Origin of the sequence: Millisia brevis NBRC 105863 (assembly GCF_001552615.1) — a bacterium.
Lineage (GTDB): Bacteria > Actinomycetota > Actinomycetes > Mycobacteriales > Mycobacteriaceae > Millisia > Millisia brevis.
This window is the reverse complement of the sequence record NZ_BCRN01000017.1, coordinates 57672-100598: the sequence shown is the minus strand read 5'-3', so window position 1 is coordinate 100598 and position 42927 is coordinate 57672. Positions and strand designations below refer to the sequence as shown.

At 70.6% G+C, this 42927-nt stretch carries 40 protein-coding genes (1 of these 40 cut by a window edge); 8 read left to right on the top strand and 32 right to left on the bottom strand.

Annotated features, from left to right (window positions below):
• The 4 genes from MB1_RS20675 to rimP all read right to left on the bottom strand — a co-directional run.
• Positions 1-320 (bottom strand): translation initiation factor IF-2 N-terminal domain-containing protein (locus MB1_RS20675; RefSeq protein WP_174531988.1); only part of this gene is annotated, 320 nt, incomplete at its 3' end.
• Positions 321-417: 97 nt separating this feature from the next.
• On the bottom strand, positions 418-789 hold the full coding sequence (locus MB1_RS25295) for a YlxR family protein (RefSeq protein WP_439646967.1): 372 nt from the start codon (positions 787-789) through the stop codon (positions 418-420).
• Between the two features lie 101 nt (positions 790-890).
• A complete protein-coding gene (gene nusA / locus MB1_RS20670; RefSeq protein ID WP_066912051.1) occupies positions 891-1907 on the bottom strand; it encodes a transcription termination factor NusA in 1017 nt (338 codons plus the stop codon).
• A 4-nt stretch (positions 1908-1911) separates the two neighbouring features.
• Entirely contained in the window at positions 1912-2499 is a 588-nt protein-coding gene (gene rimP / locus MB1_RS20665; RefSeq protein ID WP_066911989.1) for a ribosome maturation factor RimP, read from the bottom strand.
• Between the two features lie 287 nt (positions 2500-2786).
• Here rimP and MB1_RS25775 point away from each other — a divergent pair, with 287 nt between their 5' ends.
• The 4 genes from MB1_RS25775 (at position 2787) to MB1_RS20645 (ending at position 5248) form a co-directional block, all read left to right on the top strand.
• A complete protein-coding gene (locus MB1_RS25775) occupies positions 2787-3329 on the top strand; it encodes a hypothetical protein (RefSeq protein ID WP_157084195.1) in 543 nt (180 codons plus the stop codon).
• Positions 3326-3946, top strand: coding sequence for a ferritin-like domain-containing protein (locus tag MB1_RS26245; protein ID WP_084352344.1), 621 nt, complete (start codon positions 3326-3328; stop codon positions 3944-3946). Before MB1_RS25775 ends, MB1_RS26245 begins: the two co-directional genes overlap by 4 nt.
• A gap of 115 nt (positions 3947-4061) precedes the next feature.
• The gene (locus MB1_RS20650; RefSeq protein ID WP_084352331.1) at positions 4062-4658 is read left to right on the top strand and encodes a TetR/AcrR family transcriptional regulator; all 597 of its coding nucleotides are present in this window, start codon (positions 4062-4064) and stop codon (positions 4656-4658) included.
• Positions 4658-5248 (top strand): TetR/AcrR family transcriptional regulator, encoded by a 591-nt coding sequence (locus tag MB1_RS20645; protein ID WP_169801711.1) that lies wholly within the window; start codon positions 4658-4660, stop codon positions 5246-5248. The genes MB1_RS20650 and MB1_RS20645 overlap by 1 nt, the downstream gene beginning before the upstream one ends.
• A gap of 104 nt (positions 5249-5352) precedes the next feature.
• Here the strand turns inward: MB1_RS20645 and MB1_RS20640 are convergent, their stop codons facing one another.
• Positions 5353-7113, bottom strand: coding sequence for a proline--tRNA ligase (locus MB1_RS20640; protein ID WP_066911978.1), 1761 nt, complete (start codon positions 7111-7113; stop codon positions 5353-5355).
• A gap of 62 nt (positions 7114-7175) precedes the next feature.
• Here MB1_RS20640 and yaaA point away from each other — a divergent pair, with 62 nt between their 5' ends.
• Positions 7176-7922, top strand: a complete 747-nt coding sequence (gene yaaA / locus MB1_RS20635; protein WP_066911975.1) for a peroxide stress protein YaaA — start codon at positions 7176-7178, stop codon at positions 7920-7922.
• Here the strand turns inward: yaaA and MB1_RS20630 are convergent.
• From MB1_RS20630 to mqo, 17 genes are all read right to left on the bottom strand, one after another.
• Positions 7872-9446 (bottom strand): MFS transporter, encoded by a 1575-nt coding sequence (locus MB1_RS20630; RefSeq protein ID WP_084352327.1) that lies wholly within the window; start codon positions 9444-9446, stop codon positions 7872-7874. The two genes, yaaA and MB1_RS20630, sit on opposite strands and share 51 nt — an antisense overlap.
• A gap of 50 nt (positions 9447-9496) precedes the next feature.
• On the bottom strand, positions 9497-10807 hold the full coding sequence (cobA, locus tag MB1_RS20625) for a uroporphyrinogen-III C-methyltransferase (RefSeq protein WP_245650290.1): 1311 nt from the start codon (positions 10805-10807) through the stop codon (positions 9497-9499).
• An 11-nt stretch (positions 10808-10818) separates the two neighbouring features.
• A complete protein-coding gene (locus MB1_RS20620) occupies positions 10819-12258 on the bottom strand; it encodes a cobyrinic acid a,c-diamide synthase CobB (RefSeq protein ID WP_066911972.1) in 1440 nt (479 codons plus the stop codon).
• 7 nt (positions 12259-12265) lie between these two features.
• Complete coding sequence (gene cobO / locus MB1_RS20615) at positions 12266-12880, bottom strand: cob(I)yrinic acid a,c-diamide adenosyltransferase (RefSeq protein WP_066911969.1); 615 nt, start codon at positions 12878-12880, stop codon at positions 12266-12268.
• A 22-nt stretch (positions 12881-12902) separates the two neighbouring features.
• Positions 12903-13286, bottom strand: a complete 384-nt coding sequence (locus MB1_RS20610) for a type II toxin-antitoxin system death-on-curing family toxin (RefSeq protein WP_066911966.1) — start codon at positions 13284-13286, stop codon at positions 12903-12905.
• Positions 13283-13480, bottom strand: coding sequence for a plasmid mobilization protein (locus tag MB1_RS20605; protein WP_066911963.1), 198 nt, complete (start codon positions 13478-13480; stop codon positions 13283-13285). The genes MB1_RS20610 and MB1_RS20605 overlap by 4 nt, the downstream gene beginning before the upstream one ends.
• 74 nt (positions 13481-13554) lie before the next feature.
• Entirely contained in the window at positions 13555-15564 is a 2010-nt protein-coding gene (locus MB1_RS20600) for a VWA domain-containing protein (protein WP_066911960.1), read from the bottom strand.
• 154 nt (positions 15565-15718) lie between these two features.
• Complete coding sequence (locus MB1_RS20595; RefSeq protein WP_066911957.1) at positions 15719-17005, bottom strand: NtaA/DmoA family FMN-dependent monooxygenase; 1287 nt, start codon at positions 17003-17005, stop codon at positions 15719-15721.
• A gap of 4 nt (positions 17006-17009) precedes the next feature.
• Entirely contained in the window at positions 17010-18239 is a 1230-nt protein-coding gene (locus MB1_RS20590) for an acyl-CoA dehydrogenase family protein (protein ID WP_066911954.1), read from the bottom strand.
• A gap of 35 nt (positions 18240-18274) precedes the next feature.
• Entirely contained in the window at positions 18275-19264 is a 990-nt protein-coding gene (locus tag MB1_RS20585; protein WP_157084194.1) for an LLM class oxidoreductase, read from the bottom strand.
• Positions 19265-19301: 37 nt separating this feature from the next.
• Positions 19302-21083 (bottom strand): ABC transporter substrate-binding protein, encoded by a 1782-nt coding sequence (locus MB1_RS20580; protein WP_066911948.1) that lies wholly within the window; start codon positions 21081-21083, stop codon positions 19302-19304.
• A gap of 33 nt (positions 21084-21116) precedes the next feature.
• On the bottom strand, positions 21117-22100 hold the full coding sequence (locus MB1_RS20575; RefSeq protein WP_066911946.1) for an ABC transporter permease: 984 nt from the start codon (positions 22098-22100) through the stop codon (positions 21117-21119).
• A complete protein-coding gene (locus tag MB1_RS20570; protein ID WP_066911943.1) occupies positions 22097-23020 on the bottom strand; it encodes an ABC transporter permease in 924 nt (307 codons plus the stop codon). Before MB1_RS20570 ends, MB1_RS20575 begins: the two co-directional genes overlap by 4 nt.
• Complete coding sequence (locus tag MB1_RS20565; RefSeq protein WP_066911940.1) at positions 23017-24642, bottom strand: dipeptide ABC transporter ATP-binding protein; 1626 nt, start codon at positions 24640-24642, stop codon at positions 23017-23019. Before MB1_RS20565 ends, MB1_RS20570 begins: the two co-directional genes overlap by 4 nt.
• A 181-nt stretch (positions 24643-24823) precedes the next feature.
• Entirely contained in the window at positions 24824-26035 is a 1212-nt protein-coding gene (locus MB1_RS20560; RefSeq protein WP_066911937.1) for a GNAT family N-acetyltransferase, read from the bottom strand.
• 178 nt (positions 26036-26213) lie between these two features.
• On the bottom strand, positions 26214-26678 hold the full coding sequence (locus MB1_RS20555; RefSeq protein WP_066911934.1) for a GNAT family N-acetyltransferase: 465 nt from the start codon (positions 26676-26678) through the stop codon (positions 26214-26216).
• Positions 26679-26724: 46 nt separating this feature from the next.
• A complete protein-coding gene (gene mqo, locus MB1_RS20550) occupies positions 26725-28233 on the bottom strand; it encodes a malate dehydrogenase (quinone) (protein WP_157084203.1) in 1509 nt (502 codons plus the stop codon).
• Between the two features lie 321 nt (positions 28234-28554).
• Here mqo and MB1_RS20545 point away from each other — a divergent pair, with 321 nt between their 5' ends.
• Both MB1_RS20545 and MB1_RS20540 read left to right on the top strand, forming a co-directional pair.
• Entirely contained in the window at positions 28555-29691 is a 1137-nt protein-coding gene (locus MB1_RS20545) for an alpha/beta hydrolase (RefSeq protein ID WP_084352325.1), read from the top strand.
• A 17-nt stretch (positions 29692-29708) separates the two neighbouring features.
• On the top strand, positions 29709-31124 hold the full coding sequence (locus MB1_RS20540; RefSeq protein ID WP_157084201.1) for a mycothione reductase: 1416 nt from the start codon (positions 29709-29711) through the stop codon (positions 31122-31124).
• Positions 31125-31159: 35 nt separating this feature from the next.
• On the opposite strand, the gene MB1_RS20535 is transcribed toward MB1_RS20540, so the two are convergent.
• The 6 genes from MB1_RS20535 to MB1_RS20510 all read right to left on the bottom strand — a co-directional run bounded on the left by MB1_RS20535 (position 31160) and on the right by MB1_RS20510 (position 37678).
• Positions 31160-32305, bottom strand: coding sequence for a glutamate-cysteine ligase family protein (locus MB1_RS20535; protein WP_066911927.1), 1146 nt, complete (start codon positions 32303-32305; stop codon positions 31160-31162).
• 53 nt (positions 32306-32358) lie between these two features.
• Positions 32359-32898 carry a hypothetical protein gene (locus MB1_RS20530; protein WP_066911920.1) on the bottom strand — a complete coding sequence of 180 codons (540 nt, stop codon included), beginning with the start codon at positions 32896-32898 and terminating at the stop codon, positions 32359-32361.
• Positions 32899-32938: 40 nt separating this feature from the next.
• Entirely contained in the window at positions 32939-34471 is a 1533-nt protein-coding gene (locus tag MB1_RS20525) for a cobyric acid synthase (RefSeq protein ID WP_066911916.1), read from the bottom strand.
• Positions 34472-34488: 17 nt separating this feature from the next.
• Positions 34489-35346 (bottom strand): type I methionyl aminopeptidase, encoded by an 858-nt coding sequence (map, locus tag MB1_RS20520; RefSeq protein ID WP_066911914.1) that lies wholly within the window; start codon positions 35344-35346, stop codon positions 34489-34491.
• A 74-nt stretch (positions 35347-35420) separates the two neighbouring features.
• Complete coding sequence (locus MB1_RS20515; RefSeq protein ID WP_066911911.1) at positions 35421-37232, bottom strand: penicillin-binding transpeptidase domain-containing protein; 1812 nt, start codon at positions 37230-37232, stop codon at positions 35421-35423.
• Positions 37233-37342: 110 nt separating this feature from the next.
• Positions 37343-37678 (bottom strand): cupin domain-containing protein, encoded by a 336-nt coding sequence (locus MB1_RS20510; protein WP_066911908.1) that lies wholly within the window; start codon positions 37676-37678, stop codon positions 37343-37345.
• A 62-nt stretch (positions 37679-37740) separates the two neighbouring features.
• Between MB1_RS20510 and MB1_RS20505 the strand changes: the two genes are divergently transcribed.
• Positions 37741-38127 (top strand): hypothetical protein, encoded by a 387-nt coding sequence (locus tag MB1_RS20505; RefSeq protein WP_066911905.1) that lies wholly within the window; start codon positions 37741-37743, stop codon positions 38125-38127.
• 160 nt (positions 38128-38287) lie between these two features.
• On the opposite strand, the gene MB1_RS20500 is transcribed toward MB1_RS20505, so the two are convergent.
• The 4 genes from MB1_RS20500 to dxr form a co-directional block, all read right to left on the bottom strand.
• Positions 38288-39139 carry a GNAT family N-acetyltransferase gene (locus MB1_RS20500; protein ID WP_439646966.1) on the bottom strand — a complete coding sequence of 284 codons (852 nt, stop codon included), beginning with the start codon at positions 39137-39139 and terminating at the stop codon, positions 38288-38290.
• 145 nt (positions 39140-39284) lie between these two features.
• Positions 39285-40442 (bottom strand): flavodoxin-dependent (E)-4-hydroxy-3-methylbut-2-enyl-diphosphate synthase, encoded by a 1158-nt coding sequence (gene ispG, locus MB1_RS20495; protein ID WP_066911902.1) that lies wholly within the window; start codon positions 40440-40442, stop codon positions 39285-39287.
• 96 nt (positions 40443-40538) lie between these two features.
• On the bottom strand, positions 40539-41762 hold the full coding sequence (locus MB1_RS20490) for a M50 family metallopeptidase (RefSeq protein WP_066911899.1): 1224 nt from the start codon (positions 41760-41762) through the stop codon (positions 40539-40541).
• Positions 41759-42927, bottom strand: the 3' portion of a protein-coding gene (gene dxr / locus MB1_RS20485) for a 1-deoxy-D-xylulose-5-phosphate reductoisomerase (protein WP_066912043.1). It continues 70 nt past the right edge of the window; 1169 of the gene's 1239 nt are visible here — the last part of the coding sequence; its start codon lies beyond the right edge, outside the window — the gene reads right to left on this strand; its stop codon occupies positions 41759-41761. Before dxr ends, MB1_RS20490 begins: the two co-directional genes overlap by 4 nt.

Below are 42927 nucleotides of genomic sequence, written 5' to 3'. Positions count from 1 at the left end.
GGGGCGGCGGGCGCCGGGCCGGGGCGCGGGGCACCCGGTCGCGGTCCGGTCGAACCGGGGGTGGGGGCCGCCGACTGCTGCGGGCGAGCCGGTCCGGGACGCGGACCCGGCTTGGCGCTCGAACGCACCGCGCCGTTGCTTCCCGATCCGTCGGACTTCGACGACGGGAAGGATTCACGCAGGCGCCGGGCGACGGGGGCTTCCACCGTCGACGACGCCGATTTGACGAACTCGCCCTGCTCCTTCAGCCGGGCCAGAAGTTCCTTGCTGGTGACACCGAGTTCCTTGGCCAACTCGTGCACACGGGCCTTGCCTGCCACTGCTCTCCTTACTGGGAGGTCGCAAGGCTCAGGCAGCCCGCACGACCTCGGGTTATCTCCGATGGACGTTCATCGCCGGTACTTCACGGTGTGCTCATCAGTTCGTCTGCCCGTTCTCATCGTGGGAGGGATCACGTGATTCCTCCGTGTCGGTCGGCGAGGTGAACATCCTGTCGAGTTCCCTCGTGTCCACTTCGCCCACCACTCGTAGCGCCCGCGCGAACGCGCGCCGCCGCACCGCTGTCGCCACACAGTCACGGTCCGGATGCACCCATGCACCTCGACCGGCCATGCCGCGCCGAAGGTCCGGAACGATCACCCATTGCGATCGGCCGTCCCCCGGGCGTGCGACCACCCTGACCATGTCGGCAGCCAGCGTACGCGCACGACAACCGACACACGTTCGGACCGGCGCACCGTCGGTCCGCCGCTCGTCTTCGGGTGACGGTCGTGCCCGTCGCGAAGCCACCGAAAAGTCTACCGCCCCGGGCGGAAAACTCGCGTATCCGCCGGTCGACACACTCGAATGCGCTCGCCCGGAACGGTTTCCACCGGTCGCTGCGCGCGCCGTCACGCCTCGCCGGCGCGACCGGCCACCGGAACCTCCGCATCCGAGCGGATGTCGATGCGCCAACCGGTCAGTCGCGCGGCCAGGCGGGCGTTCTGCCCCTCCTTGCCGATCGCCAGCGACAGCTGGTAGTCGGGTACGACCACCCGGGCGGCCCGGGCGGTCTCGTCGACCACCGTCACCGAGACAACCTTGGCCGGCGACAGGGCATTCCCGACGAAGCGGGCCGGATCGTCGTCGTAGTCGACGATGTCGATCTTCTCGCCGCCGAGTTCGCTCATCACATTGCGGACGCGCTGACCCATCGGGCCGATGCAGGCGCCCTTGGCGTTGAGGCCCGGCACGGTGCTGCGGACGGCGATCTTGGTGCGGTGTCCGGACTCGCGGGCGACCGACACGATCTCGACCGAGCCGTCGACGATCTCGGGCACCTCGAGCGCGAACAGCTTGCGGACCAGGTTCGGATGGGTGCGCGAGAGCATGATCTGCGGGCCGCGCTGACCACGCGAGACCGCGACGACGTAGGTCTTGATCCGTTCGCCGTGCTCGTAGCGCTCGCCGGGCACCTGCTCGGCCGGCGGCAGCAGGCCGTCGGCGCCGTTGGCGTCGCCGCCGATCCGCACGACGACGGTCCCGCGGGCGTTGAGCCGCGCATCGCGCTGGACGACGCCGCCGGCGATCTCGCCCTCGTGGGTGACGAATTCACCGAAGGTCTTCTCGTGTTCGGCGTCGCGCAGGCGCTGCAGGATCACCTGTCGCGCCGTGGTGGCCGCGACCCGGCCGAAGCCCTCCGGGGTGTCGTCCCATTCGGAGATCAGGTTTCCGTCGCCGTCGGTCTCCCGGGCGAGTACCCGCACCAGGCCCGACTTGCGGTCGATGTCGATCCGCGCGTCCGGCTCGTGGCCGTCGGTATGGCGATAGGCGGTCAGCAGAGCGGTCTCGATCGTCGCGATCACCGTGTCGATCGGGATTCCCTTGTCGGCCTCGATCGCCTTGAGGGCCGTCATGTCGATATTCACCGCGTCACACACCTTCCCCGGCCGCGGCGGAGCCGGCGACCTCCGTTTCGGACGCGTCGGCGTCCGGCAATTCCACTCCACACAGCGCCAACTCCGCGGCCGGCGGGGGCGCGAACTCGACCTCGACCACCGCGCGCTCGATCTCCGCCAGCGGGACCGTCCGCACGCGGGGTCCCTTCCGGCGATCGGGTATCACCAGGTCGATCGCGGTCGGGTCGGCGGCGTCCGCGCCGCTCGGGGCCCCGACGCGGCCGACGAGGACCTCGCCGCCGGCCAGCGTCACGCTGACCCGCCGGCCCAGCGCCCGCCGCCAATGTCGCGGCAGGGTCAGCGGCCGATCGATCCCCGGGGTGGTGACCTCGAGGGTGTACTCGGAATCACCGAAGGGATCGTCGGTGTCGAGTTGTGCGGAGATATCGCGCGTCAGATCGGCCAGGGCGTCGAGGGAGACCCCGCCGTCGCGATCGATGATCACCGCGATCGATCGTCGGGATCCGGTCGCGGTGACCTCGACCCCCTCCAGGTCGTATCCCTCGCGGTCCACCAGGTCCCGCACGGCTTCGGCAACCGTCTCGGTGCGCCGGTCCGGCATCGTTCCCGTCCCTCATTTCCAGTTGTCGGTTCAGTTGTTCGACCGTGCGACGCTCATCGCCGGACGGTCGGGGCGGCGGGCGTCGGTCGACACCGGCCGTCTCGAGGTGTCGTCTCCCCGATCCGCGCGGACGCGGGCCGTCGAGCGGCACCGTTCGGGCGCCGGGGAGGCGACATCGACTGATAACAAGATACCGCCGTCGAACGGGGCTCCCGACCACCACCGGCACCCGGGCGCCGGCGACACCGAGCGGCGCCGACCGCGGCCGGGGCCGGCAGTATGTCGTGGTGCCCACAGCCCCGTCGGATCGCGGTCTGCTCCGCCCGACCGACCCCGCGACGGATTCGGCGTGGTCACCGACCCGGTCGCCGTGGTCGCGTCGATCGGTCCTGCGGGCCGGCGCGACGGCATGCGCGGCGCTCGCCCTGGTCTCGGCGTGTGGCACGAACGACCCCGAACCGGTGGACGTCCTGGAGGCCCCCGCCGAGCGCGCCCGCAACGATGCGGCGGCGATCACCGCGGCGATCTCCCGCTATCCGGAGCGCGCGGACGCGCTCGCGGTGATGGCGGCCGAACGCGGCGCGCACGCCGACGCCCTGACCGCCGAGATCGACCGGCTCAACCCGCCGACGACGACCACGACCACCAGCTCGGCCGAAACGCCGCCTCCGCAGGTCACTCCACCGTCGCTCGACGAGATTCGCTCCGCCCTGTTGGCCGCGGCGGACGAGGCGGGCGCCCTGGTTCCGACGACCTCCGGGTACCGCTGCGGCCTGCTCGGATCGATCGCCGCCGCGTGCCGCACCCAGGTGGCGATCGCCCTGCCATGACCAGCCCCACACCCACCGAGACGCCCTCGGTCGAGATACCCCCCGTCGAGACCTCACCGCCGCCCGATACCTCCGCCGCGGTCGACATCCCGGCGACCACCGCCACGGCGACGAGCACCCCCGCCTCGACGAGCACCCCCTCCCCCAGCAATTCCGCCCCGAGCAGTTCCGCCCAGAGCGCGGAGACGCCCGAGACCGCGGCGCTCGCCGAATGTCTGACGATCGCGCACGGCGCGATCTTCGGGTACGGCGTGGTGGCCGCGTACGCGGATGGCTCCCGTCGCGAGGCGATCGCCGCCGCGGCGGCCGCCCATCGCGCGTACCGGGAGGCGCTGCGGCAGGCGCTGATCGACGCCGGCCGCACCCCGCCGATCGCGGCGGCGGGTTACACCCTCCCCTTCCCGGTCTCGGATCCCGTTTCGGCGATCCAACTCGCCCTTCGGATCGAAGAGGACACCGCAATCGGGTGGCGAGCCCTGCTGGAGCGGGCCGAAACCGGTCACATCAAGAGCGTTGGCGCCGACGCGCTGACCGAAACCGCGATTCGCGCGGCCCGGTGGCGGACGGTACTGGTAGTAGCCCCCTCCACCGTCCCGTTCCCCGGACAATCGTCCTGAATCGACCCGGAGTTCGCGCAATCTCGAATATATAAACCTATTCCACGAAATGCACGGCGTTTTGCAGCGACGATACTGTTGTACCAATAGCTTCGAATGACGTACGGTCTTTCCCATGAGTTCGAGTCGAATGACCGCCACCCAACGGCGCGAATCGATTCTCGAAGCCGCGACTCGCGCGTTCGCGCGTACCGGATACGCGGGTACGAGTACGGCGACGATCGCCGAAGAGGCGCATGTATCGCAGCCCTACGTGATCCAGATGTTCGGCTCCAAGGGACAACTCTTCCGATCCGTCTACGAACGCGCTGATCAGGAGGTACTTCGGTGCCTCACGATCGCGTTGCGCGAAGCCTCCTCCCTCGGCCTCGACCCGGCCGAGCAGGTCCGCCGGGCCGCCTGGGGATGTATCGACCGCCTACCCGATCGCGCATATGTACAGATCGTGATGCACGGATTCCTCGCCGGAAATAAATGCCCCGAGGTCGCGGATGTCGCGCGCGCGTCAATGATGCATATGTACCGCATCGTCCGGGAATCCACGGGATGCGCGGAACGCCAATCAGGAAATGTGATCGGCAATCTGATTCTTGCCGGCGCCCTGCTGTCGGTTCGAGCCGGCGACGACCCGGCCGACGGTGTGCTGGCCGATCTGTCGCAGACGGTCTTCGGCACCACCTTCGCCGACCGCGTCCGCGTCGAGGCGAGCTGATGGCGGTATCCCCCGCTCCGACCGGTCGCCCCGGTCGGCGGATGAGCGCCGCCGCGCGGCGACAGACGATCCTCGACGCGGCGATCGTGGAGTTCGCCAGAGGCGGCTACTGGGGTACCAGCACCGAGACGATCGGACACGCCGCCGGCGTGTCCCAGCCGTACGTCATGCGCATCTTCGGTACGAAGGCCGAACTGTTCCGGCTCGCCTTCGACCGCGCCCTGCAGGTGGTCACCGGCTCGGCCGAGGACGACCCGATCGGCGCCCCGGATCTACCGGAGGCCTACGACCGCATGGTCAGCCACCACGACGCGATGATGGTGCTGCTGCACGGATTCGCACACGGCGCCGGCGAGTCCGACCTGCACGATCAGGCGCGCGACGGCATGGCAGCGCTTTTCGGCATGGTCAACACCGCCACGTCCGGCGACACCGAACAGGCGGCTGCGGCGCTGTCGAGCAGCCTGCTCGCCCACGTGCTGATGAATATGGAAGCCGTCGAATCGGTGGGCCAGGAGCCGTTCCGGGCGCTGACCCTCGCCGCCCTCGAACCGCCGAACGGGCCGGACCGAGCGACCGCCGGCCGCTGAGCCGCATCCTTACGACCCACACCAACGGCCGAACCCCGCACCCGCCGACGCCGCCGGTGCCGACGGTCGGTGCGGATCGACCGCACCGACCGCGGCCGGCACCTCTACCAGGGGCGCGGCGACATCTTGGCCACCACGTCGACCACCTCGGCGACCGGGACCTCGGTGCGGTCGCCCGAGAAGCGATCCCATACCTCGACGAGGCCATTGGCCCAGCCGCGGCCGACCGCGACGATCACGGGGACGCCGAGCAGCTCGGCGTCCTTGAACTTGACCCCCGGCGACGCGGTCCGGTCGTCGAGCAGCACGTCCCAGCCGGCGGCGTCGAGCGTCTCGGCCACCCCGGCCGCGCCGAGCCGGACCGCCTGGTCCTTGCCGGCGGACACGATGTGCACGCCGAAGGGGGCGACCTCGGGGACCCAGCGCAGACCCTTGTCGTCGTGGTGCTGTTCGGCCAGCACGGCCATCATCCGGGAGATGCCGATGCCGTACGAGCCCTGGATCAGGCGCACCGGCTTGCCGTTCTCACCGAGGACGTCGACCTCGAAGGCATCGGTGTACTTGTAGCCGAGCTGGAAGATGTGGCCGATCTCGATACCGCGGGCGGCGACCAGGGCGCCGGCGCCGTCGGGTGACGGATCACCCTCGCGGACCTCGGCGGCCTCGATCGTGCCGTCCGGGACGAAGTCGCGGCCCGCGACGAGGCCGGCGACGTGGTAGCCCTTGCGGTCGGCGCCGGTGATCCAGGACGAACCGGTACCCACGCGCGGGTCGACCAGGTAGCGGGCCTCGTTGGCCGCGAAGACGCGCGGACCGATGTAGCCGCGGATCAGGAACGGGTAGCGAGCGAAGCCGTCCTCGTCGAGCAACCGGTACTCGGCCGGTTCGAGGGCCGCGCCGAGCCGCTTCTCGTCCACCTCCCGGTCGCCGGGGACGCCGACGCCGAGCAGTTCCCACTCGCCACCGGGCTGCCGGATCTCGAGCACGATGTTCTTGAGCGTGTGTGCCGCGGTGACCGGCTCGTCGGCGCCGACGCCGTCGGGACCGTTGGCCCACTCGACGAGCGTCGCGATCGTCGGGGTGGAGCCGGTGTCGTATTCGGTGGGCTTCGGGGCGTCGTCGAACGGGATCGGCTCCGGGATCGGGGTGACCACGGCCTCGACGTTGGCGGCGAATCCGGACTCGACGCAGCGCACGAAGGTGTCCTCACCGACCTCGCTCTCGGCGAGGAATTCCTCGGAGGCGCTGCCGCCCATCGCACCGGAGGTGGCCGCGACGATGACGTACTTGACCGCGAGCCGCTCGAAGACCCGCTGGTAGGCGAGCCGGTGATCGGCGTACGCGCGGGCGAGGCCCGCTTCGTCCAGGTCGAACGAGTACGAGTCCTTCATGATGAACTCGCGCCCGCGCAGGATGCCGGCGCGCGGCCGCTCCTCGTCCCGGTACTTGGTCTGGATCTGATAGAGCCGGACGGGCAGGTCCTTGTAGGAGTTGAACTCCGACTTGACCGTCAGCGCGAACAGTTCCTCGTGGGTGGGGCCGAGCAGCATCTCGGCGTCCTTGCGGTCCTTCAGGCGGAAGAGGTTGTCGCCGTATTCGGTCCACCGGCCGGTGCGCTCGTAGGGCTCACGGGGAAGCAGCGCCGGGAAGCGCAGTTCCTGACCGCCGATCGCGTTCATCTCCTCGCGGACGACCTGCTCGATTCGCTGCAGGACCCGCAGGCCCAGCGGCAGCCAGGCGAAGACGCCGGGCGCGACCCGCCGCACGTAGCCGGCGCGTACGAGCAGCTTGTGGCTCGGCACCTCGGCGTCCGCGGGATCGTTGCGCAGGGTTCGCAGGAACAGCTCCGACATCCTCGTGATCACCCGGCGAGTTTATGCGGCGACCGCTGTCGCCCCGCCCAAGGGGGCCGGTAACCTGCACGATCGTGCTGATCGTCCTACCTCCGTCGGAAACCAAGGCCACCGGTGGGGACGGCGCCCCCCTCGATCTCGACCGGTTGTGGCTGCCGGAACTGCGCGAGATACGCGATCGTCTGGTCGACGAGGTGATCGCCCTGTCGGTCGATCCGGAGGCCGCGCGGCGGGCGCTGGGCATCGGTGCCGGTCGCGAGGATCTGCTGGCGATCAACGCCGCCCTGCGCGAGGCGCCGACGCTGCCGGCGATCCGGCGCTATACCGGGGTGCTCTACGACGCGTTGGACATCGGGACGATGCCGAAGGCCGCCCGCGCGCGGGCCGACCACCGGTTGGCGGTCGGATCCGCGCTGTTCGGGGCGGTCGCGGCGAGCGACCCGATCCCGGCCTATCGACTCTCGGCGGGCTCGTCGCTGCCCGGTTCACCGACCCTGCGGGCGCGGTGGTCCCCCGATCTGACCGAGGCGTTGGTCGACGCGGCCAAGGACCGCCTGGTGATCGACCTGCGCTCGGGCGGCTATCGACAGCTCGGGCCGATCCCGGACGCGGTGACCGTCACCGTGCTGACCGAGCACGCCGACGGCAGCCGCACGGTGGTCAGTCACTTCAACAAGCACCACAAGGGTGTGCTGGCCCGCATCCTCGCCGGCTCCCGCGCCGAACCCGACTCCGCGCGGGCGGTCGCGGTGATCGCCCGCCGCGCCGGGCTACGGGTCGAGATCGCGGCGCCGACCGAACTGGTGGTCCTCACCGACTGAGCGGCCGTCCACCGGGCCGGCGTCCACCGGACCGGCGGGTCCGACGACGGCGCCGTCCACTCCGGAATCGGCGTGCGACTGCGCCTCCTGGGCGAAGGCGATCTGCTGCGGGGTGAACCGGATGAACAGCGCGGCGATACCGGCGACGGCCGCCACGATCGCGCAGAAGCCCAGGGCGCTGGTGTAGCCGGCCGAGAGGGCTTCGAGCTGCGGGGGCGTCATGTCCTGCGGGTGCCCGGGCGCGCCGCCGAGGGATCGGGTGCGCGCGGTGGCCAGGGCACCGGCCGCCGCCAGGCCCAACGGCCCGCCGAGGGTCTGGAAGACGGTCGCCACCGCGGTCAACGGTCCGATCTCGCTCTCCCGCACCCCGGCGATCGCGCAGAGCGGCAGCGGGACCACCACGAAGCCGACGCCGAAGCCGATCACGATGATCGGCACCACCAGATCGGGGACGTACTGCGCGTCCACACCGAGCTGCGTGCCGTAGAGCAAGCCCATGATCGTGATCAGGATGCCGACCCCGATGACGTAGCGCGCCGGGAATCGCACCACGGCCTTCGACGACAGGAAGGCCGCGACACCGAAGGCGCCGGCAAAGGGGATGAAGGCCAACCCGGATTGCAGGGGGCTGAAGGCGAGCACGTTCTGGACGAAGAAGGCCACGTAGGGGGCCAGGATGAACATGACCGCGCCGGCCAGCAGGATCGCGACGAAGACCGCGACGCGGCTGCGGTTGGTGAACAGCGAGAACGGCAGCAGCGGGAACTCGGCGCGCCGTTCGATCGTCAGGAACGCCACGAAGAGCAGCACGCCGATCGCGCCGACGACGATCACCGTCGGGTCGACCCAGCCGCGCGTGGCGCCCTCGGTGATCGCGAAGGTGACACCGGTGATCGCCAGCGTGCCGACGATCGCGCCGGGCACGTCCAACGGCCGGCGTTCGGGCAGGGTTTCGCGCAGCGAGGCGACAGCCAGGACGGCGATCAGCACGCCGACCGGGACGTTGATCAGGAAGATCCACCGCCAGGACAGTTCGGTCAGCGCCCCACCGACGATCAGACCGGCCACCGACCCGATGCCGGTCATCGCCGCGAAGATCGCGACCGCCTGATTGCGGGCGGGTCCGGGGGCGAAGGTGGTGGCGACCAGCGCGAGCGCGGTGGGGGCGGCGATCGCGGCGCCGGCCCCCTGGAAGGCTCGGGCGGTCACCAGGGTCAGCTCGCCGACCGCCAGACCGCAGGCCAGCGACGCAACGGTGAAGACGCCGACGCCGGCGAGGAAGACCCGCTTGCGTCCGAAGGTGTCGCCCAGCCGGCCGCCGAGCAGCATCAGCCCGCCGAAGGCGAGCGCATAGGCGCTGAGCACCCACGCGCGGCCGGCTTCGGACAGGCCAAGCTCCGCCTCCAATCGGGGCAGCGCGAGTGCGGCCACCGTGCCGTCGAGGGTCATCATCAGCTGCATGCCACCGAGCGCAACAATCGCGGGCCCCAGTGCCCGGCCGGTGACGGGATAACGATCAGACATCGCAGTGCAGGCTACGCGGTGCCGGCGGCTCACTCGCCGTCCGGTTGGGTTCAGTTCGCGGATTCCGCCGCAACGTCCGATTCGACCGGCTCCGATTCCGCCCGCCCGGAGGCGGCGGTGGGATCGAGGTCGACCACGGCACCGATCACGACGACGGCCGGCGGGCGGATGCCGGCCTCCTTCGCCCGCGCGGCGATATCCCCCAGCGGTGCGCGCAGCACGATCTGCCCGTCGGTGGTGCCGTCCTGGATGATCGCCGCCGGTGTACCGACGTCCCGGCCGTTGGCGATCAGCACGTCGGCGAACGCCCCGAGCCGCTCCACGGCCATCATCAACACGATCGTTCCGGACAGCTGGGCGATCGCCGGCCAGTTGACCAGCGACTCGGGGTGGCCGGGCGGCAGGTGCCCGCTGACGACCACGAATTCGTGGGTGACGCCGCGGTGGGTGACCGGGATACCGGCGATCGCGGGGACGCCGATCGAGCTGGTGATGCCGGGTACCACCGTCACCGGGATGCCGGCGGCGGCGCAGGCGAGCAGCTCCTCGTAGCCGCGGCCGAAGACCATCGGGTCGCCGCCCTTGAGCCGGACGACGAATCGGCCGCGCCGGGCGTGTTCGATCAGGGTGTCGTTGATCGCCTCCTGGGCCATGGCGCGGCCGTAGGGGATCTTGGAGGCGTCGATGACCTCGACCCGGTTGGGCAGCTCCTCGAGCAGCGCGCCGGGAGCGAGCCGGTCGACCACCACCACGTCGGCGAGGCCGAGCAGCCTCCGGCCGCGCACGGTGATCAGATCGGGATCGCCGGGGCCACCGCCGACCAACGCCACACCGGGACCGGGCGGTTCGGCGCTGTCGATCACCCCACTGCGCAGGGCGGTCAGGATCGACGAGCGCACCGCGGCCGACCGGCGGTGTTCCCCGCTGGCCAGGACGCCGACGGTCAGCCCGTCGTAATCGACCGACGCCGGGGTCACCGCGGAGCCCTCGCGGGCGGAGTCGGCCCGCACACAGAAGATGCCGCGTTCTTCGGCTTCGGCAACCACCGCCGCGTTGATCTCGGGCTCCCCGGTGCAGGCCAGCGCGTACCAGCCGCCCTCGAGATCGCCGCCGCGGTACTCCCGCAATTCGAGTTCGATGCGACCCTCGGTGGCCATCGCCTCGACCGCCGGCGTCGCCTCGGGCGCGATGACGCGCACGCGTGCCCCGGAGGCGACCAACAGCGGCAGGCGTCGCTGCACGACGGTGCCCGCCCCGATGACGACCACCCGGCGCCCGTCGAGGTCGAGTCCGACCAGATAGGGCCGTCGGTCGGAGGCGGGGGCCGGCGTCTCGGGGTCGCTCGCGATCGGGTCGGTCACGATCGGCAACCCTACCCGCGGCCGGGCGCGTCTTCCGGGGTCCGGCGCGCGAGCCGGGCCGCGGCGACCAGCCGGGCGATCACTTGCGGTCCGCCGGCCGGGTGGACGTGGAGGTAGGAGGCGTGCACCCCGCCGGCTGCGCCAACCCCGGCGACGATGCCCTCGGTCGCGGCGCCGGCGCCGGTCCGCCACGCCCAGGCCGGGGTGGTGATCGGGGTGTCGGCGGCGACGGTCGTGCGGTGGAATTCGTGGCCGGTCACCCGTTCACCGACGCGGTAGAGCACCGAATCGGAGGTGGCGACCGCGTCGCGATAGCCCAGCGTGAGCCGCGGCCCGAACCGTGCCCGGGTGGGCAGGACGCCGGCCATCGGTCGGTCGTCGAGGGTCCGTCCCAGATAGAGCAGCCCGGCGCATTCGGCGTGGATCACTCCCCCGGCCTCGGCGAAGCGTCGGACGTCGTCGTGCAGGGCGACGTTGTCGGCCAGGGCTTCCGCGTGCACCTCGGGAAAGCCGCCGGGGATGATCAGCGCCCCGGCACCGGCCGGGAGGCGGTCGTGCCGCGGATCGAAGTCGACCACCCGGGCCCCGGCGGCGGTGAGCAGTTCGACGTGTTCGGCGTATCCGAAGGAGAACGCCGGTCCCCCGGCCATCGCCACGGTGATCGGCCGGTCGGCGGCTATGGACGCCGACCCGCCGACCGCGGCCGCCGGATCCCAGATCTCACCGGCGAGGGGACGCGCGGCGCGGGCGACGGCGACCATCCGGTCGAGGTCGACGTGTTCGGCGACGATCGACGCCATCGCCGCCACTGCGGACTTCGCGCCGCTGTTCTCCCGCGCGGTCAGCAGCCCGAGGTGGCGCTCGGGCACATCGACGGCGGGCATCCGCGGGATCACGCCGAGCACGTCGACCCCAGCTTGCACGCACGCGGCGCGCAGCACCTGTTCGTGGCGGGGGCTGCCGACCCGGTTGAGGATCACCCCGCCGATGCGGATGCGCGGGTCGTAGGCGACGAAGCCGGTGATCAGCGCGGCCAGCGATTGGCTCATCCCCCGCGCGTCGATCACCAGGACCACCGGCAGACCGAGGGCGACCGCGACCTCGGCGGTCGAGCCCGCCGCGCGCGGCCGCGCCGACGCCGGGTCGTCGACGTCGAGCGGGATGCGCCCGTCGAACAGGCCCATCACCCCCTCGACCACCGCGATGTCGGCGCCGAGGGTGCCGTGTCGGTAGAGCGGGCCGATCAGGTCGTCGCCGACGAGCACCGGGTCGAGGTTGCGGCCGGGGCGCCCGGCGGCCAGCGCGTGATAGCCGGGATCGATGAAGTCGGGTCCGACCTTGAACGGCGCGGGTGTATGCCCCGCGGCGCGCAGGGCGCCGAGCAGGCCGGTCGCGACCATCGTCTTGCCGCTGCCCGAGCCGGGGGCGGCGATGACAACGCCGCCGATCATCGACCCGTCACCACTCGATGCCCCGCTGCCCCTTTTGTCCGGTGTCCATCGGGTGAGCGACCTTGACCATCTCGGTGACCAGGTTCGCGGCGTCGATCAGAGCCTGCGGGGCGCGCCGGCCGGTGATGACGACGTGCTGCTTGCCGGGGCGGTTGCGCAGCGTTTCGACGACCTCGTCGGTGTCCACCCACCCCCAGTTCATCGGGTAGGTGAACTCGTCGAGCAGATAGAAGCGGTGCTGCTGGGCGGCCAGGCGGCGGGAGATCTCGCGCCATCCCTCGGCGGCCGCGGCCGCGTGATCGACCTCGGCGCCCTGCTTGCGCGACCAGGACCAACCCTGCCCCATCTTGTGCCACTCGACCGGCCCGCCGATCCCCCGATCGGTGTGCGCGGATGCCAAGGCGGCGAACGCCGCTTCCTCCCCAACCTTCCAGCGCGGCGACTTCACGAACTGGAAGACCGCCGTATCGAACCCCTGGTTCCACGCCCGCAGCGCCATCCCGAACGCCGCGGTGGACTTTCCCTTTCCGTCGCCGGTGTGCACGGCGAGGATCGGTTGGTCGCGGCGGGTGCGAGTGGTCAGCCCATCGTTGGGCACCACCGGGGGAATCGACTGGGGCATGTGTGAAGCCTAGGGCGTCCACCTAGGCCGGGACCGCGAAGGCTTCGAGCGCCTTGGCGATATCCGAAACGGACCGATATCCCGCGGCCGCATCGTTCATCAGCGCTTCCGCGTCGTCGACATCGAACCCTCGGTTCAAGCGAATGCCGTTGTATCCGAGAAAGAGCCATCCGGCAGCCCACGCTGTTCGCTTATTACCGTCGACGAGGGCATGGTTGCGCACCAGGGAATGCAGCAACGCCGCCGCCTTGTCGTAGAGGGTCTCGTACGCGTCCATGCCGAAAACCGTGCTGCGGGGGCGCGCGAGTGCCGCGTCGAGAAGTCCGATATCCCGAACTGCGGGGTCGCCTCGATTGACGCGAGCAGCGATCGCCAGCAGGTCATCCCTGTCGAGGTAGGTCGTCACGCCAGCCGCTCGTTGAGATCCGCCGACGCCTCGAAGATCTCGTCGAGCAGGCCCTCTCGAAGATGCTTGCGCGCGGATGCAGCCTCCAGGGTGGCCGAACGGACAAACGCCTTGAGGGACAGACCCTCCCGTTCGGCCGCCTCACGGATGAGGTCTTGTTCGTCCTCGGAGAACTGAACATTGAGAGCGGGCATGGTTCCAGCCTACTGGGGTAGTACCTGATGCGGTACCACTTGTGGTACCAAGCCTCCCCTGTGCGCCCTATCGGTCAGGCCGCTCGCACCACGCCGGCGACGGCATCGGCGGACAGTTCATCGACGCGCAGGCAGACCCCGCCGACGCGGCGGGCGAGGTCGGCCGCCAGGCCCAGACGGATGCGCCCGGACTCGCAATCGATCACCACCACCGACGTGCCCTGCAGCGCGACCCGGGCGGCGGCGCGGCGCATGCGCTCCAGGGCGTCGCGCCCGCCGGTCGCCCGGCCGTCGGTGAGGATGACCAGCAAGGGGGTGCGGCCGCGGTCACGGACGGCTTCTCGACCGATCAAGCGGCGGGCGGTGTCGAGCCCTTCGGCGAGCGGGCTGCGGCCGCCGGTGGTGAGGGTGGCGAGCAGGCGCGAGGCGATCGCCGGCGATCGGGTGGGCGGCAGCGCGACCTCGGCGCCGGCGCCCCGGGCGGCCACCACCGCGACGGTGTCCCGTCGGCGGTAGGCATCGCGCAGCAGCGAGAGCACCGCGCCGGTCACCGCGGCCAGCCGGTCGCGGGCCGCCATCGAGCCGGAGGCGTCGAGCAGGAAGACCACCAGCGCCGGTCCGCGCCCGGCGCGTTCGGTGCCGCGCAGATCGACCGGAAGGACCTCGCGGCCGCCTCGTCGCGGATTGGTTTCGGCAGGTCGGGAACCGGCGGCGAGCACGGTCGCCGGGATGTGCACGGCCCCGGTGCGGTAGTCGGTTGCCCGCACCACGTGGCCGCGGGTGGTGCGGGCGGGCGCGCGCCGCCCGGGTTCGGTGGTCTCCCGCCGTCCGGACGGGGTGATGGTGCGGACGCGGAATTCCGCGCCGATCTCGGCGGGGCGCCCGGCCGACTCGGCGGGCCGTTCCTGTTCGTTCGTCTCCCCCGGGGAAGGCTGCCGATCCCGAGCTGCGGCGGCCGGCTCACCATCGGGCGCCGTCGCCTCGTCGGTGCGGTTCTCCGGTCCGTTCGCGTCCCCGGTCTCGGACCCGTCGGCGCCGGGCCCGTTCGGTCCGGACCGTTCCGGGTCGGACCCCTCCGGTCCGGGGCCGTCCGGTTGGGGGCCGCCGGGTTCGGGGTCGTCCGGGTCGGGACCCTCGGGTTCGGGGTCGTCCTCGGGCGGGCCGAGCGCGTCCTCGAGCTCCTCGTCGGTCATGCCGGGCGGGTCGAAGGGGTCGCGCCGCCGCCGGTGCGGCAGCACCAGGGCCGCCGCCGCCCGGATGTCCTGGTCGACGACCTCGTCGCCGCCGCGCAGCGCGCAGTGCGCCCGCGCTGCCAAAGCCAGCACCAGGTCGGCGCGCATCCCCTCGACACCCACCCGGGTGCAGATCTCCGCGATCCGGCGCAGCCGACGATGTTCCAGGCGCACCCCGTCGAGGCGCTCGCGCGCCGCCCGGATCGCCGCCGCCAGCTCCTCCTGCTCGTCGCGGTAGCCGGCGACAAAGGCCTCCGGGTCCCGGTCGAAGTCGAGACGGCGGGTCACCACCGCGACCCGCTGGTCGATGTCGTCGGGCGCCCGCACGTCGACGACCAGGCCGAACCGGTCGAGCAGCTGCGGGCGCAGCTCCCCCTCCTCGGGGTTCATGGTGCCCACCAGGACGAAGCGGGAGTCGTAGGCGTGCGAGACGCCGTCGCGCTCGACGGTGACGCGGCCCATCGCCGCGGCGTCGAGCAGCACGTCGACCAGGTGGTCGGGCAGCAGGTTGACCTCGTCGACATAGAGCACGCCGCGGTGCGCGTCGGCGAGCACGCCGGGCCGGAAGGCGACCGTGCCGTCGCGCAGCACGCCCTCGATGTCGATCGAGCCGATCACCCGGTCCTCGGTCGCCCCGATCGGCAGCTCGACCACCGACGACCGGGAGTCCGACTCCCCGTCGAGCAGGTCACCCAGCGCCCGGACCGCCGTCGACTTCGCGGTCCCCTTCTCCCCGCGGATCAGCACACCACCGATGCGCGGGCTGACCGCGCAGAGCAGCAACGCCAACCGCAATCGGTCCTGACCCACGATCGCCGTGAACGGGAAGTGGATAGCCGCTTGGGCCGGCATGGGCGTCCTCCTGGTCTCGCATTCGCGTCGACCCTACCGGCGCTCCCACGCGGACCCGACCCGTAGTCGCGTGTGCGAATCCGACCGAATTTGCGCCGCCACGACAACTATTGTCGTGGCGCCCCAAAAACGTGCTGGTTTGCACAGCCACCGCTCACGCCGACGCCGCAACCGCGCCCCGCAGATTGCCGCGCAAGGTATCGGTCTCGTACTCCCGCCGGAAGAGCCCGCGCTGCTGCAACAGCGGCACGACCTCGTCGGCGATGATCGGCAGCGAGTCGATCAGGATGTCGGGCTGCAGGTTGAACCCGTCGCAGGCGCCGGCGAGGTACCACTGCTCGATGCGGTCCACCAACTGCTCGGGGGTGCCCACAAACCCCCCGTGCCCGGACCCGGAGTACCGCGTCTCGCGCAGGTATTCGCGCACCGTGGGCCGGGTCTGCCGGATCTGTTCGACGATCGACTCCCGGAATCCGATGCTCCCGCGGAAGGTCTCGGGGTCGACGGGGCCCGACAGCACGTCCTCGGGGAAGGGTTCGTCCAGGTCGAGGGCCGAGACGTCCACCCCCATCGCGTGGGTCAACCACAACGCCGAGTACACCGAGGGGCTGGTGTCGTAGAGCTCGTCGATCCGCCGGCGGGCCTCCTGTTCGGTGCTGCCCAGGGTCAGCAGCAGGCCCGGCAGGATGCGCACATCCTCGGCGCTCCGTCCCGCGGCGACCGCACCGGCCTTCACCTGCCGGTAGTGCGGTCGGGCGGTCTCGGGGGTGATCTCGGCGGAGAAGACGCCGTCGGCGAAGTGCGAGGCGATCTCGCGGCCCTGCCGGGTGCCGCCGGCCTGGAAGATCACCGGCCGACCCTGCGGCGACGCCGGCGCGGTGAAGACCCCGTCGTAGTCGAAGAAACGGCCGTGATGGTGCACCGTCGAACCGTCGGCCGCCGAATCCCACAGCGCCCGCACCAATTCGGCGAACTCGTAGCCGCGGGCGTAGCGCTCCTCGCGTCCGGCCAGCGCGTCGACGCCGAAGTTGGCGGCGGACGCCTCGTCGCGGGTGGTCACCAGATTCCAGCCCGCCCGGCCGCCGGAGACCGCGTCGAGGGTCAACAGCCGACCGGCCAACTCGACCGGGTCGTTGAAGGTGGTCGACGCGGTGGCGATCAGCCCGACGTGCTCGGTCGCGCGGGCCACATGCGCCCAGACGACGGTCGGGTCGAGACGGATCGGGTTGGCGTCGTAGGACGGATTGCCCAGCGACAGCGCGTCGGCGAGGAAGACCGCGTCGAGCTTCGCCGCCTCCGCCAGGGTGCCGATGCGATCCCAGTAGTCGGCGGTCAGGAAGGCGTCGGGCGCCAGCAGCGGCGATCGCCAGGCCGACGGGACGTAGCCGTAGACCAGGACGTTCAGCCCGAGAGCGACGTGACCGGTTCTGCGCTCCCCCATCGGATCAGACCCCCTGCCCCTGCGCCTGCGGGCCGGCAGCGTTGGGCAGTCCGGCCGGCGGCGGCGTGCCGTTGACGTAGAAGTCGCCAACCACGCGCTCCTTGAACACCCGCGGATTGTGCGACGACAGGGTGCGCGCATTGCGCCAATGCCGGTCGAGGCCGAGCGGCACCGCGGTCGCCGAGGCGCCCAGCGCGTCGAAGGCCGTCGTGGTGATCTCGAGGACGGTGTCGACGATCACCGACTGCGCCTCGTGGGTGCGGATCGTCGCAGCCTCCAGCGCCGCGGCCTGTCCCACGTCGTCGCGGCGGGCGCGGGCGTCGGCGATCACGTCGAGGGTCGCGGCCTGCACCTCGAGCGCCGCGGACGCCTGGAAGACCTTCGCGGCGAGATGCCCGATCTGCTGCTGCAACAGCGCATCCCGAGCGGGCAGCGGGTCGAGCCCCAGCGGATAGTTGCGCTTGCGCCGACGCAGCGCCGCCAGCGCATCGCGGAACGCGGCGCGACCGATGCCGACCAACACCGACAGCAGCGCGGTTTGGTAGAAGAGCCCCTGGTACGGGAAGCGGTCCTGCACGGGAAAGATGCCGTGCGGGTCGACGACGGCGTCCGCATAACGCGCGGAGCCACTGGCGGTGGTCTGCTGGCCGAAGCCACTCCAGTCGTCGATCAGCGTCACCCCCTCCTGATCACGGGCGACCAGAGCGGTGACCAGATGGCCGTCGTCGTCGAGTCCGATGACGTCGAGCCAGTTCGCGTAGAGGCTGCCGGTGGCGTAGAACTTCGCGCCGCTGATCCGGGTGGTCGTCCCGTCGGTGGTGATCCGGGTGGCCACGTTGGTGAAGCTGTCGCTGTTGGCCTCGGTCCACCCGCCGCCGACGAAGTCGCCGCGCCGGAACCGTTCGAGCCAGACCTGCGAATCGACGCTCGGGCTGTTGTACAGGCGGTCCTCGACGAAGGCGAGGTGGTTGCGGAAGACGTGCGCCACATTGGGATCCGCCTCCGCGAGGTCGGCGAGCAACAGGAAGACCTGCTGCAGGGTGGCGCCGTCGCCGCCGTCCTCGATCGGGATGCGCAGCCGGGAGAAGCCGGCGTCGATCAGCAGGCGCACCTGGTCGTAGCCGAATGCGCGGGCCTGCTCGCGGGCGAGGTTGCCCTCGGCGATCGCGTCGAGGATCGGGCGGTAGTGCGCGCGCAGCGCTTCGATCTGCGGCGCGGGGGCGGTCGCGGTCACGGGGACTCCTTACGGGCCGGGAAAGGGGGCGGCGGTCATCGGTAGACGCCGATCGTGGGGGCGGGATAGACCGCGACACCGCGGTCGGCGGCGGCCGGCGCGGGCAGGGAGAGCCGATCCCGCAGGGTGACACCGGTTTCCGAGGGATCGGCGGCCGAGGCGAAGGGGCGGTGACCGTTGATCGCCGCGATCAGGGTGTCCGCCCCGGCGCGCGGATCGGAGCCCGCGGGCGATCGGACCAGCAGTCCGCGGGCGGATCGTTCCTCGGTGGCGCGGTCGAGCCGATCGGCGGCCACCTCGATCACCACCGGCCGCGACGCGGCGGCAGCGCTCGCACCGGCAGCGCCCGCACCGGTCGCGTCGGCGGCGGTCACGATCAGGTCCGCGACGTCCGGAGCCGCGCGGACCGCCTCGACGTCGCGCGCATACCAGAGCAGCAGCGGGGCGCCCTGCCGCGACTCCGGGATGCTGAGCGGCCCGGCCGTGGTCGCCGCACCTCGGTGATCGGGGCGACGAATCCGGTCGGCTTCCACCAGGATTCCGGATTCCTTGTCGGCGATCACCGCGTCGAGCGGCCAGCTGCGCCAGAGGGCCGCGATCGCCCGGGCCGCGTCGACCGCGGTATCCCGACCGATCGGGATACCGCCATCCGAACCGACGCCGCTCCAGGCGGTCTGTCCGTGGCCGCGCGGATCGCGCTCCCCGAGAAGCAGTCCCGCGTTGCCACCGGCCAGATGGTCGAGGGAGAGCACCCGCCGCGCCAGGTTGTAGGGCTGGTCGTGGTGGGCGGCGCCCGCCGGGACGACCGGCGGTGCGCCCTCGGCGGCCAGGGCGGTTGCCAGTACGCTCGGATCGGCGTCGCCGGCCGCGGGGAATCGGGTATCGGTGGCCGGGGTGACCCGGTCGATCCCGATCACCACGAAGGCGACCGGCAGCCGGCGCAGGCGTTCGCGCAGGTGTGCGTCCGACAGGATGGCGACCGCCTCGGCGCCGGTGAACGCCGCCGCCAGGAACGGCTCGCTCACCGACGCCTCCTCGGTTGTGCTCAACGTCGTCCTCCGGTCAGTTGTCGGTGACCGAGATATTGGTCAGGTCGGCGTTGTTGCCCAGCGACTGCCACGTCCAGTTGGTGACGCGGTCGGACGTCGGCACCGTCTTGACCCGCTCGATCAGCGGGAACCACGCCAGGTCGGTGCTCGCGATCCGGTTCGCCTCCTGCCAGTCGGCGGTCGGGTCGGTCGCCGCGAAGGCCCGTGCGACCACCTCGTTGAGCTGCGGGTTGACGTAGGTGACGCCGTTCCAGGTGCCGCCCGGCGCGAAGTCGGAGTTCAGCCAGCCGCCCAGGGTCATCCGGGCGCTGTTGCCCTGCCAGTCCGGCGTCCAGTTGGTGATCGCCAGGTCCCACTGGTCGAGGGTGGACCGGTCGGCCAGGAAGGAGCTGAACGTGCCCCACGAGTCGCCGGCGATCGGGGTCAACCGGACGGTGATGCCGGCGCGGGCCGCGGCGTTCTGCACCGAGGTGGCGATCTTCTCGAACTCCGGCGTGTTGCGGAACGCGACGTTGACCGTCAGATCGGGATGTCCCGCCTCTGCGAGCAACTCCCGCGCCCGGTCCGGATCACCCTGGTTGTCGGGCGTCGGGTACGGGGCGTCGTCGTTGTAGCCGAGGATCGTCGAGGTGAGGATCTCGTTGCTCGCCAACGCCGAATCCGGGCCGCCGAGCCCGCGCACGACGTCGGCCTTGTCCAGCGCGTAGTTGAAGGCCTGGCGCACCCGCAGATCCTTGAACGCCTCCTGGGTCGGCGTCGCCGCCTGCTCCGGGTTGTTCCAGCTGATGAAGATGGCCGAACCGCTCGCCGAGCTGTGCAGGTGATCGGGATCGGTCCGCTTGTACTGCTCGATCACGCTCGCCGGGAAGGCCCGCACGTAGAGCGCGACATCGGCGGTGCCGGTCTGCAACTGCTGGGAGGCGGCGTCCGCGGAGGCGACCGTGGTGTCGAAGACGATCTCGTCGGCGTAGGCCTGCCGCGGGTCGCCCTCGGCGTTGTAGTCCGGCACCCGCTCGAGGGTCAGCTGACGCCCCGGATCGTAGGACGCGATCTGGTACGGCCCACTCGAGACGTAGTTCTGCCGGAACTCGAGGCTGTCGGCGTAGTAGTTGGACACGACCTCCTCCGGCAGCGGGGTGACGAAGTTGAGCGTCAGGATGTCGAGGATGTCGCTGGCGGGTTCGGTCAACGTCAGCTGCAGGGTCTTGTCGTCGAGAGCCTGGAATCCGCTGATGTCGTTGGTGTCGATGAAGTTCCGCACCGCGTCGAGGTCGCCGGTGGGGACCTGCGCGAACTTCTCGGCGTACTCCTCGAATCCGTCGAACAGCGCGTTGTAGTACGTGATCGCGCTGACCTGTCCGTTCGGATCCGGGAAGCGCTTGACGGCGTAGACGAAGTCCTGCGCGGTGATCTCGCGGGTGCTCGCTCCGGAGAAGTGGATGTCGTCGCGCAGGTGGAAGGTATAGGTCAGGCCGTCGTCGCTGACATCCCAACTCTCGGCCAGGTCGGGGACGACCTCGGTGTCGTCGCCGATGCTCGTGGTGCTGCCCGGATAGGTGACCAGCTGGCGGGTGGTCGCCCGGATGACCTGCCAGGATTCGGCCGAGTAGGCGATCAGCGGGTCGAGGGCATCGATATCGCCCACCGAGGCGACGTGCAGCGTGCCGCCGTGCAGGCCGTCGGACGACGCGGCCGAACCGGCGCTGCCCGAGTCGGATTCGCCGCTGCTGCACGAGGTCAGCAGCAGGGCGGCCGTGGTGAGCGACGCCAACGCGGCGAGCGTGCGGGATCTCATTGTTCTCCTTGATATGTCACTGCGTATTGCGACTTACTTGTTGCTGCGGTTCTGGGTGAACAGGTCGACCAGGGCGGTCGAGATGACGAAGACGACCGCACCGAAGAGAGTGACGCCGATGACCACCGGCGCGTCTCCGTTGTTCGCGGCGCTGACCGCGAGCCGTCCGACGCCGTCGAGGCCGAAGATCTGTTCGGTGACGATGGCGCCGCCGAGGATCGAGGCGAACTCGATCGCGCCGAGGGTCAGGATCGGATTCAGCGCGGCGCTCAGCGCGTGGTTGAAGTACACACCTTGGGGCCCTACACCTTTCGATCGTGCGGTACGGATGTAGTCCTTGCCGGCGACCTCGAGGACCGAGGCGCGGACCACCCGTTGGAAGAGGCCCACCTGGGCGATGGTCAAGGTCAGCCAGGGCAGGATCAGATGTCGCGCCCATTCGCCCGGCGACGTGGTCAGCGGAACGTAGCCGCCACTGGGGAAGAACTTCACCCCGGCCATCGACCACTTGAAGTAGAAGACGTAGAGCAGCAGCACGCCGATGACGAAGGTCGGAACCGACAGCGCCACATAGGACAGGCCCGAGGTGATCCGGTCGAACCAGCCGCCGGGTCGGCGGGCCGCCCAGACGCCGAGGAGGATCGAGGCGAGCATCCAGAACACCAGCGCGCCGAGCGCGAGGCCGGCGGTCACCGGGATCTTCTCGAGGATCAGCTCGGTGACCGGCCGCTCCTGGCGGTACGAGTACCCCAGGCTGGGCGGCCAGTTCAGCAGGCCGGTGGGGGTGCCCTTGATCTCGGGGCCGCGCACCGCGTAGTGCCACAGCTGCAGGTACCAGGGGTCGTTGAGGCGCAGGCTGTTCGCGATCGTCTCGATCGTTTCCTCGGACGCGTTCTCCGGGGCCAACATTCGAGCCGGGTTGCGGTAGGCGACGCGGGTGAGACCGAAGGTGATCAGCACGACGGCGGCGACGGTCAGCACCATGCGCGCCGAGCGGCGCACCAGGAAGTCGCTCATCGCCGGCCCCCGGCCGGCGCCGGATCGAGCACGCTGCGCAGGCTGGTGCTCAGCACGTTGAATCCGAGCACGGTAATGAACAGCGCCACGGCCGGGCCGATCAGCATCCACGGTTGCACCTGGTAGAGGGCGGTGTCCTGGGCGTTGGCGATCATCGTTCCCCAGCTGGGCGTCGGCGGTCGGATGCCGACACCCAGATAGGACAGGGTCGCCTCGGCGATGATGTTGATCGGCAACTGGACCGCCCAGTAGACGATCACGGCCGGGGCGATATTCGGCAGGATCTCGCGCCACAGCACCCGCGCCGGCGACGCCCCGGCGCCGATGGCGGCGAGCACGAACGGGCGGGACTTCAGCTCGATCACCAGGCCGCGCACCAGGCGGGCGAAGTAGGTCCAGGAGAAGAGCGTGATGATGCCGATCACCACCAGCATCGGGTCGATCAGCGTGCTGCCCGCGGTGCCCCGGTTGAGGGTGACCACGCTCAGCGCGGTCACCAGGAACGGGAAGGCGAGCGCGATATTGGTCAGCTCGGACAGGATCGCGTCGACCCGGCCGCCGAGGTACCCGCCGACCAGTCCGACGGTCACCCCGATCAGCATCGCCAGCGTGGTCGCCGGAATGCCGATGGCCAGCGAGATCCGGGCGCCGTAGAGGACTCGGACGAGGACGTCGCGACCGCTGCCGTCGGCCCCGAGCAGGAAGCCGTCGCCGCCGGTGATCGGCAGCCCCGCGGCGTCGAGGGTCTCGTTGGCGAACTGGTCGTTGGGTCCGTGGCCGGTCAGGGCGGCGACCGCGGGGGCGGCCAGGGCGGCGATCAGCACGAAGGCGACGATCGAGCCGCCGAGGAGCAGACCGCGATCGAGACGGCGTTCGGGCGCCGCCGGCGATGCGGGCGGCGCGGTGGGGAGGGTGGTCACGACGCTCGGGCCTCGATCTGCGGAACCGCCGCCAGCAGGCGGCGGGTGTAGTCGGATGCCGGGTCGGTGAAAACCGTGCGGGTGTCGCCGATCTCTGCCTGCCCGTCGGGGTCGAGCACGATGACCCGGTGGGCGATGCCGGCGACAACGCCGAGGTCGTGGGTGATGAACAGGATCGCGGTATCGGCGTCCCGGGCCGATGCGACCAGCAGCGAGATGATTTCCCGGCCGGTGGTGACGTCGAGCGCGGAGAGCGCCTCGTCGGCGACGATCAACTGCGGCCGCACCACGAGCGCGCGGGCGATCGCGACGCGTTGCCGTTGTCCGCCGGACAGGTGTGCGGGCAGCCGGTCGAGCAGATCCTCCGACAGCTGGGCGCGCGCGGCGGCTTCGGCGACCAGTCGATCGATCTGCGTCGGGTCGACGCGGCGGGTGCGCAGCGGCTCGGCGATCGCGTCGCGGATACGGCGGCGGGGATTGAGGCTGGCGTAGGGGTCCTGGAAGATCAGCTGGACCGCACCGCGCGCCGCGGTATCGAGCGTCGGAATCCCCGCGCGCACGCCGGTCGGAAACCGGTGGCCCGCGAGGGTGATCGCGCCGGAGTCGGCGTACTGGAGCCCGGCGACGATGCGTCCGATCGTCGACTTGCCGGAGCCGGATTCGCCGACCAGGCCGACGATCTCGCCCGGCGCGATGGTGAACGACAAGTCGTCGACCACCGTCCGGCGGCCGCTTCGGCGGGCCGGGTACGACGCGGCCAGCCCGTCGACCACCAGCAGCGGCGGCCGGGACTCGACCGGCGATACGTCCGGGAGGATGTCGGGATCGAGACTGTGCAAGCGGGAGGCGTCGAGCAGATCCCGGGTGTAGGGATGCTGCGGATCGGTGTAGATCCGTTCGCGGGGACCGGATTCCACCACAACGCCGTCGCGGATCACCAGGACGGTGTCGGCGATACTGTGCACGACGGCGAGGTCGTGACTGACGAAGACGATCGCGGTGCCGTACTCGTCCTGCAGACGTGTGAGCAGCGCGAGGATGCTCGCCTGTACCCCGACGTCCAGGGCGGTGGTCGGTTCGTCGGCGATGATCAGCGCCGGGTTGAGCGCGATCGCGATCGCGATCATCACCCGTTGCCGCATGCCGCCGGAGAACTGTGCGGGGTAGCCGTCGTAGGCCTCGTGCGGCCGCGGTATCCCCACCTCCGCCAGCAGCTCTTCGACGCGCTTGCGGCGCTGGGCTTTCCGCTGCCTGGTGTGGACCCGCAGAACTTCGTCGATCTGGGCGCCGATCGTCTTGAACGGGTGCAGATTGCTCTGCGGATCCTGGAAGACGAACCCGATCCGTCTGCCCAGGACGCGCCGCAACTCCCGTTCGGAAAGTCCGAGCAGGTCGCGGCCGTCGAACCGGACCGAACCGGTGACGTCGGCGCCCGGGAGCAGGCGGGTCGCCGCGAGCAGCGAGACGCTCTTGCCGGAACCGGATTCGCCGACGATCGCGACGGTCTCGCCGCGGTCGACTTCGAGCCGTAGTCCCCGAACCACCGGTGCGGCAGTCGATTCCGACGATCGACCGGAGGTGGGGAACGAGACGGTCAGATCGTCGATCTCAAAGAGCGGCACGACGATGTCCCGCGGTGTGGACGGTCCGCTCCGCCGTGGCGGGGAGCGCCGAGCGGGCTCCCGCGGTGGTCGGAGCAGGGGGGAACGACATGCCGCTCACTCTGCTCGGCGGACAGATCCGTTGCACCGGTTTGGATCACGGCGACGCAATCGGTCGGCCGGTATGCCCTGCGCGCGTGAATCAGAAGTAGATCCCGCTGAACGGTGCGCCGGGGGCTCCGAACAGGCGTTCCGCCGCGGACAGCGCGTCCGGCTCGAAGACCCGGACCGTTCCGGCAGCGGCGAGTGTGCTCCACGACACCGCGCCCAGGAGGACCGAACCGAGCCCGTGGGCCTCGATCTGCAGCCCCGCCGGGGCATCGGTGGGATCCACGCGGCCGGCCCGGAAGCGCCACGTGCCGTCGTTGTGGTGGAGCACCGGGTCGATCACCCGGACGGTCACCTCCTCCCCCGCCGTGAGCGAGCGCCGGGCGAACGCGCCGGGCAGGTCGATCACGCGCACCCACGCCTCGTCGCGTACCTCGGTCACCCGGGCGGCCCGCCGGTCGGTCAGCAGCCAGGGCAGCGGATCGTCGGTGGGCAGCAGCGCGAAGATCACGCGGTCCACCGGGTCGAGGTCGAGCAGGAAGCCGACGAGGTCGGCGTGCGCCTCCGCGGTGGGCGCGAACAGGTCGTCGACGATCACGGTGCGCTCGCCGCTGACGAACCAGCGCTCATCCGACACCGCTCGGTAGCGGGCGAAGCCGGACTCGGCGCCCGGCGGTCCGAAGACCGCCACGTAGGTGGGCGCCTGCGCGCCGCGTAGGGTGCGCGAGAGCCACCACCGCGCGGCGCGGTCGACGCTGCCGGGCCGGTCGGTGCGGTGGAGGTTGTAGATCCGTGGCAGCAGGTCGTGGGCGGTCTGCGGGTCGACCAGCCGCACCCGGTGGTCCCGAACGACCGACGCCCGCAGCCGGGCGCGCGTGTCGACCTCGACGGTGTGGCTGATGCCGCCGACCCCGTAGCCGAAGCGTTCGTAGATCGTCGCCTGCGAGGCCCGCAGCGAGGCGACCACCTGCCCCTCGCGGGCGGCCTCCTGCAATTGGTGGGTCAGCAGGGCGGTGGCGACGCCGCGACGCGTCCAGGCCGGGTCGACGCCGACGTGGGTGACCGCGAGATGCCGCACCCGCGCGCCGCCGGGTAGCGTCACCGTCCCGGTGGTCCCGTCGGTGGTGCCGGCCAGGTGCCCGTCGACGAATGCGCCCAGCGTGCGGCCCGGCTCCAGCAGGTCCGCCAGCCGCCCGCTCTCGACCTCGGACAGCGGGGGGAAGCCGACCATGGCGGTGCGGAAGAGATTGGCGGCGGCCAGGCGGTCGGCGTCGTCGGTCAGGACGCGGACCTCGATATCGCTCATGCCCCGGATCGTGCCGGCGCCCCCGGTGGGAGCAACCCATTGAGCGTGCGTGAATCGAACCGCCCGGCAGGTGAAAACGCGAACGGACCGCCGCCCCGGTTGGGGGCGGCGGTCCGCCGGTGGGTACTGCCGGGAAGCCGCTGGGTACTGCTGGGACGGGTGCCGGTGAGCCGCGAGGTCAGCGGTTGGTGGCGACCCGCTCCATCGGTCGGTGCGGGATACCGTCCTCGACGACGTCCGGTCCGGTCGGTACGAAGCCGTACTCGGAGTACATATCCGCCAGGTACGTCTGCGCGAGGATCCGGCACGGGGTGGAACCCACCTCGGCCAGGGCCGCCTGCAGCAGTCGCCGGGTATGTCCCTGCCCGCGATACTCGGGCCGGGTACACAGTCGTCCGATGCGGTACGTCTTCACCCCGGCCTCGTGCTCCTCGAGCAGTCGGAGGGTGCAGATGACGTCGTCACCGGCTTCGATCCAATAGTGCCGGGTCTCGCGTTCGAGGTCCCTGCCGTCGAGCTCCGGGTAGGCGCAGCCCTGTTCGACCACAAAAACCTCCACCCGCAGCTTCAGCAACCGGTACAGAATGTCGGTCGACAGGTCGTACGAGCGAGCCCGGCGAATCGTGGTCGTCGAGGTAGGCATACCTTTTGGTAGCACAGAACGGGGCTCGGTGCGACCGGAGCGAGCCTCAGCCGGCGGCGATCCCGGTGTCCGCGGGGTCGGTGCGGACACTGCGATCGAGCTGCAGTTCACGCGTCGAGTAGTCCCACAGTTCCTCGAACAGACGCGGCTGCTCGGCCAGCGAGGTGCCCAACGACGGCACCATCTCCTCGAGCACCGGACGCCACTGGGTCCACCGGTCGCCGAAGCAGCGTTCCAGGACGGTCAGCATCGCGGAGACCGCGGTGGAGGCGCCCGGCGAGGCGCCGAGCAGGCCGGCGATCGACCCGTCGCCCGCGGTGATCACCGCGGTACCGAATTCGAGGACGCCGCCGCGACCCTTGCGGCGGATCACCTGCACCCGCTGCCCGGCGACGACGCTGTACCAGTCGGGGTCGGCGGCGCGCGGGTAGAACTCGCGCAGCTCGTCGACGCGGGCGGCCGGGCCCTTGGCGAGCTCGCCGACCAGGTACTTGACCAGGCCGAGCTCCGTCAGGCCGACACCGAGCATCGAGCCGATGTTGTTGGGCCGCACCGAGGCGAACAGATCGGTATTGCGGCCGTTCTTGAGGAACTTCGGCGTCCAACCGGCAAACGGTCCGAACAGCAGGTCGCGCTTTCCACCGATGACGCGGGTGTCGAGGTGCGGTACCGACATCGGCGGTGCGCCTACGGCGGCCTTGCCGTAGACCTTCGCGTCGTGTTCGGCGATCGCGGACGGGTTGATGCAGCGCAGCCATTCACCGCTGACCGGGAAGCCGCCGAAGCCCTTGGCCTCCGGAATCCCCGACTTCTGCAGCAACCGCAGGGCGCCGCCGCCGGCACCGACGAAGACGAATCGCGCACGCACGGTGGTGCTCTCGCGAGAGCGACGGTTGCGGACCTTCACCTCCCACCACTTGGCGCCGTCCTTGGACAGCCCCTGCACCTCGTGTCCGAAGTGCACGGCGGAGCCGCTGCCGGCGACGTAGTTGAGCAGCTGGCGGGTCAGGGAGCCGAAGTCGACGTCGGTACCGCGATCGGACCAGTTCAGCGCGATGGGCTGGGCGGCGTCACGGCCGCGGGCCATCAGCGGCAGCCGCTCGGCGAAGACGGTCGGGTCGTCGATGAACTCCATCCCGGCGAACAGCGGGTTGGGCGCGAGGGCGTCGTAGCGGGCGCGCAGGTACTTCGAGTTGGCGGTGCCGGTGACGAAGCTGACGTGCGGGACCGGGCTGATGAAGTCCTTCGGGTCGCCGAGCATGCCGGTCGCCACCGAGGTGGCCCAGAACTGGCGGGACAGCTGGAACTGCTCGTTGACCGTGATCGCCTTGTTGACGTCGACGGTGCCGTCCTTCTGCTGCGGGGTGTAGTTGAGCTCGCAGAGGGCGGAGTGGCCGGTGCCGGCGTTGTTCCACGCATCGGAACTCTCCGCGGCGGCGGCGTCGAGGCGTTCGTAGACGCGCACCGTCCAGGAGGGTTCGAGTTTGCGCAGCAGCGCACCGAGCGTCGCGCTCATGATGCCCGCGCCCACCAGGACGACGTCGACCGTCTCGATCGGTCGTTGACCTGCCGCACCCGACTTCGTTGCTGTCGACCCCGTTGAGTTCGCCACTGGTAGATCGCGTCCTTCGCTGCTCGTACACCTCGACAGCCGTCGGACGCAGACCACGGTCCGCGTCGTCGCGGGCAGTCGAAATATGCCCGTCGTCGGGCACACATTGACCACTAGATTACCCGCCGGTCATCATGTCAAAGTATGTGAGAAATCGCATGTCCCGACGCCTGGCGATTCGCTGCGGCGCCGCCCGCGCGGAAGGCCGACATCCCCCGGTGGGAGCCATCGGCGGTGGTCGGAGTGCCCCATTAGGCTGAAGACATGAGTTCGTGGATTCCGGACATTCTCGGTGAGGGCTTCGACCAACGGACGATCGAATTGGGGGTCGATCCGGACGGCGAGGGCGCCATCGTCGCCACCCTGGTCCGCTACCGCCCGACGTCCGCCGACGGGGTGCAGGCCGACGGGCCGCCGATCCTCTACGTCCACGGCTATACCGACTACTTCTTCCAGCGCCATATCGCCGAGCACCTGCACGCGCACGGCCACCAGTTGTACGCGCTGGACCTGCGCAAGTGCGGCCGATCGCTGCGGGAGGACCAGACCCCGCACTACATCAGCGACCTGTCGTTGTACGACGCCGAGCTCGAACGGGCCCTGGCGATCGTGCACGAGGAGACCGGCCGCGATGTCGTGATGATGGCGCACTCCACCGGCGGCCTGATCGTTCCGCTGTGGCTCGACCGTCGGCGCCGCAACGGCCGCCGCGACGGGGTGATCGGCGAGGTCCTCAACAGCCCCTGGCTGGACCTGCAGGGCAGCGCACTGATGCGCACCCCCCTGGTCTCGGCGGCTATCGAGGCCGTCGGACGCACCCGCCCGATGGCGGTGGTCCCGGGGCGCAGCCTCGACACCTACGGCAGTTCGATCTCCGCCAAGGTGCACGGCGAGTGGACCTACAACACCGTCAGCAAGCCGCTGGCGGGCTTCCCGATCCGCTTCGGATGGATCCGCGCGGTCCGCCGCGCCCAGGCGCACCTGCACCGCGGCATCAACGTGGGGGTGCCGACCCTCGTGCTGCGGTCGGCCGTCTCCTTCCGCTCCAACGAGTATGTGCCGGAGGTCGATTCGGCGGACGCGGTACTCGACGTCGGCCAGATCGCCCGGTGGTCGGGCTGCCTGGGCGATCGGGTGTCCGTGGTGCCGATCGACGGAGCCCGGCACGATATCTTCCTGTCGGTGGCCGCGGTGCGCGAGCACGCCTTCGCCGAGGTGGACGCCTGGCTCGATCACCTGCCCGCCCCGACCCCACCGCAGACCCCCGCAGCTCCCGCGGTCGCGGGCCCCGCCGGCGGGAGCCCGGCCGGCGCGGACGAGACCGCCGCCGTCTCCCCCATCGTCGAGGGTGCGGATTCGGTCACGGATGGGGCGGATTCGGTCGCCGCCGATTCCCGATGAGCGGCGACACCGCCTCCGTGCGGGAGGTCGACCTCGTCGTCATCGGTTCCGGGTCGGGCAACTCGATCGCCGACGAGCGTTTCGCCGATCGTTCGGTCGCGATCATCGAGCGCAACCCGGTCTTCGGGGGCACCTGCCTGAACGTCGGCTGCATCCCCACCAAGATGTTCGTCCAGGCGGCGAACGTGGCGCGCTCCGCGACCGATGCGGCCCGCTTCGGGGTGGACGCACAGTTCACCGGAGCTCGGTGGTCGGACATCGTCGGGCGCATCTTCGGCCGCATCGATTCGATCTCCCGCTCCGGCGAGCAATGGCGCCGCAGCGGGGCGGCGAATGTCTCCCTGATCTCCGGCACCGCCCGGTTCACCGCACCGCTGACCCTCGAGATCGGCGACGGTCCGGATGCGGGCACGATCGTGCGGGCCGGGCAGATCGTCTTGGCGACGGGCTCGCGCGCGATCGTTCCCGACGTGATCGCCGATTCCGGCGTCGCCTTCCACACCAGCGATACGATCATGCGCCTGCCACAGCTGCCGCGGCATCTGGTGATCGTCGGCTCCGGCACGATCGCCGCGGAGTTCGCGAATATCTTCTCCGGCTTGGGTTCCCGGGTGACGATCATCGCGCGCGGCGACCATCTGCTGCGCACGATGGACCGGGATATCTCCGATACCTTCACCCGGCTCGCGTCCAAACAATGGGATGTGCGGCTGGGCTGTGAGGTCGCCGGGCTCACCGGACCCGCCCTCGACGGGCCGGGCGAGGGCGCGGACAACGCGATCGCGGTGGCGCTGAGCGACGGATCGACGGTCACCTGCGACACGGTGCTCGTCGCGGTCGGCCGCCACCCGAACGGCGATCATCTCGGCGCCGAGCACGGCGGGGTGCAGCTGGCACCGTCCGGTGAGGTCGTCGTCGACCGCTGCGGTCGCACCACCGCCCGCAATGTCTGGGCGCTCGGCGATGTCGCCTCCGAGGATCAGCTCAAGCATGTGGCCAATGCCCAGGCCCGGGCGGTCGCGGACAATCTGCTCAGGAACTGGGACGACACCGCCGACCTGGCCGCCTTCCCCGACGTGCCGATCCCCCGCGCGGTCTTCACCCAACCCGAGATCGCCACGGTGGGGCTGACCGAAGGGCAGGCGCGCGACGCCGGCTACGACATCGCCGTCAAGGTGCAGCCGCTCGGCGCGGTCGCCTACGGGTGGGCGCTGGAGGATTCGGACGGTTTCTGCAAGGTGATCGCCGAGCGCGGCACCGGGCGGCTGCTGGGCGCGCATATTCTCGGCCTGGCCGCGTCCACGGTGATCCAACCGCTGATCCAGGCGATGAGCTTTGGGCAGACCGCGACCGAGGTGGCGCGGGGCCAGTACTGGATCCACCCCGCGCTGTCGGAACTGGTGGAGAACGCGCTGCTCGGCCTCGACATCTGACCGATCCCGCGCCGCTCGTGTCCGGGCGGCGCGGGTCAGATGTCGAAGAGCCGCTTGGGGATCGGCGCGGGGATGTACATGGTCCCGGCGCGCCGGTAGTGGTCCACCAACAGATCCGCCGGGGTGATCCGTTCGGCGAGCAGCCGAACGAGGACCTCCAGGTCGGTTACGGCACAACGCAACTCGTCATCGGATGCCAATGCCGCCCGGGCGGCGTCCAGCATCTCGGCGGCGCCGGCGACGATCCGCGGATCCGACCATCCTTCGGCGCCGGCGACCCGGTGCAGTTCCCGGTCCGGTACCGCCGCCCGGCCGGGCAGGTCGTCGGCCAGGGCGATACCCGCGACCAGGGCGAACAGCGCCGCCATCAGGTCCAGGGCGGGGATCGCGTCGAAGGCCTTGAACTCGATCCGCCCACGTTCGCTCGCCGATCGTGCGGGCACCTCGAGGGGCGGGGTGCCGTCCGCGCCGTCGAGGTAGACCCGGACCGCGGCGCGCGGCCCGGTGCGGATGTGGGTGCGGATCGACGGCCCGGACCACACCTGCCCGGACCGGAACGGTGAGCTGAACGAGAAGGGCACCAGGTAGGGGCTGTAGTAGGTGAGGCGCCGCGCGATCCGGCGGGCGGCGTCGTCATCCGCGGGGGTATACGACAGGTTGAGGTCGGGGCCGTAGGTGACATTGGAGACCTCGGCGAGCGCGTACTCCGGATGCTCCTCGCGCATCCGAATCTCCCAGTCGTTCAACGGCGGATCGAGCCGGTACCGATCGGTGCGCGGGTTGTGCCCGACGATCCCGGCGCCGAGCCCGGCGCGCGCCAGGCGGGACAGCAACTGCGTCTCGACGTCGGTGAGGCTGTCGATCGCCGCGGCGATCGTCGGTCGCGGAGGGGTGCGGATCTCCACCCCTTTGACCAGCAGGTCGGTCAGATGCCCGGTCGGGTCGAAGCGTTCGTCACCCTCGAGGTACCAATAGCCGGACTTGATGCCGAGGTCACCGGTTTCCAGGCTGGGGTCGGTGCGGCCCGGCGGGTCGGCCAGAGCCGCCGTCAGCGTGGCGAAGTCGAGGTCGGTGAAGTCGCGAACCGCACCGGTCTGCGCGGTGACCAGGAGGTATTCGAACTCGATACCGAATCGCCATGCCGCTTCCGATCGACCGAACACCGTCGGACGGTCGAGCACCTACAGCTCCGCGGGAGTGATCGGGCGCCGCCGACCCGGGAGGTGGTGCGGGCCTACCATGTGCTGCTCCGCAGGGCGATCTCGCTGGCCAGTTCGGCGGGATAGCGGCGGATCGGGGCGTCGGTGTCGGCGAGTTCGACCAACCGGAATTCGCTGTATACCTTGGGGCCGCTCGCCCGAGCCGCGGCCACGTTCGCCGCGCCGACGGCGATGACCGTCGTCGGGACCTCGATAGCCGGACAGCCGGAGTCCGCGCCGGGATGGCCGCGGTCGATCGCGATCAGACTGCGCACCCGACCGAAGGTGGTCGCGCCGACCCACCAGGCCGCCTCCGCGCCGGTCCCGTGGCCGACGAGGTTGGCCCACCCGGTGAACGTCTCCAGCACGGCGGTCACCATGTCCGGGGTCGGCTTGGACTGCGTCTCGAGGATTGCGGTGCGCAAATCGGACTGGTGGAGGCGCGCGCAGAGCGCGGCGTAGTCGTCGGGCTGCTCCCCGATATCCGGAACGATCACCACCAAATGGCGGGATTCGGGACCGTCGACGGCGACCTCGACCGGACCGTCGGGGGTATCGACGCTGCTCGTCGGCATATCGACCAACCCTACTCGTCGCCGTCGCGACGCCGGGGCGCTACCACTGCAATCGGGTGAACAACGTCGGAACGTGCGGGGGGCCGCCGCGGGCGATCCTCAGCACCGCGTCGACATCCAGACCGGCCTCGACCAGGTCGGCAAGGCGGTCGAGGCGTCGGTCGCGGACCTCGACGGCCGAGGTGTCGCCGGCGACGATGAAACCGCTCGGTCCGGTCAACGCCACCACCTCGCGCAGCAGCGCCCGGCGAAAGCCGTCCGACTCGAGCAATCCGTGCCAGTGGGTCCCGACGACCGCGTCCCGTCGGGAGCCCTCGGGGCCGTACCGGTCGTCGGTCAGCAGCGGCGCCTCGGCCGTGCGGACCACCGCACCGTGGTGGATCTCGTAGCCGGTCACCCGTGCGCCGTCCGCGACCCCGGCGACCCGTCGCACGGTCTTGACCGGATGGAAGGCGATGTCGAGGTCGAGCAATCCGAGGCCCTCGACGGCGCCCCGCCCGGATTCGACGTCGTCGACGATGCGGCGGGCCAGCATCTGGTAGCCCCCGCAGATCGCGAACAGGGGCCGGCGCGCGGCCACCCGCTGTTCGAGAGCGCTCGCCAGGCCCGCGGCGCGCAGCCAGGCGAGGTCGTCGACGGTCGACTTGGTGCCCGGCAGGACGACCAGGTGCGCGTCGCGCACGATCGCCGGGTCGGCCGTCCAGCGCACCTCGACACCCGGTTCGCAGGCGAGCGCCTCGACGTCCGTGGAATTGGAGATCCGCGGCAGGCGGATCGCCGCGACCCGCAGCGGGCCCGCGCCCAGGGCCGGCGCCGGGGTGCCGACGGTCGATTCGACCGGCACGTTGAGCGAGTCCTCGACGTCCATCGCCACGGTCGGGTCGTAGCCGACGACGCCGAGGACGCGTCGGCCGGTGCGTTCGGTGACCATGTCGAGGCCGGGCTGCAGCAGGGCGCGGTCACCGCGAAATTTGTTGACCACGAATCCGCCGATCAGCCGCTGATCCTCCGGTTCGAGGACCGCGACCGTGCCGTGGAAGTGCGCGAGCACTCCCCCGCGGTCGATATCGCCGACCACCAGCACCGGCATATCGGCCGCGCGGGCCAGACCCATATTGGCGATATCGCCCTCGCGCAGGTTGATTTCGGCCGGCGATCCGGCACCTTCACAGAGCACCACCTCGTGCGCGCGGCGCAGACCCGCCAAGGCGTCGACGGCCACCGCGGCCAGTTCCCTTCGCCGCGAACGGTAGTCGGCGCCGCCGATCGTCCCGGCCGGATGTCCGCGGACGATCACCTGCGAGCGGTGGTCCGAACCCGGTTTCAGCAGAATGGGATTGAACGCCGTGATCGGGTCGAGCCCGCAGGCGTAGGCCTGGAGGGCCTGGGCGCGGCCGATCTCGCCGCCGTCCAGCGCGACGGCGGAGTTGTTCGACATGTTCTGCGCCTTGAACGGCGCGACGTCGATGCCCCGCCGACGCAGCGCTCGGCACAATCCGGCGACGATCGTGGACTTACCGGCGTCCGAGGTGGTTCCGGCCACCAGGAGCGCATCGGCGAGGCGGCCGCTCATCCGAGGGTCGTCCCCGCTCAGGGCAGGGTGAGGATTTCGGCGCCGGTATCGGTGACCACCAGGGTGTGCTCGAACTGCGCGGTCCAGGAGCGGTCGCGGGTCACCACGGTCCAGCCGTCGTCCCACATATCCCAGTCGATACCGCCGAGGGTGATCATCGGCTCGATGGTGAAGGTCATGCCGGGCTCGATGATGGTCTCGACCGACGGCTCGTCGTAGTGCAGGACGATCAGACCGTTGTGGAAGGTGGTGCCGATGCCGTGTCCGGTGAAGTCGCGTACGACGCCGTAGCCGAAGCGGTCGGCGTAGGCCTCGATGACCCGGCCGACGATGTTGAGCGCGCGGCCGGGCTTGACCGCCTTGATCGCACGCATGGTCGCCTCCCGGGTGCGCTCGACCAGCAGACGCACCTCCTCGGAGACGTCGCCGACGAGGAAGGTCGCGTTGGTGTCGCCGTGGACGCCGTCGATATAGGCGGTGACGTCGATGTTGACGATGTCGCCGTCCTGCATGACGGTCGAGTCGGGGATGCCGTGGCAGATCACCTCGTTGAGCGAGGTGCAGCTGGACTTGGTGAATCCCTTGTAGCCCAGGGTCGACGGGTAGGCACCGTGGGCGACCATGTACTCGTGGGCGATCCGGTCGAGTTCCTCGGTCGTCACACCGGGGGCGACCGCCTCGCCCGCCGCCTGCAGGGCCCGCGCGGCGATGCGGGAGGCGACTCGCATCCGCTCGATGACGTCGGGTGTCTGGACGTGCGGTTCGCTGCCCTCGCGGGCGGTCTTGCGGCCGACGTACTCCGGGCGCTCGATGCGGTTGGGTACGGCCAGCATGGGCGAGACCTCACCCGGCGTCAGGACACTGCGAACACTCATCAGGCCATCCTACGACCGGCCGATCGGCATACCGCTCCAGGTGGAGCGCCGCCCCTGTTCCCGCCGGCAGCCGCCTACGTGCCGTAACCGGCGGGCAGCGCGTCGAACATCGCCCGGGTGACGGCGACCGCATTGTCCGAGCTGCCGCCGCGCACGACGAGGGTGGCGAAGGCGACGTCGCCGCGGTAGCCGACGAACCAGGCATGCGATCCGTCCGGGACCTCCGCCTCACCGGTTTTGCCGTGCACATCACCCTGATCGGAAATCCGTCCGGCGGTGCCGCCGACGATCACCGCCCGCATCATGCGGCGCAGTCCGTCGACCGCCACCGGTTCGATATCGGTGCGGTCGCCGGTCACCGCGGTGTCGGCACCGACCAGCAGGTGCGGCACCGGGGTGACCCCGTTGGCGACGGTGGCGGCGGCCAACGCCATGCCGAAGGTGGAGACCACCACGCGCCCCTGACCGAAGCCGTCCTCGGCGCGCTGCTCGATCGTCGCCGCCGCCGGCACCGATCCGCCCGCGTTCGGCACCCCGAGGATGTCGTAGGAGGGGCCGATCCCGAATTGTGCGGCCGCCCGGGTGAGCCCGTCGTCGGGGAGCTGGGAGGCCAGGTGGGCGAAGGTGGTGTTGCAGGAGCGGGCGAACGCGGTCTCCATCGACACGGTGCCGAGCGAGAAGCCGTTGTAGTTCGGTACGGCGCGTTCGCCGATCGCCAGGACGCCCGGGCAGGGCACCGGCGAATCGGGCCCGGCCAGTCCCGCCTCGATCGCCGCCCCGGCGGTGATGATCTTGAAGGTCGAGCCCGGCGGATACTGCCCGGTCAGCGCGACCGGACCGTCGCGGTCGGCGGCGGGATTCTGGGCGACGGCGAGGATCGCGCCGGTCGACGGCTGCAGCACGACGATCATCGCCTGCAGGTCGGTCGCATTGACCGCGTTCTGGGCGGCGACCTGGACCGCGCGGTCGAGGGTGACCGAGAACGAGGGCACCGGCTGCGGCGGGGTTTCGGTCAGCACCGACACGACCGCACCGTCGGCGGTGCGCTGAACCACCCGCCACCCGGCGGTGCCGTCGACGCGGTCGATCACCGCGGACCGCACCCGGCTGATCAGGTCGGGGGCGAAGGTCGGGTCGACGGTGACCAGGTCGGCGAGTTCGACCACCGACACCCCGGGGATGCGGTCGAGTTGGTCGCGCTTGGCGTCGTAGGTCGCCTGGTCGAGTTGCGCGATGGTCACCGGGTTGCCCGAGCCGGTGGCGGCCTCGACGATCGCCTGCGGGCTCGGGGTGGTCGCGGGACGCAGCAGGTCGACCAGATCGCGGACGGCGCCGACGGTGTCGTCGACCCCCTCGGCGGACCAGGTGATGCGCATCACCCGACCGGGTACGAGCACATCGCTGCCGCCGTTTTCGTTGACCCGGGCGCGGGAGGCCTCGATCAGGCGCAGTTCGAGGGTCTGGTCGCTGCCGAGCGAGGGGTGCAGATCCGACGGGCTCCACCGCAGCACCCACTGCCCACCGCGCCGGGCCAGCGGCAGCTGCCCCTCGTAGGTCCACTGCCGGTTCGCCGACAACGTCCAGGTGTAGGTGTAGTCGACGGTGGCCGAGTCCCCGGAGATCCGCACGGCACCGGTCTCGACGGTCAGACCGGTCGCCTGCAGGCCGTCGTGGACCGAACGGATCGTGGGGGCGGCCAGGTCGGGTCGATCGGTCAGGCCGGCGGCGGCGTCGATATCGCCGGATCCGACCGCCGCGACGAAGTCGATCACCGCGGCCTCGGGACCGGTCGGTGGCGCGGAGCAACCGGTGATCGAGACGAGAAGCAGGATCAACCCGGCCGCGATCCACCCGCGGGGCGGGAGATGTCGTCGCGAGCCGGGCATCACGACCAGAGACTATGTGCTGCGAGCAGCCGCTCCCCCGTGCCCCGCCGCAGCGGACGGCAATTCGCCGACCCGGGGTGCGGCCGGATCGACGCGACCGCAGGGGGCCGCTACGTGATGTACACCTTGCGGAGGGTCTCGGTGACCGTCCACACGGTGTGCGCGCCGGCGGCGAGCCGCACGACATCGCCGCCGGACAGGTCCAGCGTCGGGGTGCCATCGTCGAAGGTGACCGTCGCGCGGCCCGACAGTACGACGAAGATCTCGTCGGCCTCGACATCGCGCATGACGCCGGCGGTCATCTCCCACACCCCGACCTCGAATCCGCCGAAGGAGGTCAACGCCGTCGCCGCGGTTCGCGGCTCCCCCGCAACCGTCTGCTCCGCGACGACCGGCTCGGACTCCATCGCGAGGCGCGAGGCATCGATGGCACTGTTCGGCTGCATCCCACGACGCTAACGCGGGCGCCCGAACATGTCGGTTTCGGCAGCAATACTCAACGCTCGCGATGCACGCCTTCGTCGACGAAACCAAGCAGGACGGGCTGCTGTTGGCGACGGCTATCGGTACGCCGGCCACGTTTGCGATCTGCCGGAAGAGCATCCGGGCCCTGATTCTGCCGGGTCAGGATCGCATCCACTTCACCGCCGCCATCGGCGCCCATCGGATGGTCGTCGAGCAGGACGACAGCCTGTTGGCCGCGGATCTGCGGATCCTGCACGGCGCCCGCCGGGCGCACGCCGCGACCGCGCCGAACTATGCGCATGCGCGCGCCGCGGCGGAGCCGCTGCTGCGCATTCCCGACGCGGTGGCCTGGTGTCTGGCGACCAGGAAGCCCGGGTGGAGGGCGCGCATCGCGCCGATCGTGGGAGAGACGATCCGAGTCGACCCCTGAACGCGCGAAACCCCGCTCACCAACCGTCCGGATGGCTGCGGGGTCACTTCCCTCGACTAAAGGGTCTCGGGCACCACCAGTGTAGGCGCGGCCGATCGCCCGGAGCAAGCAGACCGATACACCGGAGGTCCCGAACGGCTCGTACCGCCCGGCCGGACGGTCAGTCGAGCAGGACGGTGGTGAAGGTGCCGACGCGGCGGAATCCGATGCGCGCATAGGCCCGCCGGGCCGGGGTGTTGAAGCTGTTGACGTAGAGGCTGGCGATGCGGCCGCCGGCGTTGACCATGGCCGCGACCGCCGCGGTTCCCCCGGTCCCCAGGCCGTGGCTGCGCAGGTCGGGCGCGACCCAGACGCCCTGGATCTGTCCGACGGCCCGTGACATCGAGCCGACCTCGGCCTTGAATATCACCCGTTCGCCGTCGAAGCGGGCGTAGGCGCGCCCCGCGTCGATCAGGTTCGCGATCCGGCGCCGATAGCCCACGCCACCGTCACCGGCCAGGGGGTCGACGCCGACCTCCTCCCGGAACATCGCGACCGCGACCGGGAAGTAGGCGTTGATCTCGTGCGGGCGCACCTGTCGCACGTCGCGGTCGATCAGGTGATCCGGGACATGGGTGACCGCCAGCAGTGGCTGCTCGGCGCGCACCTCGCGCGGCGGGCCCCAGTCCGCTTGCAGTTCCTCCCAGAGCGGAAGGGTCAGCTCGGCCCGCCCGACCAGCGAGGAGCAGACCCGCGGCAGTCGCGCCGCGCGGTCGGCGAAGGCTCGCACATCATCGGGCCCGCCGCTCAGCGGGACCAGATTGGCACCGGAGAAGCAGAGCGAGGACTTGGTCGCACCCCGCGCCCACAGTTGGCCGTGCAGCAGTCGGGCGTCGAGGCCGATCTCCTCCACCCGCGCGGCGATCATGCACGCCGCGACCGGGTCGGCGTCGAGGACCCGCAGCACCTCGGGGACATCCCGTCCCCCGAGAGTGCGAACGCCGTGCGCCCGCATGCTGGGCATCTTCAGCATCGCCGCACTCCTCGCCCGATTCGGTCGCCTCCCGTGTGGACGCGACATGCGATACCGGCGGTCGACACGGCCGGCCCGTGTTGGCAACTGTCCCACGTTCGGGCGCCGGCCGGCGTCGCTTCGTGGCCGATCAGCCCAGTCCGGGTCACCCGACCGTGACGACCGGCGATCCGCTTGCCGTGTCCGGGTCGGACTCCTCGGCGATCCGCATCGCTTCCTCGATCAGGGTCTCGACGATCTGTGCTTCGGGAACGGTCTTGATGACCTTGCCCTTGACGAAGATCTGACCCCTGCCGTTGCCGGATGCGACACCGAGATCGGCTTCGCGGGCCTCGCCCGGTCCGTTGACGACACATCCCATCACCGCGACGCGCAGCGGGATCTCCATCCCCTCGAGGCCGGCGGTGACCTCGTTGGCCAAGGTGTAGACATCGACCTGGGCGCGGCCGCAGGACGGGCAGGAGACGATCTCGAGCTTGCGCGGCCGCAGATTCAGCGACTGCAGGATCTGGTCGCCGACCTTGATCTCCTCGGCCGGCGGGGCGGACAGCGAGACGCGGATCGTGTCGCCGATGCCCTCGGACAACAGCGCGCCGAAGGCGACGGCCGACTTGATCGTGCCCTGAAAGGACGGACCGGCCTCGGTGACGCCGAGGTGCAGGGGGTAGTCGCTCTGTGCGGCGAGCTGCCGGTAGGCCTCGACCATGACCACCGGGTCGTTGTGCTTGACCGAGATCTTGATGTCGCCGAAGCCGTGCTCCTCGAAGAGCGAGGCTTCCCAGAGCGCCGACTCGACCAGCGCCTCGGGCGTGGCTTTGCCGTACTTGTCCATCATCCGCTTGTCGAGCGAGCCGGCGTTGACACCGATGCGAATCGGGATGCCGGCGGCGCCGGCGGCCTTGGCGACCTCACCGACGCGGCCATCGAATTCCTTGATGTTGCCGGGATTGACCCGCACCGCGGCGCAGCCGGCGTCGATCGCGGCGAAGATATAGCGCGGTTGGAAGTGGATATCGGCGATCACCGGGATCTGGCTCTTGGCGGCGATCGCGACCAGGGCGTCGGCGTCCTCCTGCCGCGGGCAGGCCACACGTACGATGTCGCAGCCCGACGCGGTCAACTCCGCGATCTGCTGCAGGGTCGCGTTGATGTCGTGGGTGGGGGTGGTGGTCATCGATTGCACCGGGATGGGGTGGTCGCTGCCGACTCCGACATTCCCCACCATCAGCTGGCGGGTACGGCGGCGCGGAGCGAGTGTGGGCGCCGGTACTCCCGGCAGTCCCAGTCCTACGGAACCAGTCACTTGCCCGATTCTAGTCCCGTTCTCGGACACCGCCGCTCGCCCTCGGTTCGGCATGCCGTCACGAGGGCACCGGCCGGCGGCTCGCGACGGCGTCGATCAGCGGAAAACCTGCAGGGGGTTGACGATGTCGGCGGTGAGGGTCAGCACCATGAACGCCCCGCCGACCAGCATGACCACGTAGGTCGCCGGCAGCAGCTTGAGGTAGTCGACCGGCTCGCCGATCGCCCGGCCGCGCCGCACGCGGAAGGTATTGCGCACCTTCTCGTAGAGGGTGACCGCGATGTGACCTCCGTCGAGCGGCAGCAACGGGAGCATGTTGAACACCGCGAGGAAGTAGTTGAGCGCGGCGAGCAGCCCGACGAAGACCTCCCAGAGCCCCCGCTCGGCCGCCTGACCGCCGATCACGCTGGCCCCGACCACGCTGATCGGGGTGTCCTCGGCTCGCTCGGCCCCGCCGAAGATCGCGTTCCACAGCCCGACGACCTTGGTCGGCAGGGTGACGATCGCCTTGACGGTCTCGACCGCCATATCGCCGGTGAACGCCACCGCCGCCGGGATCGCCTGGATCGGTCCGTATTGGATATTGGGGAACGACTTGGCGACCACGCCGATCACGCCGATCGTCTGCAGCTGCGGCTCGTCGCTCACGCTGCGGTCGACGATCCAGCGGGAGACCTGCTGGACGGCCACCGGCACGGTGATCTGCTGTCCGTCGCGTTCGACGGTGACCTGCGCGGTGCCCTGCAGCGGGCGGACCGCCTCGATGACGTCGCCGAAGTTCGGGGTGTCGACGCCGTTGATCGCCAGGATCTGATCCCCCGACCGGATGCCGGCCAACCCGGCCGGTCCGGGGCCGGTGCACGCGGAGATCTGGCCGTCGCGGGCCTGGCTGTCGCCGGCGCATTGGGTGGTCTCGACGACCATGCGGGTCGGCGCGTCCCGGTCGGGCAGACCCCACCCGACCGCCAGGACCCAGACCAGCACGAAGCCGAGCACGATGTTCATCGCGATGCCGCCGACCATGACGACCACGCGCTTCCAGGTGGCCTGCCGGTACATCGCCCGTTCGTGTTCGTCGGGGGCCAGTTCGTCGAGCGGGGTCATCCCGGCGATATCGCAGAAACCGCCGGCCGGGATCGCCTTGAGGCCGTACTCGGTCTCGCCGCGCCGGAAGGACAGCACCTTCGGGCCGAAGCCGATGTAGAAGCGGCGCACCTTCATCCCCAGGGCGCGCGCGGTCCACATGTGGCCGGCCTCGTGCAGCGCGATCGACAGGGCGATTCCGACCGCGAAGAGGGTCACGCCGAGGACGAACATCATCGCGTGGCACGCGCCTTTCTGTCGACGAGCTCACCGGCTCGGGCGCGGGCCCATGCGTCTGCGGCGAGTGCGTCGTCCACGGTACGCGGCCGCACCGACCATTCCTCGCGGCCCCGGTCGACGATCTCCGCGACGATCTCGACGATGCGCGGGAAGGCGATCCGCTCGTCGAGGAAGGCCTCGGCGGCGATCTCGTTGGCGGCGTTGTAGACGGCGGGAAGGCTGCCGCCGACGGTTCCGGCCAGGCGAGCGAGATCGACCGCCGGGAAGACCGCGCCGTCGAGCGGCTCGAAGTCCCAGCGAGCGGCGGTGGTGAAGTCGCAGGGGGTCGAGGTGCCGGCCACCCGGTCGGGCCAGCCCAACGCCAACGAGATCGGCAGCCGCATATCCGGCGGGCTGGCCTGGGCGATCGTCGAGCCGTCGGTGAAGGTGACCATCGAGTGCACGATCGACTGCGGGTGCACGGTCACGTCGATCCGGTCGTAGGGGATACCGAACAGCAGATTCGCCTCGATCAGTTCGAGGCCCTTGTTGACCAGCGTGGCCGAGTTGAGGGTATTCATCGGGCCCATCGACCAGGTCGGATGGGCGCCGGCCATCTCGGGGGTGACGTCCTCGAGCCGCTCGGCGGTCCACCCGCGGAAGGGGCCCCCCGAGGCGGTCAGCACCAGCCGAGCGATCTCCTCGCTGCGACCGGCCCAGAGGCACTGGGCGAGCGCGGAGTGCTCGGAGTCGACCGGAACGATCTGGCCCGGTTGGGCCGCGTCGAGAACCAGGGGACCGCCCGCGACCAGCGACTCCTTGTTCGCCAGCGCCAGCCGAGCACCCGACCGCAGCGCGGCGAGCGTCGGCTCGAGTCCCATCGCACCGACGAGGGCGTTGAGCACGACGTCCGCCGGGATCTCCTCGACCAGTTCACGGATCGCGTCGCGTCCGGTGCGCACCCGTGTCGACGAGCCGTCGAGCGCGTCGCGGACCCGTCGTCCACCGTCCGCATCGCCGACCGCGACGTCGAGCACACCGAAGCGCTTCGCCTGATCGGCCAATTCGTCGGGACGGGATCCGCCCGCAGCCAGGCCGACCAGCTCGAATCGATCCGGGTTGGCGGCGATCACGTCGATGGCCTGCGTACCGATCGAGCCGGTGCTGCCCAGGACGACCACCC

Bases quoted from the DNA above. Each gene is read 5' to 3' on its own strand.
- rimP (WP_066911989.1), bottom strand. From the start codon at position 2,499: ATGCCGGACCGGCGCACCGAGACGGTTGCCGAAGCCGTGCGGGACCTG.
- MB1_RS26245 (WP_084352344.1), top strand. From the start codon at position 3,326: ATGACCAGCCCCACACCCACCGAGACGCCCTCGGTCGAGATACCCCCC.
- MB1_RS20650 (WP_084352331.1), top strand. From the start codon at position 4,062: ATGAGTTCGAGTCGAATGACCGCCACCCAACGGCGCGAATCGATTCTC.
- MB1_RS20645 (WP_169801711.1), top strand. From the start codon at position 4,658: ATGGCGGTATCCCCCGCTCCGACCGGTCGCCCCGGTCGGCGGATGAGC.
- MB1_RS20630 (WP_084352327.1), bottom strand. From the start codon at position 9,446: ATGTCTGATCGTTATCCCGTCACCGGCCGGGCACTGGGGCCCGCGATT.
- MB1_RS20620 (WP_066911972.1), bottom strand. From the start codon at position 12,258: ATGATCGGCGGCGTTGTCATCGCCGCCCCCGGCTCGGGCAGCGGCAAG.
- cobO (WP_066911969.1), bottom strand. From the start codon at position 12,880: ATGCCCCAGTCGATTCCCCCGGTGGTGCCCAACGATGGGCTGACCACT.
- MB1_RS20605 (WP_066911963.1), bottom strand. From the start codon at position 13,480: ATGCCCGCTCTCAATGTTCAGTTCTCCGAGGACGAACAAGACCTCATC.
- MB1_RS20600 (WP_066911960.1), bottom strand. From the start codon at position 15,564: ATGCCGGCCCAAGCGGCTATCCACTTCCCGTTCACGGCGATCGTGGGT.
- MB1_RS20595 (WP_066911957.1), bottom strand. From the start codon at position 17,005: ATGGGGGAGCGCAGAACCGGTCACGTCGCTCTCGGGCTGAACGTCCTG.
- MB1_RS20580 (WP_066911948.1), bottom strand. From the start codon at position 21,083: ATGAGATCCCGCACGCTCGCCGCGTTGGCGTCGCTCACCACGGCCGCC.
- MB1_RS20575 (WP_066911946.1), bottom strand. From the start codon at position 22,100: ATGAGCGACTTCCTGGTGCGCCGCTCGGCGCGCATGGTGCTGACCGTC.
- MB1_RS20560 (WP_066911937.1), bottom strand. From the start codon at position 26,035: ATGAGCGATATCGAGGTCCGCGTCCTGACCGACGACGCCGACCGCCTG.
- MB1_RS20555 (WP_066911934.1), bottom strand. From the start codon at position 26,678: ATGCCTACCTCGACGACCACGATTCGCCGGGCTCGCTCGTACGACCTG.
- MB1_RS20545 (WP_084352325.1), top strand. From the start codon at position 28,555: ATGAGTTCGTGGATTCCGGACATTCTCGGTGAGGGCTTCGACCAACGG.
- MB1_RS20530 (WP_066911920.1), bottom strand. From the start codon at position 32,898: ATGCCGACGAGCAGCGTCGATACCCCCGACGGTCCGGTCGAGGTCGCC.
- MB1_RS20525 (WP_066911916.1), bottom strand. From the start codon at position 34,471: ATGAGCGGCCGCCTCGCCGATGCGCTCCTGGTGGCCGGAACCACCTCG.
- map (WP_066911914.1), bottom strand. From the start codon at position 35,346: ATGAGTGTTCGCAGTGTCCTGACGCCGGGTGAGGTCTCGCCCATGCTG.
- MB1_RS20515 (WP_066911911.1), bottom strand. From the start codon at position 37,232: ATGCCCGGCTCGCGACGACATCTCCCGCCCCGCGGGTGGATCGCGGCC.
- MB1_RS20510 (WP_066911908.1), bottom strand. From the start codon at position 37,678: ATGCAGCCGAACAGTGCCATCGATGCCTCGCGCCTCGCGATGGAGTCC.
- MB1_RS20505 (WP_066911905.1), top strand. From the start codon at position 37,741: ATGCACGCCTTCGTCGACGAAACCAAGCAGGACGGGCTGCTGTTGGCG.
- MB1_RS20500 (WP_439646966.1), bottom strand. From the start codon at position 39,139: ATGCTGAAGATGCCCAGCATGCGGGCGCACGGCGTTCGCACTCTCGGG.
- MB1_RS20490 (WP_066911899.1), bottom strand. From the start codon at position 41,762: ATGATGTTCGTCCTCGGCGTGACCCTCTTCGCGGTCGGAATCGCCCTG.